The following is a 44,686-nucleotide window of genomic DNA, read 5'->3' as shown; positions in this document are numbered from 1 at the left end:
GTTTGTCTGCCGGGGGCATTTTGTTTGTTTGGGCAAGGCGGCTGATTACAGCCAATCAGGCGAGGGCAGGCCTTTTTCCTTAAGGAAGGTCGGGTTCCACAGCTTGCTTTGATAGCGTGTGCCGAGGTCACACAGGATGGTGACGATGGTGTGGCCCGGCCCCAGTTCGCGGGCGAGCTTGACGGCACCGGCAATGTTGATGCCAGTCGAGCCGCCCATGCACAGGCCTTCTTCTTTTAAAAGATCAAACACGATTGGCAACATTTCGGCGTCGGTGATCTGGAAGGGGTGGTCAATGTCGAGTCCTTCGAGATTGGCGGTAATGCGTCCCTGGCCAATCCCTTCCGAAATTGATCCACCTTCGGATTTCAACTCGCCATGTTTGTAATGGCTAAACAGGGCGGCACCCATCGGGTCGGCAAGGCCGATTTGAATGTTTTTGTTGCGTTCGTGCAGCGCCATGGCCGTGCCAGCAAGGGTGCCACCGGTGCCAACGGCAGCAATGAAGCCATCAACTTTGCCGTCGGTTTGTTCCCAGATTTCCGGGCCGGTGGTGTCAAAATGGCCCTGACGGTTGGCGACATTGTCAAACTGGTTGGCCCAAATCGCGCCATTTTGTTCGGTTTTTGCCAATTCTTCGGCCAGGCGGCGCGACACATGGACATAGTTGTTTTCGTCGCGGTACGGCACAGCCGGAACTTCGCGAAGATCGGCCCCTAACAGACGCAGCAGGTCTTTCTTTTCCTGGCTTTGGGTTTCGGGAATGACAATAACCGTGCGATAGCCCAGCGCATTGCCAACCGTTGCCAGGCCAATGCCGGTATTGCCGGCCGTGCCTTCGACGATGACGCCGCCAGGCTGTAGCAGGCCGCGTTTTTCGGCATCGCGAATAATGGCAAGGGCGGCACGGTCCTTCACCGACCCGCCGGGGTTGGTGTATTCCGCCTTGCCCAAAATGGTGCAGCCCGTCAGTTCCGATACCTTTTTCAGGCGGATGAGCGGGGTGCGGCCAATGGCCTCGATGGTGCCATTGCGAATGTCCATGACAGACTCCAGAATTATCAGATTACAAAATATATGCCTGTTGATTGGTCCTTTTATACACAAAAGTCAAGTCAGTTTTAAAATTACCACGTAAATTTTGTGTCAAATAAAATATACGCACAAAATTTGTGTTATTTAATTGATGTTCTGGCGGCGTGGCGTAACCGGTCACGGTTTAACGTCAGCCATTGTATGGCCATGATGGTAGGGGCATTACAGAAAATACCGTCGCGTAACATGGCAAAACATTCGTCGGATGATTTGGTAAAAACGCGAATATCTTCGCCTTCTTCGTCAAGGCCATGCAGGCCGCCGGCCTTTTCGCTGTCAACCTGCCCGTAGAATATTTGCACTGTTTCGCTGCTGCACCCCGGCGATGCATAATAGCGCGGAATGATGATTTCGAGATCCCCGATGATCGAACAGCCGGATTCTTCGATGGTTTCGCGGCGGGCCACGTCTTGCAGGGTTTCGCCGGGTTCGACAATGCCGGCGACAATTTCGGTTAGCCAGGCGGGCATTTCTGGGGTGTTTTTATGGACGCTCAGGGTGGCCGGGCGAAATTGTTCGATTAAAACTACTTCGTCACGCACCGGGTCGTAGGGCAGGACGGCAACCGCGTGGTCGCGCTCTAACACTTCGCGCCTTATAATCTGGCTTTGGTCGCCGTTAAATTGTTTGTGGCGCAGTTCATAAACGTCAAGTTTGAAATATCCATCCCAGCCCCGCTGGTGATTGATGATGTCGACATCACGATAATCCAATTTTTTTCTCCGGTTGTGCGCGGTATAATTGTGACCTTATCGTAGCTGGCCCGATGCTTCCAGTATCCCGGGTTGTTTTGCGATGCGGGTGGTTGCCAGTCCTTGTTGTGGTATTGCCTGTGCTGTTTTGGGAACAAGTGCTGATTGTCGTTGTTACAGGGCACAGATGGTTACCATAACTATTGGCAGGATCATGGCGCGACGCGGGCGATGATGTGTGTTGCCCCGACAGGGCCGGGTAAATGTACATAAAATATTGGTTTCCCGGCCCGGCTTTGGCCGTGTGCCGATGCGTTATGGCGTGATTTTTTGTTGGCAAATGGAGAATTTTATGTCGGACGTTCTCGATGATGCAGAAGCAGAGGATTTTCCAGCGATTGATCTGGAAAAGGTTGCCTTTATCCTGTTAAAGGCGCGTGCCTTTGATGTGCAGGAAGACGTTGTTGAGCCTGATTATGGATCAAACGGCTCAGACGACCAGTTTCGTGAGGTTTTGGAAGCCTATGGCGACGATGCGACCCACAGCGAACTGGTTGACGCGATTAATGATTTGAATTGGGACGAGCAATGCCATCTTGTTGCTCTGGTCTGGATCGGGCGAGGCAGTTTTGATGCCGACCAGTGGCAGGAAGCGCTGAGCGAAGCCGAAGATGGCCATACCAACCACACCGCTGAATATTTAACCGGAATTCCTTTGCTGGGTGATTACATCGAAGAAGGCCTGGCGGCCTTTGACATTTCACTTAGCGAGATTGAAATGTTAGGAAGTTAACCCAGGGTTGTTTCTGCGTGATTTGCATTAGAAGTTGAATCGGGTGTCCGATTTCCAGTGATATGGTTGCATGGGCCCCCGGTTCCCGGTTTTGCGCCTGTACATTTGGCGAGGCTGCTATGGAATTATATTCGAAAGAATAGGTCTGTAGAATGGACCGCTTTTGACGTGCCATATAATTTATTGTTTTTTGGACATATCTTGTCTTTCCTGTATCTGTACCGGAGCTATACAATATGCACGGTTTCGTTGGTGCCCGATGTTTGGGGTGCGGGGTTGGACAAATGATTGTGTTGGTGCGTTACGGCTTCTTCATATTTAATGAATATAATAAGCATCAACCAATGGTTATAGTTGACGATAGAAAATGTTGTGTGCTGCCTGTTGACGGATGAAGCCGTTTGGCATGGTGGCTGGCACGGTCAGGGGAACGGGTTGGCGCGCTTTGAGCAAAAAGAGATCGAAGGTCTCTATGGGCAATCAGCTGTAGGTGTCGTTATTCACCGGGGCTTGCAGGCAATTTTTGCCAATGATGCCTATGCGCGCATGATGGGCTGCAAGGATGCTGGCGATTTTATGCAAGATACTGATATTGCGCAGTATATTCCACCAGCCTTTCATCGCGAAGCCCAGAAACTTTATGATCGTTTTATCGCGACGGTCGGCTTTCATGGCTGGAAAAAGGTATATAACATTCGCCGTGACGGTTCTCCGGTGTGGCTGGAAATAAGTGACGAAACCATTGAATGGGAAGATGGCCGTGCGTTGTTGACGACGGCACAAGTGATCGAAAATGGCACAACCGCAATGCAGGTTGATCATATGCTGGGTCGGTCATTTATCGGTGTAACCGTTCATCGTGACATGACCGCCCTGTATGTAAATGACGCATTCGCCCGGCTGACCGGGGCCAAAAATGCAAGCGATTTTATGACAAACCCCGATCTTTCGCGGTTTGTTGATGTGTCCATGCGTGAACAAAGTGCGGCTTATAGCCAGAAGGTTTTGCAAGGTGTTGTTGCCGGGGATCGGCGCCGGGAATGTAGTTATTTTGATGACGGGCGCGAAGTTTGGTGCGACCTGACCGATGAACGTATTTTGTGGCATGATGGCAAGCCTGCCGTTTTGACGACAGCCCATGATGTGCGCGAGGAAGTGCGTATGACAGGCATGTTAATGCGCAATAAAAACAGTCTTGAAAATGCGGTGGCCGAAGTCATTCGTATGGTGCCTACCGCCGTTGCAATGTTTGACGAGGAATTGCATGTTTTGCATTTTAACCGCGAGTTTTCGCGGTTATTTGCGCAAAATCCGGCGGTTTACCCCGCAGCGACCCCAGAATTTGATGTATCGGGGTTGCGCGCCATTTACCGCGAAATGACACGTGCCGGGCATGACCATGCCGATCGTAATGGGGTGATGACACCGTCCGGGCGCCTGGCCGACATTCGGACCAACCGGTTGCAGGGCGGGGGCATGATGGTTTCTGCCCTGGATGTGACCGATCACAAGGAAGTTGAAAAGCAGCTTGCGGTTTTGGCATCGACCGATCCTTTGACCGAGGTTTTGAACCGGCGTGGATTTGAAGGGGCCGTTAGCCGCCTTCAGGATATTCGCCGGTTGCGGAACAAGGCCTGGCAATATGGCATTGCCATGCTGGACCTGGATTATTTCAAGCAGATCAATGACCGTTTTGGTCATACTTGCGGCGACCGGGTGTTGCAGGAAGTTGCCGCAGTGCTGCGGCGTGCCTTGCGCGAGGACGACCTTGTGGTTCGTTTGGGTGGCGAGGAATTCGCTGTGTTATTGCCATCGGCCACAGCCGAAGTCACAACAGGAATTGCCCGAAAGCTGGCAAATCTGATTGGGAGTATCCGCCTGCCGGATGACGAGGGCAATGCCGACGCCGTTTCGGTAACCGTCAGCATCGGGGTGACCATTGGTGGCGATATTGGCGATAGTGAAATCGATTTGCCAACGGCCCTTCTGGTGGGGGATCGTGCCCTGTATCAGGCGAAACAAAATGGCCGTAATCAGATTATCTATGCAGATCCGACCCTGCCGGCAGCCATGATCATGCCCGATGAGGTGCCACGATCCAATGGTGAAGGAAAAGCCGGGACTGATTTGGAACCGGGCGAAAAATAGGCCATTCGTGCCATGCCGATCAGCACCGTTGACCTTGCCGTTTTGCCCCGCTTAACCCGATATCTGCGGGAAATCCCTGACGCGGTGGTGGAAATTGGTTCGGATATGCGATAATTAGGAGGCTGTCGGGTTTTAAGAACAGTTTTCAGGCCGGATACACTGCGCTGCCCCAATTTTTTCCATTCACAATGCTGGATGGAAGATGGATCGTGTTGATCATTGCGCAGGAATGTTTGTGTGCTGGATGTTGATATGTTCTTTGGGCCTGTATGTTTCGATCCAGACAGGAGAGCGCCACCGTGGGCAATATCAGCCAAATAGAACCAACTGCAATTTGGGCCAACTTTCAAAAACTGTGCGACATCCCGCGGCCTTCCACCAAGGAAGAAGCGGTGTTGCAGATGATTGAAAAACTGGCTGATGACAATGGTTGCAGCCATTATCGCGATAGCGGTAGTAACCTGGTGGTGAATGTTGCAGCAACGCCGGGATACGAAGACCGTAAAATGGTGGTTCTGCAATCCCATGTTGATATGGTGACCCAGGCCAATAGCGGATCAAGCCACAATTTTGATACTGACCCGATCAACGCCTATGTTGATGGTGAATGGGTTACGGCGGACAACACCACACTGGGCGCGGATAATGGTATCGGTGCTGCGGCAATGCTGGGTGTTCTGTGCGATAAATCGGTCGAGCACGGCCCGCTGGAATTGTTGTTTACGGTGGACGAGGAACGTGGCCTGACCGGCGCGATGAACCTGGAGCCGGGCCGTTTGCAGGGCGAAATTCTGTTAAACCTTGATACCGAAGATGAATATGAATTGTATGTCGGCTGTGCTGGTGGCGGCGACCTGGTGGCGCGCTGGCAATATAGTGCCGATACGGTTGCCAATGACCTGATCGCACGTAAAATTGCGCTGACCGGTCTTAAAGGCGGGCATTCGGGCATTGATATTATTTTGGGCCTGGGCAATGCCAATAAATTGATGGCGCGTTTCTTGCGCCCGTTATTGCGCGATCTGGATGCGCGGATCGTGTCGATCGAGGCAGGTACGGCACGCAATGCCATTCCGCGTGAATCCTTTGCCACCATCGTTTTACCGGCGGAAAATGCAGGTGCCTTTGACAGCGCGCTGGCCGCATTTCAGGATGACGTGACTGGTGAATATGCCGATCTTGAGCCCAATTTCGCAATTGCCGCATCGCATGTGGATTTGCCGGAAAGTGCCATGACCCCGGCTGATAGCATTACCTTTAACAATGCCATTCTGGGCAGCCCCAATGGTGTGCAAGCCATGAGCACCAGCGTTCCCGGCGTTGTTGAAACATCGATCAATCTGGCGATTGTGTCGGTGGCCGACGGGCAGGCTAAAGTAACCCTTTCGGCACGCAGTTCCATTTCCAGTGCGCGCGATGCAACGCGCGATGTTGCCACGGCTGTTTTTGAAAATATCGGTGCAACTGTGACCTGGGGTGATGCCTATCCTGGCTGGAAACCCAATATGGACAGCGAAGTGCTTGATATGATGCAGGCTGTACATCGCGACCTGTTTGGCAGGGATGCCGAGGTAAAAGTGATCCATGCCGGGCTGGAATGTGGTGTTCTGGGATCGAAATATCCGAACTGGGATATGATATCGTTTGGACCAACCATCAAACGCGCACACAGCCCCGATGAATGTGCCCATATCCCGGCTGTAGCCCGGTTCTGGGATTATTTGCAGGCGGCCTTGAAGGCCATTCCGGCAAAGGCTGTGTAATATCGTCTAACGCCGATATGCGTTATTGGTGTTTCAGGATTTTCTTTAAATGCGACTGGCTGTTGGGTCAGTCGCATTTATTTTGTTTGCACCATTCGTCGCGTGCCGCACTGCCATCTCCGGGGACCAGGGCGTCGGCATTTACATAGCCGTCTTCACCCAGTTCTGTTTCAACCCGGATCCAGAAGTTTTCGTTTTCACCAATAAGAAATACGGTTTCAAAGCGTGAAAGCCGTCGCATGACCGGAAATTTAATACCTGCTCCGGTACGCAAATTAAGAAATTGCTGATCGACATAATAAGGATCGGTTTTGGGGGAGATCAGGTTTTCGACCTTGTTGCGGACAGTTTCGATTGTGTTGCGAACCTGCCCGGGAAATTCGGTGCTAAAATACGTATGTGCCGGTCCAAAGGCCAGCAGCAGGACAAAAATAACGACAAATACCGGTCCCAGATGCATCAGGGCATCGAACATGGCCACGCGTTTCCATTCATCGCGTACGCGTCGTGCCGGTTGGCCGGTATCAAGGCGGCGTAAATTTGCGCGTATCTGTTCGGCCAGTGCAGACCTGTTATTGCCAATAAAATCAGATGCCTGCATTAAAACAGCACGGGCCAGTGGCTTATTGCCAGTGCGTTCAAATGCAGTGGCCTGATTGTAAAGAAGTTGTGCGTTGGCTTCGGCAGGGAAGTTTCCCCCCCGCATATTGGCAATAATGGCCCGCCAGGCGGGGAAAAAACTGCGCCAGCCCCAAAACCCGCTTAGCCATGTACGCAGGCTGGCGCGCAGAGCCATGCGGCGCGCACCTTTCGGCGATAAAACCGCGCTGATGGTTTCTCGGCGGATGGAATTTAAAAACCCGTGAATGATTGTAAATTCAATATGGCGTGGCTGGGCTGAAATCACATCGGTAATGGCGCACCGGGCAAACCCGCTGGTATCGCCATTTCGGTTTGCCGATTTATGATGGCGGCGTGCGCCGGGGTTTACTTTTGGGTCGCGCTGGCCGGTTTTAGCCTGATGGCGCTGATAGGCCGAGCTTGCCTCGGCATAGCGATCTTCTTCCCGGTTGTTTTGCTGTTTGCGGCCGGACCCGGCAAAACCCTGTTTGGTGGTATGGGGGCGTTCTGCACCCTGTGCAGGGCCGCCGGAGGGATTGCTTTTGCCCGATGCTGTTGTGTTGCCGCGTGCGCCGCCAGACGGGCCCGTGGGCGGGCGACGCCGGATCCCCGCCAGAATTTCATAAGCCTCGGTGACGTCCTTGAACCGTTCTTCCGCATCGGCGTCGGAATTCCGGTCAGGATGAAATTCAAACGCCAGTTTGCGATAGGCCAGTTTGATTTCTTTTTCACTCGCACCGGGTTTAAGGCCCAGTTGGCGGTAATAGGGAATGAGGGGGTCGTGGCTCATGCGGTTTTTATTGTCTCTTGGATCAGTCAGGCCAGCGGAGTATCCCGCAAGAACGCCGTCTATCAGGCAACGCTGCCATTGCTGGCACGCATATTGTGAAATATTAGGGCGTTTGGCGCTACAATTGTTTGTGTTTTATTGAGAAAGCAAAGGCATTGGCACAATAGTTAACCGACGCCGGGGCCAATTGCGGCCCGATTGCGTGGTGTGGGCCGGTTTTGTGCCATCGCCAGGCGTTATATTGCGATGATCGCTAATGAGACGGCCCATGGTGCGTGTGTCAGGTGTGGGGGCGATATAGTGCGTGTTGCTTGTGATGTGTTGTGCTTTCACTCTTTACCTTGCCGGGGCGATCATTGATGATGGCCCGCATGAATGTTGAACAGCATAGTGTAGCGGGCGGTGCCATTGAAATTTAAGTTCTGGCAACGAAAATCATCGGATGCCAATCTCTATATGGATGAAAATATCTCACCGGATGACCCGTTTGGCGCGACGGAAGCAATTAAGGTGCCTTTTCGTAAACGGCTTCGGGCGCGCTGGGAAGGCTATGACGACCCGGCGGAATATTACCTGATGGAACAGCAACTGGCTGATTACCGGCGCTGGTTGCAACGAATGCTGGTATTGGCCGCTCGTCCGGTGGAAGAAGAACCCGGTGAGCTTGACCTAGAAGAAGAAGTGGGCCGCTGGCCACCGGAACGATTAAAGCTGTATGGCAAATTGTTTGATCGCGGCATCATGAAACCCGGCGGGCATGAATATGCCCTGGAACTGGCAAAGCCGCTGGCATTGGACGAAACCATGAGCTGCCTTGAGATCGGGGCGCGCATTGGTGGTACGGCACGTGTGCTGGCCGATAAGTTCGGGGTGTGGGTAACCGCGCTGGAACAGGACGGTGAACTGGCCCTGCTGGGGATGGAGCGGTCTGTTGCAACGGGAAGCCAGAAAAAAGTGCCGGTTCAGCAATATGACCCGCTGGCACCTGAATTTCGGTCGAAATATTTTAACGTGGTCTATTCGTTCGGTGAAATGTTCGTCATCGATAAAAAAGATACCTTTTTGTTGAAACTGACCGAATCGCTACGTGAACAGGGACAATTGCTGATTACCGATTATGTGGTGACAGCAAAAGCCGACGAGTCTTCGGCCAATTATCGCAGTTGGGTTGAAAAAGAGGACGAAAAACCGCATCCATGGACGGCGGATCGATACAAAGATGTGCTGGGAAAGCTGCGATTTGATATTCGCATTGCCAAGGATGAAACCGAATTGCATGTCCAGCAGATCAAAAGTGCCTGGATGATTCTGCTTGCCGAGCTGCAAAAGAGCGGTTTGGACCCCGATTTTGCCGCTTTTTTGGAAGATGACATGGAAATGTGGATGAGACGGGTAAAAATGCTTGAAAATGGTGAACTGGCCTATTATCGGTTCTACGCAACGCACGACTAACGCACTGACACCGCCTGTTTAATAACTTGAGGCAAAATTATTGCGTTTTAAGTGTTGACAGGGACTGGGGTGCCTTCTATTTTCCCGGCTCCCAATAGGGCCAAAGTTTCTAAGGTTTACTGTTATGAAGATCCGGAACTCATTGAAATCCGCGAAGCTGCGGGAAAAAGGCTGCCGTATCGTGCGCCGCCGTGGCCGCGTATATGTCATCAATAAAAAGAATCCGCGTTTTAAAGCACGTCAGGGTTAATTCCCTTACGGACTTAAAACCAGGTTTTACAAAACGCCACCATCCTTGTGATGGTGGCGTTTTGTTTTTTGCAGATTTTTGCGCGTCGGTGTTGCGGTCGTGGACCTGATAAATATGGTCGGGCTACCTGTTGGTCTTAATCACGCTTCACAAGGCGGGGCAGGGCATCAAGGTATTGCTACGCCAATGAATGGCTATGACCGGGTGTCGCTGGCGACAGTGTAAACGGCGGTTGTCTGGCTCCGGCCACGCAACAGGATATCCCCGGCGACAATGACGCGATCAGGGTTGGACAGCTGGTTGCGTGTGCTGTCTGCAAGCAGGATTTTGGTGCCAAAACGTTTGTTTTCGGCCTCCAGCCTGGATGCGCTGTTCACCGCATCGCCGTGAACGGTAAAGGAAAGCCGATCAGTGGCGCCGACATTGCCTGCAATCATGCGACCGGTATTTATACCACAGCGACAGGTTATTTCCTGCCCGTCAAACAGGCGGTCCTGAACGGCCTGCTGTATTTTAATGGCGGTATCGAGGGCTGCGTCGGCATGGTCGTTTAATTCGTCAAAGGCATTATAAACCGCCAGCACAGCGTCCCCCTGAAACTGGGTAATGATGCCGCCATGTTCCTCGATGATGTTGGTGACGGTGTCAAAATAGGCATTCAGCATGGCGACAATCCGGGCGGGGTCAAGTTGTTCGCACATGGTGGTAAAACCGACAATATCAACAAACAGAACGGTGGCGTCACGTTGTTGGGGCGGTAATACGCCCGAATCAGTTTCGGATGCCAGCAAATCACGGGCAATTGAAGGCGGCAGGAACTTGCCAAACAGGCTGCTGATGCGGTCACGGTCACGCAGGGCAATAATCATATGGTTAAATGATCGCGCTGCGTCGTCATATTCGCGAATGCGGCTACCGGTTAATATGGGGGTCATATCAAGGTGGCCTGCTTCCAGGCTGCGGGCGGCGGTTGCGAACCGGCGAATGGGCCGGGTAAAGTGCCGCGACATAAACACGGCAAGTACAATCGAAAGCAGCAGGACAATCCCGCCCAGAATGGCTGTCAGAACCAGCCTGTCAAATTCGGCATCAAACAGGCTTTCTTCAAAGTGAATGCCCAATATCAGCGGAGAAAACGGCGTATTATCAAGTTGCTTGGTTACGATAACGGAATATGTCCCGCCGATATTTAACCCGGAAAGTTGAACGTTGCTGGTGGTTGTTCCCTTGTTATAGGCAGGGTAATCCAGTTTTTCCGATTGGCCCAGGCCTGCCAGAACCGGGTCGCCAATATCGACCGTGCGGGGCAGGGGAACAGGGCTGCGTTCGATCTGATCAGCACCATCAGACAGCGCACTGGCAACGTGATCACCCCAGCTTTGTAACATTGGGTGGGCCAGAACGCGGTTACCGGCGATAATGATAAAAGGCACACCCGGCGCGTTTTCGCGCCCGCGTACCAAACTGTGCGACAGGTTCGATAACGACAGATATTGAACAAAAACACCCAGATAATGCCCGTCGCGAAATAATGGCACCCAGTCGACAATAACCGGCTGTTTGAAATACGGGTCCCAGCGGGGGAAACTGGTTCTGTTATTGGTTGGGCCGCGCAATTGCGATATTTCCGATATCAACATGTCGTCAACGGGCAGGATATGGTGAATTTCGGTCATGTCGCGCGGGTTATAGCCCGTAAATTCGCGATCCCCGTTGACCAGACCATAGGCCATGACATTCATTTCATCGGCTGCCAGCGCACGCATGGTGTTGTCCCATCCCAGATCAAAGTCCGGGTCAAGGCGCCCCTGCGTCACCTGCGATGCCACCCAGTTGGCGCGCGCGCCAACATTGTCCATGCGTTCGCCCATCGCGCGCTGCAACGAAACCAGTTCGTTATCGGCGACCAGAACCCATAAATTGCGGGTATTTTCATAGGCAGCACCAAGGCCCAGATACAGTGCAAGTCCGACCCCGCCAATACTTGTTGCCAGAAAACTTGTCAAAAGAACGGTCAGGACAGAAAAACGGCGTTTTATGTTCACGTATCAATAGCCCTGGCATGATCGAAAGCGGGAAATTATTGCTTAATTCTATTGTGTTTGGCGACCAATGGGAATGGTTTAAGGTGATTGGCGGCGATCAAACTTGGTTGATAGTATAATTGAACTTGATGTGCGTTTGATCCCGCCTAATGTTCCGATCCGGTCCAGCATCTGATCGAGTTCTTCGGGAGTATCGGCACAAATTTCGGCGATCAGGTCAAATTCACCGGAAATGGCAAGGCAGCGGATGCAGCCGGGTATTTTTTGCAACGCGCCAACAACGCCCGCCGATTTTTGCGGTTCAACCTGGATCATTACCTCGGCCAGCAGGCGAGGGCGGGCTTCTTCCCCCAGAATTACGGAATATCCACGAATGATCTGGCTTTTTTGCAATCGCTCCAGCCGTTCCTGAACGGCACTGCGTGACAGTCCAACATCGCGGGCAAGGGCGGCGGTTGGAAGGCGGGCATCCTGTTGCAGGCGGGCGATCAGGCGGCGGTCGATATCATCAAGCTGACGTTTCAACGGATTTACCCATTAAAATGATGGTTAATTATTACGAATTGACAGTATTGCCGGGTTGTTTCCGGCAGTCCAGTGGCAGAGCATTCAAAGATTGAAATTATTCAAACCCAACGATCCATGATCGCTGTTTCAGGCGGCAAAATCCTATCGGGAGATGGCAATGAAAAAAGTTTTAGTTCTGGGTGCGGGCAAAATTGGTCGTATCGTTTCGGTTATGTTGCATGAAAGTGGCGACTATTCGGTGACGCTTGCCGATGCAAACGGCCAGATGCTGGAAGTTTGCGCACCGGATGGGGCGGCAAAACTGGTGAAAGTTGATGTAACCGACGAAGCCGCCTTGCGCGACGTTGCAAACGGCCATGATGCGATTTTGTCGACATGCCCGTTTTATTTGAACGTCGCGATTGCCCGTGTGGCGCGCGACATTGGTGCATCTTATTTTGATGTTACCGAAGATGTTGAAACGACCCGTGCCATTCGGGAAATTTCAAAGGGTGCGGATGGTGCTTTCGTGCCGCAATGTGGTTTGGCCCCGGGCTTTATTTCGATTGCGGCCCACGATTTGTTCAAGCGGTTTGATAAGGTACGCAGCTTGCGTTTGCGCGTTGGGGCATTGCCGCAAAACCCGACCAACCGTTTGAAATATAACCTCACATGGTCAACCGATGGCTTGATTAATGAATATCTGAACCCGTGTGAAGCCATTCATAAAGGCAAACGTATCGAGGTTCTGCCATTGGAAGGTTATGAACGCTTCACCATTGATGGCACCGAATATGAAGCGTTTAACACATCGGGCGGTGTTGGCGCGCTGTGTGACATGCTTGAGGGTAAGGTCGACAGCCTGGACTATAAAACCGTGCGTTATCCCGGGCATCAGGAAATTTTGAAAATTCTGATCGAAGATCTGGCATTAGGTCAACGCCCGGAACTGATGAAAGATATTTTTGAAAAATCCCTGCCGATCACCAGCCAGGATGTCATTGTGATCTTTGCCGATGCGGTTGGGGAACGCGACGGGTATCTGTGTGAGGAAAACTTTATTCGCAAGGTGCATGGCACCAGAATTGGCCCGCGCGACTGGTCGGCCATTCAGGTGACGACATCGGCAGGTCTGTGTGCGGTAATGGATATGGTTCTGACCGGGACGCTGCCGGGCAAAGGATATATCCAGCAAGAACAGGTTGCCCTGAATGATTTTCTGGGGAACCGGTTTGGCCGGTATTTTCAGCACGAAGGTTGATTAATCCCAGCGATATGTATTTGGAAACGGGCCTGTCATGTGCAGGCCCGTTTTTGCGTTCATGTCTTTGTGGCAATGACGGCAAGGTAAACCGGCAGAATTAAAGTTTCGGGACTTTAAAGCGTAGCGGTCAGGGCCAATTTAACAATGTAGTGAAGTATCTGGTGCCATCAGGGTGGGCGAATGAAAACAAAACTGCATTGGCACAAGCCGAACGTTATTGTAATTGCGACATTACTTGCCGGGTTGCTGCTGACAGTTGGCGGAACATGGAAGTTAAGTGATAGCAACCGGAACCATATTGTATCGGCCGTTGCCGAGACGTCACAATTGCTGACGGGCAGTATTATAGAGCGTATTACGCTTTACCAATACGGGTTGCGCGGTGCCCGTGGAACGATTCTGACGGCAGGTGAAAACGGGATCACACGCCAGAAATTTGCAGCTTACAGCAAAACACGTGACGTGGACGATGAATTTCCTGGCGCGCGTGGATTTGGCTTTATCAGGCGGGTCCTTCCCGAAGATGAGGCTGTTTTTGTTGAACAGGCACGAAAGGATGGCGCGCCGGGATTTGCCGTTCGCCAATTAAATCCACATACCGAAGAACGTTATATTATTCAATATATTGAACCGGTTGAGCGCAATGCAGAGGCGGTTGGGCTTGATATTGGTTCGGAGACAAACCGGCGAACGGCTGCTTATGAAGCAATGGTAACGGGGCGCGTTCAGTTAACCGGGCCAATTACACTGGTGCAGGCAACCGGGAACCCGCAGCAATCATTTTTGATATTGATGCCCATTTATCGGCCCGGCATGCCGGTGTTAACCCCGGAACAAAGAATTGCCGCCACTTTTGGCTGGAGTTATGCCCCTTTGCTGATGGAAGAGGTTCTTGCCGATCTTCATCTTAATGACGATTTATTTAGCGTTACCCTTTCAGACGTTACCGACCCGGAAAATCCGGCACGTTTTTTTGCCAATATGGATGAAGCCAGCACATATGAACGTGAATATGCGACCATTGGCAATATCAGTATTTTTGGCAGAAACTGGTTGGTCAATCTGGCACCCCGGGCAAAATTTATTGATAATTTAAACCGGTTTCCGCCCCAGATTGTTCTGATTAGCGGGACGGTTGGCAGTATTGCGTTGGCCTTTCTTGTGGCTGTTGTTTCGATGAGCCAGCGCAACAGGCGCGAAATTGCCAAGCAGCGATCTGAACTGGCATCTATTGTTGAAAGTTCGTTTGATGCTGTTATTGGCCAGGACCTTAATGGTGTGATTACCAGTTGGAACCCGGGTGCAACCAGATTGTTTGGCTATAGCCAGGAAGATGCCATTGGCAGGATTTTTGCCGATTTTCTGGTGCCGGATTTTTTGCGAAACGAAGAAATAACGATCAAAGAACGCCTGGAACAAGGTGATGACGTTGAGAATTTTGAAACGCAACGTTTGCACCGGGACGGGCGGATGATTGAGGTGTTCGTCACCATTTCGCCCATTCTTTCGCCAACTGGAAAGGTCATCGGTTCATCTAAAACCATGCGCGACTTTACGATCCAGAAGGAGGCCCGGAAACGCATTAGCGAGATGAACCTTCATCTGGAAAAAGAGATCGCCTTGCGGACAACCGAATTAACAAATGTGAACTCGCTTCTTCTGAGTCTTTTGCACGCGGCGACTGAAATTTCGATCATTGCGACGGACAAAAATGGCATCATCAGGGTCTTCAATTCGGGGGCGGAAAACCTTTTGCGGTGTCGTGAAAATGATGTTGTCGGGTCTGTTTCGTTACAGGCATTTTTTAAAGATGCGGAATTGGAAAAATATGCCAAGGAAATGCCCGATATTGCATGTGCCGGGGTGCAGACGGGGGATGTTTTGTTCTTTGAGCCGCGCAACGGGGCGACAACGATCAGGGACTGGACCCAGGTTCGCGCGGATGGAAGTGAATTTACGGCATCGACGGTTATTTCAGAAATTCGCGATGATAACGGCGTGCGTAGGGGATTTTTGTGTGTATCAACAGATGTTACCGAACAACGAAATTTCGGGCGGCAGCTTGAGGCGGTCCGGGACCAGTTGCAAATGGCCGCAGATGTGGCCGAAATGGGCGTATGGTCGTGGGAGATTGGCGATAATTCGCTCATATGGAACGATCAGATGTATTCGATTTACGGCTATCCGGTTTCCTTAAAGGAAGCGGGCATTGGCTATGAGCACTGGCGTTCCAAAGTGCATCCTGATGAAGTGGGGGAACTGACAGACAGGTTGCAGGCTGTGATCGGGGGGACAGATGATTTCGATGTTGTTTTTCGCATTATTCCCTCACCGGGCGATACACGGTTCATTCAGGCGGGTGCCAATGTTGAACGCGACGTGAATGGAAATGCAATACGGATAACGGGCTTTAACCGCGATATTACCGACCAGAAACACCGGGAAGACCTGTTGCATCAGGCCCAGGAAAATGCAGACAAGGCCAGTGTTGCCAAGTCTAATTTCCTTGCCAATATGAGCCACGAAATTCGCACGCCCATGAATGCCATTCTGGGGATGTTACAGCTTACCCAGCAAACCGAGCTTAGCGACCGGCAGCGCGACTTTCTGGGCAAGGCGCACGGTGCGGCGAAGGCTTTGCTGGGTTTGTTGAATGATATTCTTGATTATTCAAAAATCGAGGCTGACAAGCTGGAAATTGATATTCACGAGTTTGACCTTATCGAGCTTTTTCATGATCTTGGCGCCATATTATACGGGTCCAATCAAAGTAAGGATGTCGATATTGTTTTTGACATTGATCCGGGTATTTCACCGCTTTTGAAAGGCGATAGTCTAAGGCTTCGTCAAATCCTGATTAACCTTGCAGGAAATGTGCTAAAATTTACGAAACACGGATTTGTGCGGGTTTCCGTTTCCCAGCTCGGTCCCAAAGACAGCGAAAGTTGTATGCTGGGTTTTTGTGTCGAGGACACTGGAATTGGCATTTCACGGGATCAGCTGGCACGGTTGTTTACCGGTTTTACGCAGGCAGAAACATCCACATCGCGGGAATTTGGCGGAACGGGGTTGGGGCTGGTGATTTGTGATCGCCTGGTATCGTTGCTGGGTGGTCAAATTACTGTTGAAAGTGTTTTGGGGCAGGGCAGCAAATTTGTTTTCGAACTGAAGTTTGATGTGCCATCTGACGGGGGTGTGGATGTTGCAACGGTGCTGGCACCACGGCCAGATGTATCGGTTATGCTGTTTGCATCACAGGCACATAGCAGTGCTGTTTACGCCGATTTAATCCGTAAAATGGGCTACGAGGTTTTTGTCATTTCATCTGTTGCCGAGTTTGAGAACGAGATGACAAAACCTGTTGAAATGGGGGCTGTGCGCACGGTTGTTATCGATGAATTCCGCCTGCCTGATGGTGATGTTTTAAAGCTGCAAATGGCTATAGACCAGGGCGCAGAGCATGGTTTGGGCGTTATTTCGCTGGTGCGCGATGATAGCAAATTTGATCTGCAAAAATTTTCGGGGCTGTATAAATACCTGCATAAACCCTTCTCATATAAGCAGTTAGGGCAGGTGTTGGCTGAATATGCCGGCACAGATAGTGATGAAACTTCGTCAGCGCTGGCAGTGCCCGAGCCGATGAAGCGATTGCAGGGGATGAAATTGCTTGTGGTTGAAGACAACGAAATTAACCGTTTTGTCGCAAGTGAGCTTTTGGGAAGTGAAGGGGCGCTGGTGGATTTGGCCAATAGCGGGGCGGAAGGTGTTCAAAAAGCATTGGATATAGATAAGACCTATGACGTTGTGATTATGGATGTGCAGATGCCGGTTATGGATGGGCTTGAAGCCACGCGGATTATTCGTAAATTTAAAAAACAGGCTGACTTGCCCATCATTGCCATGACAGGAAATGCATCCCTTTCAGATCGGGCCGATTGCCTTGGGGCAGGTATGAACGACCATATCAGCAAGCCAATTGACCTTGAGCATGTTGTGCGGATATTGACCGGATTTTACAAAGAGGGCGGAAACCAGCCAATCTAGGCGGACAAGATACTGCCCGGGATTTTCAAATGGCTGCATTTACGATTTTGATTGGCATTTCAGGAAAGAATCGTCGCGATTTGAATTGATATCCGGCGAGTTTCCAGACGGTAATGGTGCAAACGGGTATGTCTGGGGACATGCCCGTTTGTTTTAAATTCAATCACATAAGAGCAAAGAATGAAGGTACTGTATTTTACGCTTGATTTGGAAATAAATGTTTCCTAAATACGGTGCATGACAAATAAAACCTCATCGCTTACAGCGGGTCAGCGCGGTCGCCCGCGTGAATTTGACATTGACGCTGCCCTTGACGGGGCCATTGCCGTTTTCACTCAAAAGGGGTTTCACGGGGTATCGGTTAGTGACCTGGCCGCCGCGATGAAGGTTTCGGCAGGCAGCCTGTACAAGGCCTTTCCCGACAAGCAGGCCATTTTTATGGCGGCATTGAACCGGTATATTGCATTACGCCAGCAAGAAATGGCGCAAAAAACAACCGGGTTTGCAACCGGTTATGACGAAATTGCCGCGATATTACAGGTTTATGCCGAATTGGCATCGGGCAAGGTTGGGCAGCTTGGCTGTTTGGTGGTGGCAAGTAATGTTGAACTTGCAAGCAATGATGAAAACATCGCCAGACGTATTGAAGGCCAGCTTTCCAGTTACGAAAAGCGATTTGCTGACCTGATTATAAAAGGCCAGAACGACGGGTCTGTTCGTAAGGATATTGCCCCGGCGAGTACTGCAACCATGTTGCTGTGCCTGATCCAGGGAATGCGGGTTGTTGGCAAGGGCGGCTATTCATTGGCGGCCATGCAACAGATGATTTCGCAAGCATTAAAAATGCTGGTGTGATTTTTTTTGGTTATTTTGGAAATGTTTATTTCCAAAATAACCTTTGTAACAGGAAATGAAAATGACAAAACAGAATGAAGTTTTTAAGAGCAATGCAATGACGAAAGCCTGGGGTAGTGACGAAACTGGTTTTGATGCACCGCGTTTTTGGCAGGTCTTTGACCGGCATACGGCCCTGATAAAGGATGTGTCCCTGCATTATGTTGATGGCGGGATGGGGGCGCCGGTTTTGTTAATTCCAGGTTGGCCGCAAAGCTGGTTTGCATGGCGATTTGTGATGCAAACACTGGTTGCGCAGGGACGCAGGGTAATTGCGATTGACCCGCGTGGCATGGGGGATTCAGACCATCCCGTTGCCGGATATGACATGGCGACAATTGCCAGTGAAATTTATGCATTTTTGCACCAAACAGAAGTTTTGGCAGAAGGGCCGATTGATGTTGTTGGCCATGATATTGGCACCTGGATTGGCTATGCCCTGGCGGCAGATTACCCTGATGTCGTGCGTAGCCTGGCGGTTTTTGACGGGGCCTTGCCGGGAATAACACCTCCGCCGCCAGCAGGCATTCCTGACGAGGATGTAAACGTTAAAACCTGGCATTTTGCCTTTAACCGGTTGGATGATTTGCCGGAAATTTTAATTACCGGGCGTGAACGGGCATTTTTGACCTGGCTTTTTTCGGCCAAATCGGTGCAAAGCCATGTTTTTGATGGTCCGACAATGGATGAATATGTGCGGGTAAACACCCGGCCAGGGGCCTTGCGCGCCGCATTGGCATATTACAAAACGGCATTTTCACACGCAGGGCTGGCGCAATCGCGTAAGCGTGCGCAAGACCCGCTGACAATGCCGGTATTGGCTTATGGTGCACAATATGGTGTGGGTGCGGTTTTGTTTAATACCCTAAATCAAATTGCAATCGATTGTCGGGGCGGCGTTTTTGCCGGGGTTGGACATTATATGCCCGAAGAATGCCCGGCTGAACTGGTGGCGCATCTCGACGAATTCTGGCGCATTTGCGGCGGGTAAAATTCGTTTCCTGCCGTGCGTTTACACCATTCTTGATGGAAAAATCCCATGTATCTGTTTTATGCCGCATTGGCATTTTCAGCCGGTGTCATGTTGCCTGTGCAGGCGGCGATGAATGCGCGGTTGGCTAAATTAATGGGGTCGTCGCTGTGGGCGGCCTCGTTTTCCGGTTTTGTGTTGACTTTAATTTTAGCGCTTGCCGGGTTTATGTCGCTGGGCAGTTTGCCGCGTATGACAGGGGCAGGGCATGTTCCGTGGTGGGCCTGGGCCGGTGGATTATGTGGTTGTGTTGTTTTATCGGCGACCACCATTGTGGCACCCCGCCTGGGCACAGCAAGCATGATTGCCCTGATCATGTCGGGGCAGGTATTATGCGCCCTTGTGATCGATAGTTTTGGAATGCTGGGTATGAATGCACAGCCGTTTGAATGGCAACGCGGCCTTGCTGCCGGGTTGTTGTTGATGGCAACATTTTTGCTGCGTTAGATGTGTGGCCCGGCATTTGATGGAAGGTGATTGTGGTTTCGCTATTTTGCCATTGTCATTGTCCAGGCAGGGCTGCGCAGGATTTTGCCTTATTTGACAGCTGTTTGTTTGGTATTATTGACACCGGATAAGGATAAAGGCAGCGCCATGTTGAAGATGGCCGGGCAAAACCCGATATAAACCATCAAGGTTCTGTTCAGGTTCCTGGCGCAGGGGCGGCAAATGCAGTTTTGGCACATGTTACATAACAGCCTGATCCGCGCGGTCGCCGTGGTGCTGTTTGTTGTGGTTGTTGGCCTGCCCGTGGCCGGTTACGCCGACCCGCCGGTGATAATGCCTGTGCGGTCCATTGACCTGTCCGGTGTGCAAAAATGTTATGATGACCCGCAATCGAGCGATTTTTGCGACCGTTGCAACGGGCCAAATTACAACAACACTTCGCTGACCAATTATGTTTTGTTGCGCGAAACCCTGAAAGCAGGCGGGATGGATGTGAATGTGGTCGGAATTGATTCGCCAAACTCCGCCCGCAGCCGCCTGATGGTAGCAGATGGCGTTGCAACAGTTAAAGCCGACTGGGATTTTAACATAGCTGGCAATGACAGTGTGTTGAAAAGTGATGCTTTTATTGAGGCTGGCGAACTGTTTAAAGGCATATATGGCCTGCCGGATAATTCAAATTTGCAAAAGGCTCGCGACCTTGACGATATTCGCAGGTTAACTGCGGTAAGTAACCCGCATTGGCGGCTGGACTGGATGGTTTTGACGGAAATGAACCTTGCCAGTTTGTACCCGGTGAGCACAACCGGACAGATGTATCATTTGATTGCACAGGGCCGGGCTGATTTTACGTTGCTGGAATTTTCACCACGTTCCGACATGATGCGCGAATTTGAAGGCGGCAGGTTGCTGCCGGTGCCGGGCTTGAAAGTGGCGATGCCAAATGCGCAACATTTTATGGTATCGCGCCAGTCGCCCCGGGCCGAAGAAATTATTCAGACCCTTAATTCGGGGTTGATGAAAATTCGCGAAAACGGGCTGCTTTCCCGGTGCCTTCATCAGGGGGGGCTGGTTAATGCCAGCACACGTGACTGGAAAATATTAAATGCTGATAAGGGGATTGTCGCAAAAAACCGGTTTTATTAATCGTCTTATATCGCCGGGTTATTTCTGTCGATTATTTGCGGGCGGGTGGCTCGGCTATGATCAATGCATCTTGAAATAATTCAGAATGTATCATTGATCCCGACATCGATGATCTGTTTGATTGTTCGCAACTGAATTGCGTGGTTTGTTAACGCTTGGTCGTTATTGTTCGCGCATGAATATAAATGTGCGTTCTGATCGAATGGTTGAAAATTCATTGTCTGACCTGGGCGAGATGTTTTATTCGGCACTTGATTTGTTCGAGGCCGGTCATTTTGCGGAGGCCGAAGATGCCTGCCGCATGCTGACGCTTGCTTACCCGCAAGCGGTTGAACCCATGCATCTTGCGGGTTTGGTTGCATTAAAGCAGGGCCGGTTTGACATTGCTGCCGAACGCATGGGCCGCGCGGCAATTGCCGATGCCAGCAATGCCGAAATTCAGCATGACCATGCCCGTGCGCTTAAAGCGGCAGGTAAAAATCGCGATGCTGTCGGTGCGTTTAAACGGGCGATTCGCTTATGCCCCGATTCTCCGGCGTTGTATTGCAACCTTGCCAATACCTATCGTGATCTTGGCGATTTGGATCAAGCCCGCGAAAATTACCAGATTGCCCTGAACCAGGCGCCCGACAGCGCCGATATTAATGCAAATTATGCTGCCAGTCTGCGCGACAGCGGCGATCTGGAAGGGGCCGAAGCTGCCTGCCGACATGCGTTGTCGATCCGCGAGGATATGGTGATGGCACTGGTGCTGTTAGGGCAAATTCTGCTTGATCAGGGGCGGACCGTTTCTGCCAGTGATCCGTTGATGCGGGCCTTGCGGCTATCGCCCGGACACAAGACCGCCCTTACGGCATATGGCGAGGCGCTGTTTCGTCTGGGTCAGTTTGTCGGGGCGTTACATTGTTTGCGTCAGGTGCTGGCATTGGACCCCGATGCTGAAGGCGCACGCCGCACATTGGCTTTGCTTAATTTGCGGACAGGCCAGGGCAGCGAGGCCATTGCCTCGCTTGAGCCACTGGTGCGTCGTTATCCCGATGATCCCGAATTGTTGCTGATGATGGGCGAGGGGTTAAGTCTTTCGGGCCGCCATAATGAAGCAGTTGAACGGTTTGGCGCGGCGATTGGGGCTGGCGGCGGTGATGATGCCGTGTTTCGCCTGGCTGTTGAACTTTCCGAACAGACGGACGCCGCGATGGCGCACGAGGTTTTACAAAAAACCATTGACCGTAAAATTCGCAATGGCGATGACGCGACCCTGTTTCGCACCGCCAGGCGGTTGCTGTTTTCGCCGGTGCCAGTTGATATCAATGCGCAAAATGACGAGGTCGTTCGCGATATTGTTGAAGATGCCATTTTATCGGACGAAGAAAATGGTACTCAGACTGCACCCGGCCGTATCGACCCCATGACACTGACCCGGTTTCCGCCGGTTTGGCGGGCGGCATTGCGCCCGCACGGGGATGAGCAATTAATGGCTGTGGGCCGTTATTGGGAACAACTGGCGGCAGATGCCGATATTCCTGTGGTGCGAGACGCGGTTTCCACGCAGGGGCGCAAGGTGCGGCTGGGTATTGTTTCAGCCAATATGTGCAATAACGGTATTGGTCGCTGGATTGCGGGGTTTGTCAGCGCGCTGGACCGTGACCGGTTTGACATTACCGTGGTGCGCCCGCCGCTGGGCGAGGATGACATTACATCGCGCATTGATGTTAATGCCGATCTGGTGGTGCGCCTGCCGCTGGACCCGAAACATTCCGCCGGGGTAATTGCCGGGCTGGAATTTGATGTGCTGCATTATGTTGATGCGCAAGCCGACGCCTATACCATGTTGCTGGCAAGCTGGCGTTTGGCACCGATACAGGTGGCGGGCGGTGGTATTGCCGCAACGACCGGTTTATCGAATATGGATTTTCATTTTGTCGCCGATGACTGGGAAGCCGCTGGTGGCGAAGGGCGCTATACCGAAAAGCTGGTGCGTTTGCCGGGCCTGTTTGTGAACGGGGAATGTCCGTCTGTACCCGAACAGTCAATGCGGGATTTACAGCGCCAGTGGCGGATAGATGAAGATCGCAACAGTTATTTGTGCCCGCAGCCACTTGATGTGTTAAGTGCCGATTTTGACCCGCTGATTGCCGAGATCTTGCGTCTTGATGAAACCGCCGAATTGTTGCTGATTGCGCCGGAACGTGACACATGGGACGCCGCATGGGGGCGGCGGTTTGCCGTTAATCATGGTGATGTTGCCGGACGGATGCGGTTTGTGAATGTGCGAAACCGTGCCGAAATGCTGTCATTGCTTGGCGCGGTTGATGTGGTGCTGGAAAGTCCGGCCTGGAACGATGCCATGCTGGGGTTTGATTGCCTTGGCCTGGGTGTGCCGTTGGTAACCTTGCCAGGCAAAGAAGCCAGAACACGCCGCAGCCACACTTGTTACCGGCAAATTTCGGTGTTTGATTGTGTTGCCTATAATTCGGCGGATTATGTTGAAACAGCTTTGACACTGGCGACCGATAAACGCCGCCGGTCGGTTATTGCGCAAGCCATTCGTACCCGGTCGCATGTTTTGTTTGGGCAAAAGGAATCTTTTGTCGCCTATATGGATTTTCTTGAACAGCAAACGGCCTGAACAATTTGTCAGGCCGTTTTGAAAGTCGGGTTCGATATTGATAGCGGGCAAAATTGGTCGTTCAGCCCTAGCTTAGCGCATCAATATCCGCATCGGACAGCGCTGCCGGTACGATGGTCAGGGGTAAACGAAGCTGGCCGACAACATCGCTTTTGGTCAGGGCCGTAATCAGGGGGCCCGGGCCTTCATTATTGGCGCTGGCAGCCAGAACCAGAATTGAAATCTGTTCTTCTTCCAGCACACTCAGAAGTTCATCCTTGATGCGGCCTTCGCGAATGAACAACAATGGCATGAAGCCGGTCTGTTCATGCACATAACCTGCCAGATCATTGATCCGGTTTTCGGCGTTTTCGCGGGCTTCTTCCTGCATCAAATCACCAACGGCCATCCAGTGCTGAAATTCTGCCGGTTCGATAACGCTAAGCAAAGCCACCCGTCCGCCGGTATGTTGTGCGCGGCGACAGGCATATCGCAATGCCTTGGTCATTTCATCGCTGTCATCGACAACTACCAAAAATGTTCGGTTGTTCGAACTTAGTAATTCTCGATCATCTTGGTTGGAGTTCATCGGTTCCTGCCCTGTGATGATTTTACAGTGGGGTTCGGTGTCGCCTCAACACAGACTGCGGTGGCACCATGTTTTTTGAAATTGTGCCGCATCAAAGGGCGATTATCCAAGCTATTTTTAGCCGGTTTGCTGCATGGCTGCATGCAATAAATTTGCGGCACGCCAGCTTGACAGCATTAATCCGCAGCATGTCGTAGGGAAAACCGGGCCAGTTTTACAGTGGCATTGCATAGGAAAATAAGGGGCGGGGAGGGTTAATTTTTGCGAAACAGAACACTTGCAACCCAACCGGCGATCCCTGCAATGATGACGGCGATAATGCCGTAAAGCGCAGAATAGCGATGGGCAAAGTCATAAACATCGGCACTGACGCCGGTTTTGGAAACGACAAGCGGTGTACTTTTGATGCTGGCAATGCGCCCGTCACGGATCAAATAAACATCAATCACGTAGGTACCGGTTGGGGTGTTGGCCGGAAAATGAACATCGGTACGAAAAAGCTGATTGGATAGAAAACTAATTTTTGCGGGCTTGTCGTTAAACAGGCCGACATATTCCATATTGCGCAGCAAGGCATCGCGATACAGGCTGTCATCTGTATCGTCGCCGTTCATCGTGGTGACAAATCGCTGGTTTTGTAGCCCGATATGATAGGACGCAAACAGCCGGTCATTGGCGATCAGCTCGATCGGGCGGCTGGCCGCTGTGGCGTAATATGTAGGGACATTACGAACATAAGCACTTTTGGTGTTGATCCAGATGCCTGCCTTGCGTTCCTTGCGGCGAACAATCATGTCGCGTTCGGGGCCGCGAACGGTAATTACAACATCGCCCTTGTTTTCAATCGCCCCAAAAAGCAAAACATCGGTGCCGGTAAAACCCGTGCTGATCGCCACCAGGTGGTTTGACAGATCAACGACCAAAGGGTCGGCTTTGGCAGGTTTTATTGTCACCAGTGCTGTGCAAAGCAGGGCGGTGAACAGGGCAAAAGACAGGTAAATATGGCTCGATTTTTGGCGCTGTACAGGATTGTGTCGAGCGGCCTGCGCGCGACAAACAATTGCGACAAGCGAAGCCATAGCCGATGCCACCATCACAAATTCCCCGGCGCAACAGAGAACAGATCGTTCGGGGTGATGACGAGGTCGAGTGCCAGCTTGATACACACGGCCAGAACAAGGGCGGCCAAACCGGCACGAAGATATTCAGCCTTGATTTTGGCACCAAACCGCGCCCCGAACTGCGCACCAACAACCGCGCCCGACACCAGCAACAATGCCAGGGCCACATCCACGGTGTGGGTCTGGATCGATTGCAGGATGGTAACGTTGGCTGAAACGAAAATGATTTGAAACAGGGAAGTGCCGATAACCACGCTGGTTGGCATACCCAGAATGTAAATCATGGCCGGAACCATGACAAAACCGCCGCCAACCCCCATTAAGGCCGTCAGCAAACCAACCAGAAACCCGACCAGAAGGGGTAAAAGCGCGCTGACATAAAGGCCGGAACGATAAAACCGGACCTTAAGCGGCAGACGATGCAAAAAACCGTGTTGATGTTTTTTGCTGCGCCGGACGGTGCCGATTTTGCGGCGGGTGCGGAAAATGGCGCGCGATGCCTCGATCATCATCATGCCGCCAATGGTGCCCAGAAACACCACATAGCATAGCGAAATAACCAGATCGATTTGCCCCAGCGACCGTAGCCAGGCAAAAATCCCCACCCCGGACGATGACCCGGCAAGACCACCGACCAGCAATACCAAACCCATTTTGACATCAACATTGCCACGCCGCCAATGGACGATGACACCCGACAATGAAGACGCAACAATTTGATTGGCGGCAGTCGCAACTGAAACCGCAGGAGGAATGCCAAAAAAGATCAAAAGCGGTGTGATCAGAAATCCACCACCAACGCCGAACAATCCGGACACAAATCCGACGCCGCCGCCAAGACCTAAAATAAGCAGTACATTTACCGACATCTCGGCGATAGGCAGATAGATTTGCATTGCGGCAGCACAGGCGTGAGCGTTTGATTGATTATTTAAGGCCAGTCTAACATATTGTGCAAATGCAACAATCGCCAAATCATCGCAGGGACCAATTGAACGGCCGGATGATGAAAAATATGAAGGAAAAGCCATGACTGTTTCGCCACAGGACCCTTTTAGCCTGGTTTTGGACGCACGCGGCCTGATGTGTCCGATGCCGGTTTTGAAAACCAAAAAGGCATTACGTGATGTTCCGATAGGCGGCGTTATAAAAGTAATGGCAACCGACCCGGGTTCGGTTGCAGATATGAAGTCTTTTTGCGAGATGACGGGCAATGTATTGCTGGCGTCATTACAGGAAGACAATGTGTTTGTTTACCATATTGAACACCGCGCCAGTTAACGGAGCCTGATATCTATGAAAGCAGAACAGATTGTTTGGTGGCACGGTCGTTTTGACGACCTGGAACTGCGTCAGTTGCATGATTTGCTGATGCTGCGCCAACAAATTTTTATTATCGAGCAAAACTGCATTTTTCCCGAAATTGATGGCCTTGATCCGCTGTCATTTCATGTTTTGGGCCAGATTGATGAAAAGGTGGTGGCTGCAACGCGAATTGTGCCCGCCGGTATTGACCCGCATCACAGTGCGCAGGGAAGCGACCCGGCAATTGGGCGGGTGGTTGCGGCATCGGCCTTGCGCGGTCAGGGTGTTGGTCGCGCTATTATGATGCAGTCGATCCAGGCGTGTGAAAAACATTTTTCGGGGTTGGGGGTGTTCCTGAATGGCCAGCAACATCTGGAACGATTTTATCAGGGCCTGGGCTTTGTCACAGAAGGTGATCCGTTTGACGAAGACGGTATCCCCCATATTTCCATGCGGCGCCCGGCCATTTAAGGCCCATATTGGCTGGCAGAAAATAGTGAACGGGCGCGGGTTTTGCCCGATGCACACGCGAATGCAGAAAGATCAAAGCGCCCGGAATTTTAACCGGTTAGGGGCAGAAGATAGCGGGCGGGATGGTGCCAAGGGATGGTGCTAAGGTGATGCTAAGCGCAGTTTTTAACGGCAGATATTTCCTTATAATTCAACAGGCGCCCCGATATCAGGGGCGCCTGTTGTAAATATTTGGTGGCTTGTTGTTTTAACGCACGCCAACTGTTGCCATGCCGGTAAAAAACTCAAGCTGCCAGAGCATGTCATCCTCGCTTAGCGGATAAGTATTGCCTGAACGTGGGTTAAGTGCCTGTCCGGGGGGGACATGGCCCAGTTTGACCTGTATTTTCACGGCCAGATCGGCAGGGAGGCCTGCCTTCCACGCCAATGAAACAACCCCTTTGGCTGAATGGGTGTTTAACACTTTTGCCACGGCCTCGGACGGAATTCCTGCCCGCACAGCAAGCGCCGCCCGGGCAAACTTAACATCATTTTCGGTCATCGCCGTTGAAATACGGGCGTCCGTCAGCTTGCCTTTGGCATGCAGGTCCAGTGCCATCTGATAGGCTTCGGTTTCGTTGGAGCCTGCGGCCTCGTCGTCTGGTGTTGCGGCTTTGTCCTTGTCAGTATTGTTCTTTTTGCTGCTTTTTTTGTCAGCTTTTCCCTGACGGTTTACTGCGGCACTGAATTCACCGGATTCGATCCGGCGTTCAACCACTTTGCGCACCATGGCAAGCTGGTCGTCTTTTAAATCCTTGCGTCGCTCCAGCACCGATATCAGATTCTGGGCGACAAATCGGGCCAGTTTGCCCGCTGCAGACGGACCAAGGGCGGGGCGCTGTACCAGCGGTTCGTGCCATTGCTGAATATCGGGGGCACGATCAATAAGTTGATCGAGGGTTTCCTCGCGAATTTGCGCAGACCGGTTGCCAAGCAAATGCGATATCGCGTCGGTATCGGTGGTGGCGGCAATGGCGTCTGACAGACGTTCGCTTAGATTACGGCGCTGCGACACAAAACTGAGCGCACCTGATGCCGTATTAGTTTCAATGATTTCAAGCAGGTCAAGTTCGGTCAGGACCGGCGAATATTGCAGGATTGGACCACAAACAACCGTTTCCGTATCGCGCGCAAGCTGGGTAATAATCGGTTGCGGGGCATGAACCAGATCTTTCAGTGTTTCGGCAATAACCTGCCGCACCTGAATGGCCTGATCACGCGCCAGTTTTTCCAGCGCCTGATAGGTCATGCGGCGTAATTTATCTGTTTCGTTCGGTGTTAACCCGTCCGACAGATTGGCAATTTTTTGTGCCAGTGTCCCGCGGACATCATCGTCCTTGTCGTCGGTTAACAGCAGGTCCGCCTGAACCGGTGTTGCCTCGTTTTCCGCGACATGGCGTCGAACCGATGCCTCGGCGTCATTTGCCAGAAAATATAAAATTTCCGGTCGGGTGTCATGGCGTTGCGCAAGGGTTCCGCGAACATGGGCTGCCGAACTGGCGGCCATATCCTTGGCTTCCTCGTAGGAAATTGGCGTTTCCTTGCGCCGCGTAAAGACACGCTGCAAAAAACCCTTCATCGGGTAGGCTCCCTAGTCAGTTCTGGTTGGCGTATGCACACCAACAGGTTCGGCAATGGCATAGCTGCCCTTGCCGTGTTTTTTTACAAAATACATTGTGTCATCAGCACGTTGCACCAAATCGTCAATGTCTTCGGTTTCATTGATTTCGTGAACCGCGATACCCAGCGATATGCCCAATGGCCGGTCTTCCCGGCCTGATAACGGGCGCAAGGTGGCGCTGGCGCTAATCAGGTCTTTGGCGCGGCTTTCGGCGGCATTGCGATCAGCACCATCCAGCCATACGACAAATTCGTCGCCGCCCAGTCGCGCAACAAGGTCGCCAGGGCGGGTGTTATCCTGCAGCATACGGCTTAATGTCAGGATGGCTTCGTCACCGCGTTGATGCCCGTGCACATCATTGACCAGTTTGAAGTTATCCATATCAACATACATCAGCGCGGCCGGGCTGGGCTGGTGAATAAGGCGGGCATAACGGCGTTTTAATTCATCAAAAAACGCCCGCCGGTTCAACAGGCCCGTCATACCATCCGTTCGCGATAACATAACAATGCGGTCGTGGTTATCAGCCTGTTCAATGGCAATGCCGATTTGGTCGGCAACGTCATCCATAATGGAGCGTTCGCCCTCGTTGGGAATGGGATGGTCGCGTTCAAACATAAAGGCAACAGCGCCATTAACCCGGTGGTGATAATGACAGCGGCGGATTTTGATCCAGTAATTGCCATTTTCAATTTCCTGATTATCGATATCGACAGGCAGGGAATTTAAAATTTCGGCAGCAATTTTTTTGCAGGCATCGTCGCCCTGGCTGGCAACGTCAACCATGTCGCCATCTTCGTGTTCCGGACGAAAAATGACGCAGGCAGCACAGGCAAGGGCCCGGGAACTGGCCGTGGCAGCATTGCGCAACACTTCGGTCGGGTTGATTTCATCGCGCATGGCCCGAACGATATAGGTAATTAACCGGTCGCGGTTCCGGGCATTGGCAATTTCTGTTTCATGCTGGCGTTGTTCGGTAATGTCATGGGCGAGGCCGCGTGCCCCGCACCATTTGCCGTCGCGATTAATGATTGGCGTTGCCGAAACCGACAGGCAGGCGCTGTTGCCATTAGCACGGTAAAACCAGATCGGCATGTCGCGTACAGCACGGATTGTTTTAAAAACCTGTTCGGCATCCTGATCGTTTTTTTCGATCATAAAATCGATTGGCAGGCGGCCCAACAGTGATTTTGCCTGATAATCCATCGCGCCACGCGGGGATACAAAAACAAATTTTCCGCTTTCGTCGGTTTCCCAGGCAAAGGCCGATGAAACCTCGACAATATCGCGATAGCGCTGGCGCGAATCAATCAGTGCCTCGCGCAGGTTGCGGTCCATCGATACGTCGCGGGGCAGCAACAAAATAAAGTCATCCCGCATTGGCAATGCGGTGAGTTCAAGCGTTGCCGTACCGCGCTGAACCTCGAATGTCAAAAGTTCGACAACGCCGCCTGGCGTCTCAAGCGCACGGGCGATCAGCGCAACAATTTCCGGGAACAGTCCTTCGCGAATGCCGTCGGCAAAACCCATGGCGTTTTTATTGGCAAATAATGGTGTGCCGTTTTGCCGCATCACCATTACCGGGGCCTCAGCCTGGGCCATGGTGGATGGTTCAAGTTCAAATCGCAGGGCGTTCTGGTCAACATCGCTGGCATCGTGCGCGTTCAGGGTGCCGCTGATGGCAGCGGCGCGGCGTTCGCGCAGGGTGCTCGGGTCAGACTGGGCAATATCGGCAGGATTGGCACGGGCAGGTTCAACCGTTTCAACCTGTGTGTCGACAGCGGAGGGTACTTTCTCACGGACTGATTTCTTTTTACGATAGATCAGGCGAGAAATCATCGGCGGTCTCCTGCTGGCGGGGTGGTATTTGCATTATTGCTTCCCGCCAATGGATTGTTTTTAGGGGTAAAATGAACAGTTTCAGGATGACCAAAATGGTATCCCTGACCAAAATCGATGCCAAGGTCGCGCAGCATTTCGAAGGTCGCGACATTATGGATCATTTCGGCAATTGTGTTGATTTTCAAATCACGACACAGTGACGCTGTGGCCTTTAAAAAGGCCCGACCCTTGGGGTTGGCAAGGGCGGTTTGCATGGCGCGACCATCAAATTTGATAACGTCAACGTCAAGCGCGCTGAGATATTCAAAATTGGCAGCCCCGGCGCCAAAATCATCCAGGCACACCATATGCCCGCGTGACCGCAATTGCTGCAAGGTGGCATTGACCAGCCGTAAATTGGTGATGCGGGCTGTTTCGGTGACTTCAAAATAAACCAGTGACGGGTCAATGGCGAAATCGTCAAGAACCTGCAAAAGGGCGGTATCAAATTCGTGCTGCTCAAGGGAATGCCCGGATAGATTGATTGCGATATGCATGTTGGGCGGGCATTGTTCCGACGACATATATTCCAGCACTTTGCGGCACATTGCCAGGTCAAATTCGGTGATCAGGCCGGTACCTTCGGCAAAATGAATAATCTGGTCGATGGCAAGGGTGTCGTCTGTTCCCGTAAAGCGGGCGAGGGCCTCGTAATGGTGAATTTTTTCATCATTCAGGCTGACGATTGGCTGAAGGGCGACGGTAAAGGACCCGTTTTTAACAATTTCGCGAAATGCCCGTACCGATTTCATTGTTTCCTGAATAAGCCCGGGCAGGCTGGCAGAAAGTTTTTCGGCACTGACATCATCACGGGTATCGCGTCGGGCGTGCAACCGGTTAAGAGCATAGGCAACCGCGCGTGTCAGGTTGGTGGTGAAACCATCTCCCTCAACATCATGCTGATGATGTACCGCGTGGGCAACCTCATAGTCAGGGCCTTCAAAAACCGGTTCGTCGGCGTCGGATTCAAGCTCGATCAGGGAATGGGCGACATTGTGCAGCACACCGAACGCATCTTGTTCTGTTTGTGCAAGACTGGCCGGGTTACCTTCTGACTGAAATGTTTGCAACGCGGGGGATGTGTTATCGGTGTCGGGTGTCGTTTGGGTGGTTTCATCAGATGGCGACGCTGATGCTGTTGCGTCCTGCGCGGGCTCGCCTTGCTGTATGTCGCCGGTTTCAGAAAAGGCAGGGTCGTTTAAATCGGCGCGCAAGGCACTGGCATAGGCCACAATCCGGCGTTCCAGTTCGATCATGGGTTCGTGCATGCCCGGGCGGTGAGACGGTTGCGCACCGGGGTGATCATCACGGTTGCGTTGACGGATCATGTCGGAAAGTTCGTTGGCCGCTTCGGTCTCGGCGCGGCTGCGTGCGGCGGCCAGGTTTTCAAGAACAATCAGTGCTGTATTGTGATGTGTTGGCTGATCTGGTTTGTCTGTGTCAGGTAATTCGTTAAAACGCGACATCGCTGTTTCCGGCACAGATAATTTTCCGGTCGTTTTTTTTCGTGCCAGCCGGGTCCGACCAGACATGCCCTGTTGCAGGATAAGCCGGTCGATGCCGTGACGTGCACGGGGGCGAATTGCCCGATGACGAATTGCAAGAAAATACCGGCCAACCGGATCAGAGATCAGATAACCGCTGATCGATATGGGTAAAACAGATGATGGTGTGGTGTGTGTCGCGGGCACCTGAAGGTCGAGATCAAGTTCTTCCAGCCGTTTTATACCGGTGCTGCTGTGCAGATAGGCCCGCAAAAGCGGACGTTCGGCCGCCACAATCAATTGTTCTAGGGCTTCGCCAACAAGGCGTTCGGGCGTGCAGCCCAGCAAACTTTCAATTGCACCGGCAGCGAAAAGAACATAGCCGTTTTCGTCCACTTCAAGCAGCATGTCGGCCCAGCAAAACGCCATCGCAGCCAAAAGGTCGCGGTCTGTTTCGCCAATATCTGCCGAAGAATGTTCTGTCATTCCATGACCGCCAAGCTATTCTTATGTTGTTATAGACCAGCTATCAGGTCCGATTGATGCTCGCCAATGGTATAGATAGCGCTTATTGCAGCGATATTGAAGGAAAACCACAAAAAATAAACGGCTTCACGACACCAGGTTCTGGTCCCATCCTGTGCCGGGATCGTGGCTTTTACCACGTTGTTGCAAGTCAGCCTTTGGGGTTATGCCAGCTGTGCCATGTTTGTGACGATACATTTCCATGTCAGCACTGTGCAACAGACGGTTCAGGCTGCGGTGATCATGGCTGCTTGCCACACCAAAACTGGCAACAACCGCAATATGGGCATGGTGCCATAAAACCGGTGACCTGCCGAGGGACGATTTGACGCGATCAATAAAGGAATGACCATGCGGGGTGCCGTGATTTACCAGGGCAACGGCAAATTCGTCGCCGCCCAGCCGACCGGCAAAATCTTTTACGGCCAGGTGTTTTTTAAGGATGTGGGCAAAATGGCGCAAAACAGTGTCACCTGCGGCATGGCCATGTTGGTCATTGGTTTTTTTGAAACCATCAAGGTCGGCGATTATCACGCTTGTTTCAGGACGGGAATTGGGAGTGGTGCCCAGGGTTTGTTTTAACAAACGCAAAAAACCGCGCCGGTTATGAAGGCCTGTCAGATCGTCGGTATCAAGCAAATTTTCAAGCTGGCGAACACGGTTTTCCGATTGATCAAGCCGGGTTTGCAGGCTGTGAACATGTTTAATCAGGGTCGATAATTCCGGTGTCGGCTCATCCGGGCGCGGCTGTTTTTGATCCGGGCGCAGGGAAGCAGCCTTTAATAAGGATTGCAGCAGGGGTAGATCAACATCTTTCATGTTGTTCCATCGCTTGTTTCAGGCAATGACAGGGGACGTCGAAACGGCTACAAAATGGAATCAGAAGTGTTTTTTTAAAAGCTGTCGGTTACAAGAGTCTTAACAATATCTTTGAAACCGCTTTTTAAATGAAAATCCGTCAAGGAGACGTGAGAAATGAGTTTCTGGTTGGGTCACAGGCACGTCAAAGTTGTTGCGGCATCCGCTCTGGTTGTCATGCTTGGAGCATGCAGCACATTTAACCGCGACACGATTACAACAACAGGTGAAATTACCGATCAGGGGCAGGAATGCGTGACATTCCGCGCCAATGACGGGACGTTGTATGCACTGGCAAACAAGGCATCAGGTTTCCGCCCGGGTGATCTTGTACGGGTTACCGGGCATTCGGCACTAATGACGACATGCCGTGAAGCGTCGACCCTGATTGTTGATAAAATCACCATGCTGGCACCCGCAAAAACCGGGCAGTAATTTGTATAAATTCCTATCGGGGTAACCCGATACAGGCGGTGCCGTCAGCTGCAAGCTGGCGGCATTTTTCTTTGGCTTGGGCAAGCGAGGCAAAGCCGCCAATACGCAGGCGGTGGAACCGGCCTTTTTCGCCCAGATCAATAACGCCAAGGTAATGATGATGCTGTGCCGCGAGGTCGGGATAGCGAATGGCAAAACTGGCCCAATAGGTTTCAGCCGAAATGGCCGTGCGAAACGCGCCAAGCTGCATGACAAAATCGCCGTTGGTTACCGGTGGCATTGCCGCTGTCCTGTCGGGTGCAGGGATGGCAGGTGCGTGCATGTTTGCCTGCGGTGATGGCGACTGTGTTGTTGCCTGATGGGGTTTTGTCATTGCCGGTGCCGTCGGCATTTGTTCGGGTGGTTGTGATTGGGGGTGTTCAGGTGCCGCCAGGGGAAGAGCAAAAATCGCCGAAGAACCTGCCGCTGGCGGCATTGCCGGATCATCTTTTTTCCTGTTTATGCCGTTATTCCCGGTGCGGGGCGTGTTGGTCGTACCGACTGCATCTGTATCACTATTTTTGTGGCCCCACGGGGTAATGATTTGGCTGTTTTGTGGTGCAGGGGCGGGCTGGTGGGCGGTGGCAGGCGGTGTTGGTGGTGCGATGACCGGTTTGGATATGGTGGGGGGCGTTACAGTTTTGATCGGGGCGGTGTTTTGAATTCTTGGCTGCGTCCATTGTGACGCGGGGGCATTTTGTCCGTTATTTGATTGCATGATCGATGCCTGAATGACATTGGCATCTGCCGGGCGTTTTAATTTTGGGGTGCCGGATTTTGCCAGTTTGTCATTGCGATAGCGGCTGGAAAGCAGGAAATCGGTTGTACGAGGATCCGCGCTGGCAGGAGATGTTTGGGAATAGGCTGTATTTTCTGCGTTCTTGTGGCGTGCTTTTGCCAGTTCCAGCAGGTTAAGCGGCCCATTTCTGTTTGTTGTGTTGCCAGCGCTGCGCCGCGCACTGCCGGGCAGGTCGGTGGGAATGGCATTAAGCCCGGATACGGTGTCGGCCTTGCTGTTAAGGGCGGCATTTTGGGCATGGGCGGGTGTGAGGCCCCCCGCCTGGCACATCAATACGACCAGTGCCGTGACGCCTAACAGCTGCCGGGCCTGTGACGATTTTTGAGGTGCCAGATTGCGGCCCGGCCCGCCGGTTTTACCATTGGGTAGGGCACGGGCAGGGTCGCAAGAGGGGATGTCAGGGTTAGAATGCATCACTATTCCGACCAGCCAGGATAAGCGTGCCGTTCGCGCAGTAGCACATCGTTGCGGCGTAATCGTTCCATGGCCCTGGCAAAAACGCTGTCTTCGGGGTAATTGCCATCTGCGGTATCGCCACAGGGTTTGCCGGTTAGAATTTCGATGGCATCGCTGATATTATCGATGGTCCAGATATTAAACTTGCCCTGACGGATGGCATGAACCACTTCGTCGCGCAGAATAATGTTTTCGGCATTGGCTGCAGGTACGATGACACCTTGGTCCCCGGTAAAACCCTGATCGGCGCAAATGCGATAAAATCCTTCGATTTTATGGGCAATACCGCCTACCACCTGTGCTTCGCCAAACTGGTTCATCGACCCGGTAACGCCAATATTTTGTTTAACCGGCACCTGAGAAATCGCTGAAATAATTGCACATAACTCGGCAAGCGAGGCTGAATCCCCTTCGATTCCGCCGTAATTTTGCTCGAACGTGACAGAACAGGCAAAAGACAGCGGAAATTCCTGGGCGAAGCGGGATTTTAAAAAACCCTCGATTGTCATAACCGATTTTTGCTGTAACGGGCCAGACAGATCGACCATGCGTTCAATATTTAAAACACCCAGGTTGCCTACATAGCTGCGGGCTGTAACACGGGCGGGCAGGCCAAAGGCGTGATCGCCATAATCCAGCACGGTCAGCGCGTTTACCTGACCGATAACACTGCCAAAGCTGTCAATCAGGACTTCGCGGCGTTGCACGCGTTCGTGGGATCTGTCCTCAAGGCGGCTGTTGCGATGGCGGCGTTCTTCAATCGCACGTTTGACATCTGCGGCACGAATGGTCGTGCGACCTGTTGTTTTTGCCAGCGCACCGGCCTCGATCGCGACATCTTCGACCCGTTCGATCTGGGCGGAGATTTTGTCGCGTTCGCCTGCCCAGCGTGCGGCCTGTCCCAGCAACTGGCGAATGGCGCCGGTATCAATCGAGATGCCCGAACGTGCCTGCACCGAACGGGTCAAAAGCCCGGTATAGGTGGTGATGTTGCGGGCGATCGCTGGCATATCGGGGTCGATGTCGGCCTTGACGCGAAAATGGTTGCGAAAGTCGACATCCAGGGAAAAGAACGAATAATAGTATTTCGGCGCACCAACGATGACAATTTTAACGTCAAGCGGAATGGCGCGCGGTTCGGGCGCGCCTGCGGTGGGCGGGCCGGACTTTTGACGTTCCTCGATGCGGATTTCGCCGTCGCGCAAGGCGGCTTTCAGGTAGTTCCAGCTTTCTTCATGTTCAACCAGGCTTTCGGCACGTAATACCAGCACACCGCCATTTGCCCGGTGCAACGCCCCTGGTTTGATCAGCGAGAAATGCGGGTGCATTCCGCCTGCCATCGGGCGATATTGAATTTGACCAAACAAATTGTCGTAGCTGGGCGATGGTTCCAGAACCACGTCAGGATGCTCATCGCGGGAATGATCGATAAGCAAATTAACGGCATAGCGATCTTCGACCGTTTCAGGCATTTTTCCATCGCCAAGGTCGATTGCAGGTTGATCGTCGGGTTCTTCAAAAGCATCAATATTATCGAGGATATCTGCTTCAAGTGCGTCGAACCATGCCTTCAGGCCAGGCACGGTAAAAACCTCGCGCAATTTTTCAATGCGGGGTTTTAATACCTCACTCGCGGCCGACCGGCGCAGACTGTCCAGCGTATCGCCAATCTGGTCTTCAAGGTCGCGCGTTGACAGCAGGGTTTTGCGGGCTTCTTCGGCGACTTCTTCAAAAACGGCGTCGGCTGTATCGCGGCGTTCCTTGGTAAGTTTGTCCATCGCGATGGGTTCGCCTTCATCGTCAAGTGCGACGATCATGACACCTTTTTCGTTTTCCTGAACATCAAGCCCGCGTTCACGGGCAAAATTGCGCAGAATCTCGAATTTATCGCGAACCTGATGGCGCGCTTCTTCGGTTTGGGCTTGGGTTTCGGTCAGGTGCGCCGGGGCGTTAAAAGCGGCGGCAAAGGCTTCGCGCAGATGGGAAATCAGGGTTTCCATCGCCTCGGTCAGTTTGCGGCCATTACCGGGTTCCAGGCTAAAGGGGCGGGGGCGGTTACTGCGCGAGAAATTATTCAGATACACCCAGTCGGCGGGGGCCGGATGGTCCTCCATCGATTTTTTCAGATAATCCATTGTCGCGGTCATGCGCCCGGCCCGGTCCAGACCCAGCACAAACACGTTAAAGCCCGGCTCCGACATCGACAGGCCAAATTTCAGGGCCTCTGCCGCGCGGTAATGCGATGTGAAATCGAAAATTTCTGGCGTTGTGTCCTTTTGCGGGCTGCGAATACGGTAATGCGGAAAACTGCAATCGTCTGCTTCAAGGCGGGAAATCGGCATGTGCGCTCTTTTGTAAGGACCCCGGAAACTTGCATTTGGCAGGTCGCCAAATGCAAGTGCGAAGTGATTTTGGAAGCAAGGATATGCAATGGTCAAGCATTGCATCCGTGAAATTTGTTTTCCTGTGCTTTCACCGCATAATTTACGTCATCGTGATACAAATATTGTCGATTTTAGATGATTGTGTATCATGTTTATTCTGATGCCATAGACGCAAAATGACCAGCTGGCTCAATAATGGAAATGGGCAAAAATGCAAAAATTTCCATTCCGGATATATTGGTGGGAACAGGGATGAACCGGCAAACCAGCCACACCTATTCACAGTTTGAGATGATTCGTTCCCGGCTTGATTTAAGCAGCCGTGCGGTTGTCATTACTTTTTTATGTGATGTGTTGCGCCCACGGGGCGAGTCCGTTTTTTTGGCCGACCTGATTTCTTTGCTGGCGCCGGTCGGGGTCAGTGAGCGGGTGTTGCGCACCGCTGTGTTTCGAATGTCGCGCGATGGCTGGCTTGACACCCAAAGGGTAGGGCGGCAGGCGGTTTATCGGGTTACGTCGGAAGGCTGGCGATTGATTGAGCCCGGATGCCGTCAGTTTTATGCGGCCCCGGCTGCCGAATGGGACGGGCAATGGACCCTGATCATGTTTGATAACCATGTGATAACAACAGAACAAAAAAGGGTGGCCGCACGTATGCTGGCCTGGCGCGGGTTTGGGGCCGTATCGGGGAATGTGTTTGCCCATCCGGGTATTGATATTGCCTTGACCCGGCAAATTCTGGCGGAAACAGGGCTGGCTTCGGCCGCGATTTCGTTGCGGGCGGAAACGCAGGATATTGCCGAATCTGCATCCTTGCGGGACATGGTTGCATCGACGTGGGACCTGCAATCCTTGCAGCAGGAATATCTGCAAAAACTGGCCCTGTTTGAGCCGCTGTTATCGGTTGATCTGGCTGCAGAATGTACGCCGGATCTGGCATTTGCGCTGCGCATGGTACTTATGCACGGTTTTAAACAGGTGGTATTGCGCGCCCCGGGCCTGCCTGCCCGGTTGTTGCCTGCGAACTGGGCCGGCCACCGCGCACGGGATGTTATCAGGCAACTTTATTGGCAACTGGTGCCGTTATCCGAGCCATTTGTTGTGCAACATTTGCGCCCGTATCCGGGCGGAAACATTCTTGCCCCGGATTTAAAACCGCACAAAGCCGAACTCGCCACCTGGTTTTTTAACCGGCTGGGCGGGCCTGCTGCGGTTTAGTTCCTTGCTGTGTTGGCCTCGATTTTGCGCAGATATTTCAGGCCATAGGCAATAGCTAAAAACAAGGCCCAAAGGATAACGCCACTGATCGCAAACGTGATCCCTGATGTGTAGCCCATGGCAGTGGAGAACATGTTTGTTGAAACATTGCTTGCAAATAGCATGGACATGCCAATTGCGATGTTAAGAACAAGGAAAATCCAGGCGATGACCTGAAAAACTGTTTCCAGCCAATGCGAATTGCGTTTGGGGGCGGGAATGACGTGATTGATAGCATCTGTCGTCATTTGATCATCGCGGGTGGCATACATCGGGCTATTTCTCTTTAAAATGCGTGTATTGCGATAGAATATTAAAAACGCAGTGGCGGCGCCATGGAAGAATTTGCGCCAAATAAAGGTTTTAGCGCATAAAAATAGTGTTCGTTGTGGGGATGCATATTGCAGGGCTGGCATTACGGATTGGCGGGTGAATGTGGTTGCATGTGTAAATCTACCCGGCCAATCCGTTTTGGGTGCGTTTTTCAATAGCCGTTACATGACCTGAGCGTCGCTAAATTCGCTGGTTTGCAACAGGCGAAGGATGATGTTGACGCCGTGATGAATACGTTCGGTTGAACGTTCGGCGCCAAAAGACAGCCGCAAGCCACGTGGGGGGACACCAACGGCAAATTGCTGGGCTGCAGTTAACATAACACCCGAATTTGCCGCATTCATGACCAGTTCGCTGGTTTCGATATGGTCGGGCAAGGTTAGCCAGATATGATAATTGGTGGGGTGGAAGCGCACATCATATCCCTTGAGGCTGCCCAGAATAACGCCAAGCCGGCGTGATGCTTCCTCGCGGTGCCAGCGTTCATAGCGTTCAACCGTGCCGTCATTGATCAGGCGGGTGACCAGTTCCAGATTGATGCCAGGTGTCATCCAGCAGGTGGTGCGAATGCCGCTTGCCAGTTTGGCAATATACTGGATCGGGGCGTGGATAAAACCAATGCGTAAACCGCCGCCAACACTTTTGGAAATACCATTCAGGTAAATGGCCCGTTCGGGGACAAAGCATGACAAGGGCGGGGGGGATTCGGGGTTTAAAAAGCCATAAATGGCATCTTCGATTAGCAGCAGATTGTGTTTTCGCAGCACTTCGGCAATGGCAACGCGGCGTTCGTGGCTCATGGTGCTGCATAGCGGGTTATGCAGGGTTGGCATTAAATAGATGACCCTGGGCGATTGTGTGCGACACAAATTATCCAGAACATCGGGTAAAATGCCTTCTTCATCCATCGCAACGCCACGCAGGCGAAACTGCATCATTGCGGCCAGACTGCGCAGGTTGGGATAGGTCATTTCCTCGCACAGAACCAGATCACCTGGCCGGGTAAACGTCATTAAAGCGACGGTCATGGCATGTTGCACGCCCGCAGTTGGCAAAACCCGGTCGGGGTTGTCATCCAGCCCGAAACGCCCGGCCATTTTTGCCAGGGCCTGGCGATGATGGGGCATGCCATATTCAGTTTTATACGTAATCAGGTTTTCAATCGGGCCGCTTTGCGCGATGTCGATCAACACCTGATTGATGTGGGTTTCCTGCGGGGGCAGGGGGCAATTCATACGAAAATTGATCGGTCCATCATCCAGTGTCACCGGATAGGCCGTGTTTGTGCCCCGGTTTTGGGTGAATGAAACGTCGGCAGTGCCAAAATTTACAGGGGCACTGTTGGTGCCGGATTGAACATAACCATTTGCGACGTCTTGTCGCATATCGGCAACCGTTCTATGGGGGGCGTTTGTGTTGGCGTCATTCGTCACCGGGGCCTGGGGGCCTTGCGACCCTTTGCCAAAGGCAACCGGATGGCCGGGTAACAACAGGGGCAGGTCCGTTTCAAGGGGGGCGCTGACATATGTGCCGCGCCCAACCTCGCCAATGGCAAGGCCCAGGCGTTCGGCCTCGCGATAGGCGCGCGTTACCGTGCCAACCGTAACACCTAAATGATAAGCCATGTCTCGATGGGTCGGCAGGCGATCACCCGCCTGCAATTGCCCTTTTTCAACGGCAGCACCAATGGCCTGCGCGATGCGGCGATAAACCGGGCCGCTACCGGATGAAAGGTCGGGGATCCATATTGTCATGGTGACAATGTTTAAATTGACAGTGATACAATGTCAATGACAAAAGGAAATCGACACAATTTGAAAGCAGGAGGAAATCATGACGAATTGTAACGATACAATCCGGTTTCCTGCGACTCTCGCAGGCGGTGCAATGCCGCAAGACCAGAGCGCAGGGGATGCAAAAGCAACCCGCCAGGGTTTTGTGGGCACAGCGATCCGTCGCCTGTTTGCAAAATTGGTGTGGATGCAAAAAGAATCCCGGGAAAAGAACAATGTAAAGCGGCTTGATGACAGGTTGCTTAAGGATGTTGGGCTGACAAGAGCCGATGTCGATATGTATGTTTCTGCACCGGTTTTACGGGACCACCCCCCGCGCGGTTTTTAACCGCGTTGCGGCCGGAACGCACCGCTCCCTCGCGTTCCGGTCGCCACCCCGCATAACGGGGACAATGTTGTATCCTGGATAGGCATACAATGCAGATTTGAGCATAAGGTTACAATTTCTATACAGGGGTACAATGTGTTTACTGCTCGGGAACTGACCGACGCCGCTGATTTTGTGCATGAATATGTTGCGCCAACGCCAACCATTCGATGGCCGCTTCTGGACCGGGCAACGGGATTGTCCATTTATGTCAAGCACGAGAACCACACGCGCCTGGGCGCATTCAAAGTGCGTGGGGGCCTTACTTTTTGTCGATATTTGTCACGATCCACACAAATCATTAACGGCATCATTAGTGCAACACGGGGTAATCATGGTCAAAGTCTGGCTTATGCTGCCAGTGTGTTTGGCCTGCGGGCGACCATTATTGTGCCCTTTGGCAATTCGCGTGAGAAAAATGCCTCTATGCGTGCGCTGGGTGCCGATGTCATCGAACATGGTGACGATTTTCAAGACGCCGCCGATTTCGCCCGCCAAAAAGCAGTTGAAGATGATTTGGTTATGGTGCCGCCGTTTCACCCCGAACTGGTGCGCGGTGTCGCCTCCTACGGGATTGAGATGTTCAGCGCCATCGAAAAACTGGATCGGGTTTATGTACCAATTGGCATGGGGTCGGGGATTTGCAGCCTGATTACGGCGCGCGATGCGCTGGGGCTTAAAACGGAAATTATCGGTGTTGTTGCCACAGGTGCCGATGCAGTGCGCCAGTCCTTTTACAAGGGCGAGATTTGCGAAACCGGAACCGCCGTGACCTTTGCCGACGGGGTGGCGTGCCGCAAGCCGGACCCTTCAGCATTTGAAATTATCAAACGCGGAGCGGCCGATATCATTGCCGTATCCGATGATCAGATAAAACAGGCGATGCGGCTTTATTTTAGTGCCACCCATAACCTGACCGAAGGTGCGGGCGCCTGTGCCCTGGCCGCGATTATCGCAGATAAAAACCGCGCCATTGGCAAGAAAAACGCTGTTATTTTAAGCGGTGCCAATATTGACCGCGATGCTTATGCAGAGATCCTGCAGGAAAGTAACGAAGATGAACCGGAAATTTGAAGACCTGAACCAGATTGGCGACATTTTTGCAAAAGTTGGCGAAATTGCGCAGGACTATTTGAAATCGGGCGATGATGCTCCGGTTGTATGCCATGATAGCAGCACCTTTAACCCCTCCATACCCTTGCCGGCGCAGGGTGACGGTGCGCTTGCGGCCCTTGATGCCCTGAAACAGGATATTTTACCTTACCTTGCCACATCCAGCGGCCCGCGATACCTGGGCTTTGTAACCGGTGGCGCCACCCCGGCAGCGGTTGCGGGCGACTGGATCGCCAGTACCATTGACCAGAACGCAACCGGGCCGGAAGGGTCGGTTGCATCGGCAGTGGAACAGCAGGTTATTAACTGGATTTGTGATTTGGGCGGGTTGCCGCGTGCCCGGTTTGATGGTGCGTTAACCACGGGGGCAACGGCATCAAACCTTTTGGCGGTGGTGACAGCCCGGCAATGGTGCGGCGAACAGGTTGGCATTGATGTGGACGCGGATGGTGCTGTTGCCCTGCCGTCGTTCGAGGTGTTTTCCGCCACCCCTCATGCCAGCATGATTAAGGATTTGTCGGTTTCCGGGGTGGGGCGCAACAATATTATTCGCGTCGCGACCGAGCCGGGCACCGAAGCCATGCATGTGCAGGATCTGGCTGACAAACTGGTAAACAGTGCATCAAAGGCAAAAATGGTTATTGCCAGTGCGGGCACGGTGAACGCAACCGATTTTGATGACCTGGTCGCGATTGCCGACTTATGCGCGGCCCATGGCGCGTGGTTGCATGTGGATGCTGCATTCGGGTTGTTTGCGGCCCTTGATGAGCGTCGCGCACATTTGTTGACCGGTATTGACCGGGCTGATTCTATTACGTCAGACGGGCATAAATGGCTAAATGTACCTTATGACTGCGGTATTTTCCTGACGCGGCAGATTTCGGTGCTGGAAAAATGTTTTCGGGCTTTTGCCCCGTATCTGGCGTCCACTGTGCCGGGCAATAACTATATCAATCGCGGGGTCGAAAATTCGCGCCGGTTTCGGGCTTTGCCGATCTGGATGGCGATTACGGCTTATGGTCGTGACGGTATTGCCGATATTGTGCGACGTAATTGTGATCAGGCACGTGACCTTGCCCATTGGGTGGCGGATCATGACGAGTTGATTTTGCTGCGTGACCCATTGTTGAATGTGGTGATGTTTTGCGGACGCGGCAATGATGATGCCAACCGCCAGCTTCTGGCCCGTATAAATGCGACCGAAAAGGTGTTTTTAACGCCAACCATTTATAATGAACGTTTCGGGTTTCGCGCGGCGTTTAGCAATTGGCGCACCCGGGACCATGACCTGGTTATTGTTAAAAATGCCATTCAGGGTGTTCTATAGTCATTAAACGTGATGTTGCGTGGAAGTTTTGCGACAACGCTTGGGAAGAAGGTAGTTTTTATGACCCATACGTCGTTACCGGTTTATCAGGTCGATGCATTTACCAGCCACCTTTTTGCCGGTAATCCCGCGGCTGTGGTGCCGCTGGAACGCTGGTTGCCTGACGGGGTGATGCAACAGATTGCGATGGAAAACAATCTTTCGGAAACCGCATTTTTCGTCAAGGTGGCCGATGGTGATGCCGATTATCATATTCGCTGGTTCACCCCCACTGTTGAGGTGCCGTTGTGCGGCCATGCGACCTTAGCCAGTGCCTATGTGCTGTTTAACCAGCTAGGCGTTACGGGCGATGAAATTCGTCTGCAAAGCAAAAGCGGCATTTTAACTGCACGGCGCGATGGTGAGGCGATTGTGTTGAATTTTCCCGCGCAGCCGCTGACCGAAGAGGTGTTGCCCGAAAATATTGCCAGCGCCCTTTCATCAGACCGTGCTGTTGCCTGTTTTAAGGTTGCCAGTCGCGATACCGATTATGTGCTGGTTTATGATGATGCCGGAACCGTGCGACATATGACGCCTGACATGTCGGTTCTTGCAACACTGGCAGAGCGCGGCGTGATTGTAACGGCACCGTCTGACAGCGATGACTGCGACATGGTGTCGCGGTATTTTTTACCTGCATTGGGTATTAATGAAGACCCGGTAACGGGGTATATGCACTGCGTTGTTGCGCCTTATTGGGCGCTAAAAACCGGCAAAACCAATGTGATTGGGTATCAGGCATCATCGCGGGGCGGTTTTATCGACTGCACCGTCAAGGGCGATCGGGTGCATCTTAAGGGACTGGCGGTTTTGTATTTAAAAGGTGAAATATTTTTACCGGACTAGGCTCAGGACCTATTA

Annotated in this window: 36 protein-coding genes; 20 read left to right on the top strand and 16 right to left on the bottom strand. The window is 52.3% G+C overall.

Going from position 1 to position 44,686, the window contains the following annotated elements; all coding sequences use genetic code 11:
* Positions 1-45 precede the first annotated feature (45 nt).
* Positions 46-1,044, bottom strand: coding sequence for a cysteine synthase A (locus THS27_RS21135; protein ID WP_085594196.1), 999 nt, complete (start codon positions 1,042-1,044; stop codon positions 46-48).
* 131 nt (positions 1,045-1,175) lie between these two features.
* Positions 1,176-1,808 (bottom strand): NUDIX domain-containing protein, encoded by a 633-nt coding sequence (locus THS27_RS21130; protein WP_085594194.1) that lies wholly within the window; start codon positions 1,806-1,808, stop codon positions 1,176-1,178.
* A gap of 331 nt (positions 1,809-2,139) precedes the next feature.
* Between THS27_RS21130 and THS27_RS21125 the strand changes: the two genes are divergently transcribed.
* From THS27_RS21125 to THS27_RS21115, 3 genes are all read left to right on the top strand, one after another.
* Positions 2,140-2,580, top strand: a complete 441-nt coding sequence (locus THS27_RS21125; protein ID WP_085594209.1) for a DUF3775 domain-containing protein — start codon at positions 2,140-2,142, stop codon at positions 2,578-2,580.
* 354 nt (positions 2,581-2,934) lie between these two features.
* Positions 2,935-4,728: a diguanylate cyclase gene (locus THS27_RS21120; RefSeq protein WP_246833057.1), complete on the top strand. Its 1,794-nt coding sequence runs from the start codon at positions 2,935-2,937 to the stop codon at positions 4,726-4,728.
* Between the two features lie 299 nt (positions 4,729-5,027).
* Positions 5,028-6,491 (top strand): aminoacyl-histidine dipeptidase, encoded by a 1,464-nt coding sequence (locus THS27_RS21115; RefSeq protein ID WP_139835687.1) that lies wholly within the window; start codon positions 5,028-5,030, stop codon positions 6,489-6,491.
* Positions 6,492-6,558: 67 nt separating this feature from the next.
* On the opposite strand, the gene THS27_RS21110 is transcribed toward THS27_RS21115, so the two are convergent.
* Positions 6,559-7,902 carry a DnaJ domain-containing protein gene (locus THS27_RS21110; RefSeq protein ID WP_085594188.1) on the bottom strand — a complete coding sequence of 448 codons (1,344 nt, stop codon included), beginning with the start codon at positions 7,900-7,902 and terminating at the stop codon, positions 6,559-6,561.
* Positions 7,903-8,310: 408 nt separating this feature from the next.
* Between THS27_RS21110 and THS27_RS21105 the strand changes: the two genes are divergently transcribed.
* Both THS27_RS21105 and ykgO read left to right on the top strand, forming a co-directional pair.
* A complete protein-coding gene (locus THS27_RS21105) occupies positions 8,311-9,354 on the top strand; it encodes a methyltransferase domain-containing protein (RefSeq protein ID WP_246833056.1) in 1,044 nt (347 codons plus the stop codon).
* 124 nt (positions 9,355-9,478) lie between these two features.
* The gene (gene ykgO / locus THS27_RS21100; RefSeq protein ID WP_007090004.1) at positions 9,479-9,604 is read left to right on the top strand and encodes a type B 50S ribosomal protein L36; all 126 of its coding nucleotides are present in this window, start codon (positions 9,479-9,481) and stop codon (positions 9,602-9,604) included.
* 194 nt (positions 9,605-9,798) lie between these two features.
* Here the strand turns inward: ykgO and THS27_RS21095 are convergent, their stop codons facing one another.
* Both THS27_RS21095 and THS27_RS21090 read right to left on the bottom strand, forming a co-directional pair.
* Complete coding sequence (locus THS27_RS21095; protein ID WP_085594184.1) at positions 9,799-11,649, bottom strand: adenylate/guanylate cyclase domain-containing protein; 1,851 nt, start codon at positions 11,647-11,649, stop codon at positions 9,799-9,801.
* A 78-nt stretch (positions 11,650-11,727) separates the two neighbouring features.
* Positions 11,728-12,174, bottom strand: coding sequence for an Lrp/AsnC family transcriptional regulator (locus tag THS27_RS21090; RefSeq protein WP_085594182.1), 447 nt, complete (start codon positions 12,172-12,174; stop codon positions 11,728-11,730).
* Between the two features lie 160 nt (positions 12,175-12,334).
* Between THS27_RS21090 and THS27_RS21085 the strand changes: the two genes are divergently transcribed.
* The 7 genes from THS27_RS21085 to THS27_RS21055 all read left to right on the top strand — a co-directional run bounded on the left by THS27_RS21085 (position 12,335) and on the right by THS27_RS21055 (position 23,610).
* Positions 12,335-13,417 (top strand): saccharopine dehydrogenase family protein, encoded by a 1,083-nt coding sequence (locus THS27_RS21085; protein WP_085594207.1) that lies wholly within the window; start codon positions 12,335-12,337, stop codon positions 13,415-13,417.
* A gap of 183 nt (positions 13,418-13,600) precedes the next feature.
* A complete protein-coding gene (locus THS27_RS21080; RefSeq protein WP_085594180.1) occupies positions 13,601-17,464 on the top strand; it encodes a CHASE domain-containing protein in 3,864 nt (1,287 codons plus the stop codon).
* A gap of 237 nt (positions 17,465-17,701) precedes the next feature.
* Positions 17,702-18,319 (top strand): TetR/AcrR family transcriptional regulator, encoded by a 618-nt coding sequence (locus THS27_RS21075; protein ID WP_085594178.1) that lies wholly within the window; start codon positions 17,702-17,704, stop codon positions 18,317-18,319.
* A gap of 61 nt (positions 18,320-18,380) precedes the next feature.
* A complete protein-coding gene (locus THS27_RS21070; RefSeq protein WP_210402966.1) occupies positions 18,381-19,349 on the top strand; it encodes an alpha/beta fold hydrolase in 969 nt (322 codons plus the stop codon).
* A gap of 48 nt (positions 19,350-19,397) precedes the next feature.
* A complete protein-coding gene (locus tag THS27_RS21065) occupies positions 19,398-19,835 on the top strand; it encodes a DMT family transporter (protein ID WP_085594176.1) in 438 nt (145 codons plus the stop codon).
* Positions 19,836-20,057: 222 nt separating this feature from the next.
* Positions 20,058-20,981: a hypothetical protein gene (locus THS27_RS21060; RefSeq protein WP_085594174.1), complete on the top strand. Its 924-nt coding sequence runs from the start codon at positions 20,058-20,060 to the stop codon at positions 20,979-20,981.
* 121 nt (positions 20,982-21,102) lie between these two features.
* Positions 21,103-23,610: a tetratricopeptide repeat protein gene (locus THS27_RS21055; RefSeq protein WP_246833055.1), complete on the top strand. Its 2,508-nt coding sequence runs from the start codon at positions 21,103-21,105 to the stop codon at positions 23,608-23,610.
* A gap of 67 nt (positions 23,611-23,677) precedes the next feature.
* Here THS27_RS21055 and THS27_RS21050 read toward each other — a convergent pair whose 3' ends face one another.
* The 3 genes from THS27_RS21050 to THS27_RS21040 all read right to left on the bottom strand — a co-directional run bounded on the left by THS27_RS21050 (position 23,678) and on the right by THS27_RS21040 (position 26,195).
* Complete coding sequence (locus THS27_RS21050; protein ID WP_085594172.1) at positions 23,678-24,178, bottom strand: universal stress protein; 501 nt, start codon at positions 24,176-24,178, stop codon at positions 23,678-23,680.
* A gap of 254 nt (positions 24,179-24,432) precedes the next feature.
* Positions 24,433-25,257, bottom strand: coding sequence for a TIGR02186 family protein (locus tag THS27_RS21045; protein WP_085594201.1), 825 nt, complete (start codon positions 25,255-25,257; stop codon positions 24,433-24,435).
* A gap of 14 nt (positions 25,258-25,271) precedes the next feature.
* The gene (locus THS27_RS21040; RefSeq protein WP_085594199.1) at positions 25,272-26,195 is read right to left on the bottom strand and encodes a sulfite exporter TauE/SafE family protein; all 924 of its coding nucleotides are present in this window, start codon (positions 26,193-26,195) and stop codon (positions 25,272-25,274) included.
* 133 nt (positions 26,196-26,328) lie between these two features.
* Between THS27_RS21040 and THS27_RS21035 the strand changes: the two genes are divergently transcribed.
* Together THS27_RS21035 and THS27_RS21030 are read left to right on the top strand one after the other, a co-directional pair.
* The gene (locus THS27_RS21035; protein ID WP_085594170.1) at positions 26,329-26,580 is read left to right on the top strand and encodes a sulfurtransferase TusA family protein; all 252 of its coding nucleotides are present in this window, start codon (positions 26,329-26,331) and stop codon (positions 26,578-26,580) included.
* Positions 26,581-26,595: 15 nt separating this feature from the next.
* Positions 26,596-27,075, top strand: a complete 480-nt coding sequence (locus THS27_RS21030; RefSeq protein ID WP_085594168.1) for a GNAT family N-acetyltransferase — start codon at positions 26,596-26,598, stop codon at positions 27,073-27,075.
* Between the two features lie 247 nt (positions 27,076-27,322).
* Here the strand turns inward: THS27_RS21030 and THS27_RS21025 are convergent, their stop codons facing one another.
* From THS27_RS21025 to THS27_RS21010, 4 genes are all read right to left on the bottom strand, one after another.
* Complete coding sequence (locus THS27_RS21025) at positions 27,323-28,693, bottom strand: DUF2336 domain-containing protein (protein ID WP_085594166.1); 1,371 nt, start codon at positions 28,691-28,693, stop codon at positions 27,323-27,325.
* A 12-nt stretch (positions 28,694-28,705) separates the two neighbouring features.
* The gene (locus THS27_RS21020; protein ID WP_085594164.1) at positions 28,706-30,574 is read right to left on the bottom strand and encodes a diguanylate cyclase domain-containing protein; all 1,869 of its coding nucleotides are present in this window, start codon (positions 30,572-30,574) and stop codon (positions 28,706-28,708) included.
* The gene (locus THS27_RS21015; protein ID WP_246833054.1) at positions 30,571-32,586 is read right to left on the bottom strand and encodes an EAL domain-containing protein; all 2,016 of its coding nucleotides are present in this window, start codon (positions 32,584-32,586) and stop codon (positions 30,571-30,573) included. The genes THS27_RS21020 and THS27_RS21015 overlap by 4 nt, the downstream gene beginning before the upstream one ends.
* A gap of 126 nt (positions 32,587-32,712) precedes the next feature.
* Entirely contained in the window at positions 32,713-33,444 is a 732-nt protein-coding gene (locus THS27_RS21010) for a GGDEF domain-containing protein (protein ID WP_085594162.1), read from the bottom strand.
* A 156-nt stretch (positions 33,445-33,600) separates the two neighbouring features.
* Here THS27_RS21010 and THS27_RS21005 point away from each other — a divergent pair, with 156 nt between their 5' ends.
* On the top strand, positions 33,601-33,918 hold the full coding sequence (locus THS27_RS21005) for a DUF5818 domain-containing protein (RefSeq protein WP_085594160.1): 318 nt from the start codon (positions 33,601-33,603) through the stop codon (positions 33,916-33,918).
* 13 nt (positions 33,919-33,931) lie between these two features.
* On the opposite strand, the gene THS27_RS21000 is transcribed toward THS27_RS21005, so the two are convergent.
* Both THS27_RS21000 and THS27_RS20995 read right to left on the bottom strand, forming a co-directional pair.
* Positions 33,932-35,170: an SPOR domain-containing protein gene (locus THS27_RS21000; RefSeq protein ID WP_085594158.1), complete on the bottom strand. Its 1,239-nt coding sequence runs from the start codon at positions 35,168-35,170 to the stop codon at positions 33,932-33,934.
* Between the two features lie 2 nt (positions 35,171-35,172).
* Positions 35,173-37,554, bottom strand: a complete 2,382-nt coding sequence (locus THS27_RS20995) for an ATP-binding protein (protein WP_085594156.1) — start codon at positions 37,552-37,554, stop codon at positions 35,173-35,175.
* 294 nt (positions 37,555-37,848) lie between these two features.
* Between THS27_RS20995 and THS27_RS20990 the strand changes: the two genes are divergently transcribed.
* Positions 37,849-38,814 (top strand): PaaX family transcriptional regulator C-terminal domain-containing protein, encoded by a 966-nt coding sequence (locus tag THS27_RS20990; RefSeq protein WP_168184961.1) that lies wholly within the window; start codon positions 37,849-37,851, stop codon positions 38,812-38,814.
* Here the strand turns inward: THS27_RS20990 and THS27_RS26720 are convergent.
* Both THS27_RS26720 and THS27_RS20980 read right to left on the bottom strand, forming a co-directional pair.
* Positions 38,811-39,341 (bottom strand): hypothetical protein, encoded by a 531-nt coding sequence (locus THS27_RS26720; protein WP_139835686.1) that lies wholly within the window; start codon positions 39,339-39,341, stop codon positions 38,811-38,813. The two genes, THS27_RS20990 and THS27_RS26720, sit on opposite strands and share 4 nt — an antisense overlap.
* A gap of 6 nt (positions 39,342-39,347) precedes the next feature.
* Positions 39,348-40,940, bottom strand: a complete 1,593-nt coding sequence (locus tag THS27_RS20980) for a PLP-dependent aminotransferase family protein (protein ID WP_085594150.1) — start codon at positions 40,938-40,940, stop codon at positions 39,348-39,350.
* A gap of 79 nt (positions 40,941-41,019) precedes the next feature.
* Between THS27_RS20980 and THS27_RS20975 the strand changes: the two genes are divergently transcribed.
* The 4 genes from THS27_RS20975 (at position 41,020) to THS27_RS20960 (ending at position 44,671) form a co-directional block, all read left to right on the top strand.
* Complete coding sequence (locus THS27_RS20975) at positions 41,020-41,307, top strand: DUF1127 domain-containing protein (RefSeq protein WP_085594148.1); 288 nt, start codon at positions 41,020-41,022, stop codon at positions 41,305-41,307.
* A gap of 135 nt (positions 41,308-41,442) precedes the next feature.
* Complete coding sequence (locus THS27_RS20970) at positions 41,443-42,420, top strand: threonine dehydratase (protein WP_085594146.1); 978 nt, start codon at positions 41,443-41,445, stop codon at positions 42,418-42,420.
* A complete protein-coding gene (locus THS27_RS20965; protein ID WP_246833053.1) occupies positions 42,404-43,786 on the top strand; it encodes a pyridoxal-dependent decarboxylase in 1,383 nt (460 codons plus the stop codon). The genes THS27_RS20970 and THS27_RS20965 overlap by 17 nt, the downstream gene beginning before the upstream one ends.
* Before the next feature lie 60 nt (positions 43,787-43,846).
* Complete coding sequence (locus THS27_RS20960; protein WP_085594142.1) at positions 43,847-44,671, top strand: PhzF family phenazine biosynthesis protein; 825 nt, start codon at positions 43,847-43,849, stop codon at positions 44,669-44,671.
* Positions 44,672-44,686: the final 15 nt, after the last annotated feature.

The sequence above is a fragment of the Thalassospira sp. MCCC 1A01428 genome, from assembly GCF_002115825.1.
Taxonomy (GTDB): Bacteria; Pseudomonadota; Alphaproteobacteria; order Rhodospirillales; family Thalassospiraceae; genus Thalassospira.
This window is presented reverse-complemented; position numbering and strand designations above follow the sequence as displayed.

What these genes read in the sequence shown, in the direction of transcription:
- THS27_RS20980 (WP_085594150.1), bottom strand. Translation starts at nt 40,940, where the DNA reads ATGACAATATGGATCCCCGACCTTTCATCCGGTAGCGGCCCGGTTTAT.
- THS27_RS21010 (WP_085594162.1), bottom strand. Translation starts at nt 33,444, where the DNA reads ATGAAAGATGTTGATCTACCCCTGCTGCAATCCTTATTAAAGGCTGCT.
- THS27_RS21030 (WP_085594168.1), top strand. Translation starts at nt 26,596, where the DNA reads ATGAAAGCAGAACAGATTGTTTGGTGGCACGGTCGTTTTGACGACCTG.
- THS27_RS21015 (WP_246833054.1), bottom strand. Translation starts at nt 32,586, where the DNA reads ATGACAGAACATTCTTCGGCAGATATTGGCGAAACAGACCGCGACCTT.
- THS27_RS21000 (WP_085594158.1), bottom strand. Translation starts at nt 35,170, where the DNA reads ATGCATTCTAACCCTGACATCCCCTCTTGCGACCCTGCCCGTGCCCTA.
- THS27_RS20990 (WP_168184961.1), top strand. Translation starts at nt 37,849, where the DNA reads ATGAACCGGCAAACCAGCCACACCTATTCACAGTTTGAGATGATTCGT.
- THS27_RS21045 (WP_085594201.1), bottom strand. Translation starts at nt 25,257, where the DNA reads ATGGCTTCGCTTGTCGCAATTGTTTGTCGCGCGCAGGCCGCTCGACAC.
- THS27_RS21110 (WP_085594188.1), bottom strand. Translation starts at nt 7,902, where the DNA reads ATGAGCCACGACCCCCTCATTCCCTATTACCGCCAACTGGGCCTTAAA.
- THS27_RS20965 (WP_246833053.1), top strand. Translation starts at nt 42,404, where the DNA reads ATGAACCGGAAATTTGAAGACCTGAACCAGATTGGCGACATTTTTGCA.
- THS27_RS20960 (WP_085594142.1), top strand. Translation starts at nt 43,847, where the DNA reads ATGACCCATACGTCGTTACCGGTTTATCAGGTCGATGCATTTACCAGC.
- THS27_RS21040 (WP_085594199.1), bottom strand. Translation starts at nt 26,195, where the DNA reads ATGCAAATCTATCTGCCTATCGCCGAGATGTCGGTAAATGTACTGCTT.
- THS27_RS21065 (WP_085594176.1), top strand. Translation starts at nt 19,398, where the DNA reads ATGTATCTGTTTTATGCCGCATTGGCATTTTCAGCCGGTGTCATGTTG.
- THS27_RS21035 (WP_085594170.1), top strand. Translation starts at nt 26,329, where the DNA reads ATGACTGTTTCGCCACAGGACCCTTTTAGCCTGGTTTTGGACGCACGC.
- THS27_RS21080 (WP_085594180.1), top strand. Translation starts at nt 13,601, where the DNA reads ATGAAAACAAAACTGCATTGGCACAAGCCGAACGTTATTGTAATTGCG.
- THS27_RS21060 (WP_085594174.1), top strand. Translation starts at nt 20,058, where the DNA reads ATGCAGTTTTGGCACATGTTACATAACAGCCTGATCCGCGCGGTCGCC.
- THS27_RS20975 (WP_085594148.1), top strand. Translation starts at nt 41,020, where the DNA reads ATGACGAATTGTAACGATACAATCCGGTTTCCTGCGACTCTCGCAGGC.
- THS27_RS21070 (WP_210402966.1), top strand. Translation starts at nt 18,381, where the DNA reads ATGACAAAACAGAATGAAGTTTTTAAGAGCAATGCAATGACGAAAGCC.
- THS27_RS21005 (WP_085594160.1), top strand. Translation starts at nt 33,601, where the DNA reads ATGAGTTTCTGGTTGGGTCACAGGCACGTCAAAGTTGTTGCGGCATCC.
- THS27_RS21085 (WP_085594207.1), top strand. Translation starts at nt 12,335, where the DNA reads ATGAAAAAAGTTTTAGTTCTGGGTGCGGGCAAAATTGGTCGTATCGTT.
- THS27_RS21025 (WP_085594166.1), bottom strand. Translation starts at nt 28,693, where the DNA reads ATGAAGGGTTTTTTGCAGCGTGTCTTTACGCGGCGCAAGGAAACGCCA.
- ykgO (WP_007090004.1), top strand. Translation starts at nt 9,479, where the DNA reads ATGAAGATCCGGAACTCATTGAAATCCGCGAAGCTGCGGGAAAAAGGC.
- THS27_RS21075 (WP_085594178.1), top strand. Translation starts at nt 17,702, where the DNA reads ATGACAAATAAAACCTCATCGCTTACAGCGGGTCAGCGCGGTCGCCCG.
- THS27_RS21135 (WP_085594196.1), bottom strand. Translation starts at nt 1,044, where the DNA reads ATGGACATTCGCAATGGCACCATCGAGGCCATTGGCCGCACCCCGCTC.
- THS27_RS21020 (WP_085594164.1), bottom strand. Translation starts at nt 30,574, where the DNA reads ATGATTTCTCGCCTGATCTATCGTAAAAAGAAATCAGTCCGTGAGAAA.
- THS27_RS21050 (WP_085594172.1), bottom strand. Translation starts at nt 24,178, where the DNA reads ATGAACTCCAACCAAGATGATCGAGAATTACTAAGTTCGAACAACCGA.
- THS27_RS20995 (WP_085594156.1), bottom strand. Translation starts at nt 37,554, where the DNA reads ATGCCGATTTCCCGCCTTGAAGCAGACGATTGCAGTTTTCCGCATTAC.
- THS27_RS21125 (WP_085594209.1), top strand. Translation starts at nt 2,140, where the DNA reads ATGTCGGACGTTCTCGATGATGCAGAAGCAGAGGATTTTCCAGCGATT.